The organism is Cryptosporangium phraense (assembly GCF_006912135.1).
GTDB lineage: Bacteria > Actinomycetota > Actinomycetes > Mycobacteriales > Cryptosporangiaceae > Cryptosporangium > Cryptosporangium phraense.
The window spans coordinates 110,354-163,407 of record NZ_VIRS01000018.1; the positions used below are offsets into that span (position 1 = coordinate 110,354).

At 70.8% G+C, this 53,054-nt stretch carries 59 protein-coding genes, 4 tRNA genes and 5 pseudogenes (1 of these 68 cut by a window edge); 34 read left to right on the plus strand and 34 right to left on the minus strand.

Annotated features, from left to right (window positions below; all coding sequences use genetic code 11):
- A protein-coding gene (locus FL583_RS24440; RefSeq protein WP_142707149.1) for a TetR/AcrR family transcriptional regulator crosses the window boundary here: on the plus strand, positions 1-453 show its 3' portion. It extends 108 nt beyond the left edge of the window; 453 of the gene's 561 nt are visible here — the last part of the coding sequence; its start codon lies off the left edge, out of view; it ends in the stop codon at positions 451-453.
- A 904-nt stretch (positions 454-1,357) separates the two neighbouring features.
- On the opposite strand, the gene FL583_RS24445 is transcribed toward FL583_RS24440, so the two are convergent.
- From FL583_RS24445 to FL583_RS24455, 3 genes are all read right to left on the minus strand, one after another.
- On the minus strand, positions 1,358-1,789 hold the full coding sequence (locus tag FL583_RS24445) for a response regulator (protein ID WP_142707150.1): 432 nt from the start codon (positions 1,787-1,789) through the stop codon (positions 1,358-1,360).
- 113 nt (positions 1,790-1,902) lie between these two features.
- Positions 1,903-3,099, minus strand: a complete 1,197-nt coding sequence (locus FL583_RS24450; protein WP_142707151.1) for an LLM class flavin-dependent oxidoreductase — start codon at positions 3,097-3,099, stop codon at positions 1,903-1,905.
- Between the two features lie 58 nt (positions 3,100-3,157).
- On the minus strand, positions 3,158-3,571 hold the full coding sequence (locus FL583_RS24455; RefSeq protein ID WP_142707152.1) for an SRPBCC family protein: 414 nt from the start codon (positions 3,569-3,571) through the stop codon (positions 3,158-3,160).
- A gap of 106 nt (positions 3,572-3,677) precedes the next feature.
- Here FL583_RS24455 and FL583_RS24460 point away from each other — a divergent pair, with 106 nt between their 5' ends.
- Entirely contained in the window at positions 3,678-4,373 is a 696-nt protein-coding gene (locus FL583_RS24460; protein ID WP_142707153.1) for an alpha/beta hydrolase, read from the plus strand.
- Positions 4,374-5,203: 830 nt separating this feature from the next.
- Here the strand turns inward: FL583_RS24460 and FL583_RS24470 are convergent.
- On the minus strand, positions 5,204-5,671 hold the full coding sequence (locus tag FL583_RS24470; RefSeq protein ID WP_142707154.1) for a hypothetical protein: 468 nt from the start codon (positions 5,669-5,671) through the stop codon (positions 5,204-5,206).
- A gap of 92 nt (positions 5,672-5,763) precedes the next feature.
- On the opposite strand from FL583_RS24470, the gene FL583_RS24475 reads away from it, so the two are divergent.
- Complete coding sequence (locus tag FL583_RS24475; protein ID WP_142707155.1) at positions 5,764-6,072, plus strand: ArsR/SmtB family transcription factor; 309 nt, start codon at positions 5,764-5,766, stop codon at positions 6,070-6,072.
- A gap of 34 nt (positions 6,073-6,106) precedes the next feature.
- Here the strand turns inward: FL583_RS24475 and FL583_RS24480 are convergent, their stop codons facing one another.
- From FL583_RS24480 to FL583_RS24505, 6 genes are all read right to left on the minus strand, one after another.
- Positions 6,107-6,481: a VOC family protein gene (locus FL583_RS24480; protein ID WP_142707156.1), complete on the minus strand. Its 375-nt coding sequence runs from the start codon at positions 6,479-6,481 to the stop codon at positions 6,107-6,109.
- Between the two features lie 95 nt (positions 6,482-6,576).
- Complete coding sequence (locus FL583_RS24485) at positions 6,577-6,978, minus strand: nuclear transport factor 2 family protein (protein WP_142707157.1); 402 nt, start codon at positions 6,976-6,978, stop codon at positions 6,577-6,579.
- A gap of 40 nt (positions 6,979-7,018) precedes the next feature.
- Positions 7,019-7,092: transfer RNA gene (locus FL583_RS24490), tRNA-Phe, on the minus strand.
- A gap of 49 nt (positions 7,093-7,141) precedes the next feature.
- A tRNA-Asp gene (locus FL583_RS24495) sits at positions 7,142-7,216 on the minus strand.
- 26 nt (positions 7,217-7,242) lie between these two features.
- A tRNA-Glu gene (locus tag FL583_RS24500) sits at positions 7,243-7,315 on the minus strand.
- A gap of 141 nt (positions 7,316-7,456) precedes the next feature.
- Complete coding sequence (locus tag FL583_RS24505; RefSeq protein ID WP_142707158.1) at positions 7,457-8,233, minus strand: polysaccharide deacetylase family protein; 777 nt, start codon at positions 8,231-8,233, stop codon at positions 7,457-7,459.
- Positions 8,234-8,520: 287 nt separating this feature from the next.
- On the opposite strand from FL583_RS24505, the gene FL583_RS24510 reads away from it, so the two are divergent.
- Positions 8,521-8,593: transfer RNA gene (locus tag FL583_RS24510), tRNA-Lys, on the plus strand.
- A 65-nt stretch (positions 8,594-8,658) separates the two neighbouring features.
- Here the strand turns inward: FL583_RS24510 and FL583_RS24515 are convergent.
- On the minus strand, positions 8,659-9,255 hold the full coding sequence (locus FL583_RS24515) for a TetR/AcrR family transcriptional regulator (RefSeq protein ID WP_142707159.1): 597 nt from the start codon (positions 9,253-9,255) through the stop codon (positions 8,659-8,661).
- A 138-nt stretch (positions 9,256-9,393) separates the two neighbouring features.
- On the opposite strand from FL583_RS24515, the gene FL583_RS24520 reads away from it, so the two are divergent.
- The 4 genes from FL583_RS24520 to FL583_RS24535 are packed head-to-tail and all read left to right on the plus strand — an operon-like array spanning position 9,394 to position 12,720.
- Positions 9,394-10,560 carry a YbfB/YjiJ family MFS transporter gene (locus FL583_RS24520; protein WP_205752415.1) on the plus strand — a complete coding sequence of 389 codons (1,167 nt, stop codon included), beginning with the start codon at positions 9,394-9,396 and terminating at the stop codon, positions 10,558-10,560.
- Positions 10,561-10,591: 31 nt separating this feature from the next.
- On the plus strand, positions 10,592-11,260 hold the full coding sequence (locus tag FL583_RS24525) for an alpha/beta fold hydrolase (protein WP_142707160.1): 669 nt from the start codon (positions 10,592-10,594) through the stop codon (positions 11,258-11,260).
- Between the two features lie 29 nt (positions 11,261-11,289).
- Positions 11,290-12,105 carry an isocitrate lyase/PEP mutase family protein gene (locus tag FL583_RS24530; RefSeq protein WP_276611636.1) on the plus strand — a complete coding sequence of 272 codons (816 nt, stop codon included), beginning with the start codon at positions 11,290-11,292 and terminating at the stop codon, positions 12,103-12,105.
- A gap of 6 nt (positions 12,106-12,111) precedes the next feature.
- Complete coding sequence (locus FL583_RS24535; protein ID WP_142707162.1) at positions 12,112-12,720, plus strand: mycothiol-dependent nitroreductase Rv2466c family protein; 609 nt, start codon at positions 12,112-12,114, stop codon at positions 12,718-12,720.
- A gap of 1,415 nt (positions 12,721-14,135) precedes the next feature.
- Here the strand turns inward: FL583_RS24535 and FL583_RS24545 are convergent.
- The 4 genes from FL583_RS24545 to FL583_RS43060 form a co-directional block, all read right to left on the minus strand.
- Positions 14,136-15,296: an epoxide hydrolase family protein gene (locus FL583_RS24545; protein WP_338081129.1), complete on the minus strand. Its 1,161-nt coding sequence runs from the start codon at positions 15,294-15,296 to the stop codon at positions 14,136-14,138.
- Between the two features lie 75 nt (positions 15,297-15,371).
- Positions 15,372-16,082 carry a DUF998 domain-containing protein gene (locus FL583_RS24550; protein ID WP_142707164.1) on the minus strand — a complete coding sequence of 237 codons (711 nt, stop codon included), beginning with the start codon at positions 16,080-16,082 and terminating at the stop codon, positions 15,372-15,374.
- A 132-nt stretch (positions 16,083-16,214) separates the two neighbouring features.
- Complete coding sequence (locus FL583_RS24555; protein WP_205752418.1) at positions 16,215-16,829, minus strand: TetR/AcrR family transcriptional regulator; 615 nt, start codon at positions 16,827-16,829, stop codon at positions 16,215-16,217.
- 504 nt (positions 16,830-17,333) lie between these two features.
- Positions 17,334-17,687, minus strand: coding sequence for an alcohol dehydrogenase catalytic domain-containing protein (locus FL583_RS43060; RefSeq protein ID WP_142707166.1), 354 nt, complete (start codon positions 17,685-17,687; stop codon positions 17,334-17,336).
- Between the two features lie 32 nt (positions 17,688-17,719).
- Here FL583_RS43060 and FL583_RS24565 point away from each other — a divergent pair.
- Positions 17,720-17,959, plus strand: a pseudogene (locus FL583_RS24565) (winged helix-turn-helix transcriptional regulator); the annotation flags it as partial.
- Positions 17,960-17,993: 34 nt separating this feature from the next.
- On the opposite strand, the gene FL583_RS24570 reads toward FL583_RS24565, so the two are convergent.
- The gene (locus tag FL583_RS24570; protein ID WP_142707168.1) at positions 17,994-18,194 is read right to left on the minus strand and encodes a hypothetical protein; all 201 of its coding nucleotides are present in this window, start codon (positions 18,192-18,194) and stop codon (positions 17,994-17,996) included.
- A 212-nt stretch (positions 18,195-18,406) separates the two neighbouring features.
- On the opposite strand from FL583_RS24570, the pseudogene FL583_RS43065 reads away from it, so the two are divergent.
- The 3 genes and pseudogenes from FL583_RS43065 to FL583_RS43070 all read left to right on the plus strand — a co-directional run.
- Positions 18,407-18,562: pseudogene (locus FL583_RS43065) on the plus strand (SigE family RNA polymerase sigma factor); the annotation flags it as partial.
- Between the two features lie 331 nt (positions 18,563-18,893).
- A complete protein-coding gene (locus FL583_RS41875; RefSeq protein ID WP_240746788.1) occupies positions 18,894-19,286 on the plus strand; it encodes a hypothetical protein in 393 nt (130 codons plus the stop codon).
- Between the two features lie 137 nt (positions 19,287-19,423).
- Entirely contained in the window at positions 19,424-19,636 is a 213-nt protein-coding gene (locus FL583_RS43070) for a helix-turn-helix domain-containing protein (protein WP_205752419.1), read from the plus strand.
- Positions 19,637-19,690: 54 nt separating this feature from the next.
- On the opposite strand, the gene FL583_RS24585 is transcribed toward FL583_RS43070, so the two are convergent.
- Positions 19,691-20,266, minus strand: a complete 576-nt coding sequence (locus tag FL583_RS24585; RefSeq protein WP_142707171.1) for a hypothetical protein — start codon at positions 20,264-20,266, stop codon at positions 19,691-19,693.
- 99 nt (positions 20,267-20,365) lie between these two features.
- Between FL583_RS24585 and FL583_RS41105 the strand changes: the two genes are divergently transcribed.
- Genes FL583_RS41105 through FL583_RS43075 form a run of 5 tightly spaced genes read left to right on the plus strand, consistent with a single transcriptional unit; the run spans position 20,366 to position 22,882 of the window.
- Positions 20,366-20,872 carry a methylated-DNA--[protein]-cysteine S-methyltransferase gene (locus FL583_RS41105; RefSeq protein ID WP_142707172.1) on the plus strand — a complete coding sequence of 169 codons (507 nt, stop codon included), beginning with the start codon at positions 20,366-20,368 and terminating at the stop codon, positions 20,870-20,872.
- Positions 20,866-21,339 carry an RNA polymerase sigma factor gene (locus FL583_RS41110; protein ID WP_142707234.1) on the plus strand — a complete coding sequence of 158 codons (474 nt, stop codon included), beginning with the start codon at positions 20,866-20,868 and terminating at the stop codon, positions 21,337-21,339. The genes FL583_RS41105 and FL583_RS41110 overlap by 7 nt, the downstream gene beginning before the upstream one ends.
- Entirely contained in the window at positions 21,332-21,904 is a 573-nt protein-coding gene (locus tag FL583_RS24600; RefSeq protein WP_142707173.1) for a methylated-DNA--[protein]-cysteine S-methyltransferase, read from the plus strand. Before FL583_RS41110 ends, FL583_RS24600 begins: the two co-directional genes overlap by 8 nt.
- The gene (locus FL583_RS24605) at positions 21,901-22,617 is read left to right on the plus strand and encodes a 2OG-Fe(II) oxygenase (RefSeq protein WP_142707174.1); all 717 of its coding nucleotides are present in this window, start codon (positions 21,901-21,903) and stop codon (positions 22,615-22,617) included. The genes FL583_RS24600 and FL583_RS24605 overlap by 4 nt, the downstream gene beginning before the upstream one ends.
- A complete protein-coding gene (locus FL583_RS43075) occupies positions 22,607-22,882 on the plus strand; it encodes an Ada metal-binding domain-containing protein (RefSeq protein WP_142707175.1) in 276 nt (91 codons plus the stop codon). The genes FL583_RS24605 and FL583_RS43075 overlap by 11 nt, the downstream gene beginning before the upstream one ends.
- Positions 22,883-23,009: 127 nt before the next feature.
- Here FL583_RS43075 and FL583_RS24615 read toward each other — a convergent pair whose 3' ends face one another.
- Together FL583_RS24615 and FL583_RS24620 are read right to left on the minus strand one after the other, a co-directional pair.
- Positions 23,010-23,588 carry a DinB family protein gene (locus FL583_RS24615; protein WP_142707176.1) on the minus strand — a complete coding sequence of 193 codons (579 nt, stop codon included), beginning with the start codon at positions 23,586-23,588 and terminating at the stop codon, positions 23,010-23,012.
- A 32-nt stretch (positions 23,589-23,620) separates the two neighbouring features.
- The gene (locus tag FL583_RS24620; RefSeq protein WP_142707177.1) at positions 23,621-24,547 is read right to left on the minus strand and encodes an NADP-dependent oxidoreductase; all 927 of its coding nucleotides are present in this window, start codon (positions 24,545-24,547) and stop codon (positions 23,621-23,623) included.
- Positions 24,548-24,608: 61 nt separating this feature from the next.
- Here FL583_RS24620 and FL583_RS24625 point away from each other — a divergent pair, with 61 nt between their 5' ends.
- Positions 24,609-25,181 carry a TetR/AcrR family transcriptional regulator gene (locus tag FL583_RS24625; protein ID WP_142707178.1) on the plus strand — a complete coding sequence of 191 codons (573 nt, stop codon included), beginning with the start codon at positions 24,609-24,611 and terminating at the stop codon, positions 25,179-25,181.
- Here FL583_RS24625 and FL583_RS24630 read toward each other — a convergent pair.
- The gene (locus FL583_RS24630; protein WP_142707179.1) at positions 25,178-25,600 is read right to left on the minus strand and encodes a MarR family winged helix-turn-helix transcriptional regulator; all 423 of its coding nucleotides are present in this window, start codon (positions 25,598-25,600) and stop codon (positions 25,178-25,180) included. The two genes, FL583_RS24625 and FL583_RS24630, sit on opposite strands and share 4 nt — an antisense overlap.
- Positions 25,601-25,664: 64 nt before the next feature.
- Here FL583_RS24630 and FL583_RS24635 point away from each other — a divergent pair, with 64 nt between their 5' ends.
- The gene (locus FL583_RS24635; protein WP_142707180.1) at positions 25,665-26,033 is read left to right on the plus strand and encodes a VOC family protein; all 369 of its coding nucleotides are present in this window, start codon (positions 25,665-25,667) and stop codon (positions 26,031-26,033) included.
- Here the strand turns inward: FL583_RS24635 and FL583_RS24640 are convergent.
- Both FL583_RS24640 and FL583_RS24645 read right to left on the minus strand, forming a co-directional pair.
- On the minus strand, positions 26,011-26,289 hold the full coding sequence (locus FL583_RS24640) for a hypothetical protein (protein ID WP_142707181.1): 279 nt from the start codon (positions 26,287-26,289) through the stop codon (positions 26,011-26,013). The two genes, FL583_RS24635 and FL583_RS24640, sit on opposite strands and share 23 nt — an antisense overlap.
- A 73-nt stretch (positions 26,290-26,362) precedes the next feature.
- A complete protein-coding gene (locus tag FL583_RS24645; protein ID WP_142707182.1) occupies positions 26,363-27,211 on the minus strand; it encodes a helix-turn-helix transcriptional regulator in 849 nt (282 codons plus the stop codon).
- A gap of 88 nt (positions 27,212-27,299) precedes the next feature.
- Between FL583_RS24645 and FL583_RS24650 the strand changes: the two genes are divergently transcribed.
- From FL583_RS24650 to FL583_RS24670, 5 genes and pseudogenes are all read left to right on the plus strand, one after another.
- Positions 27,300-28,325 (plus strand): zinc-dependent alcohol dehydrogenase family protein, encoded by a 1,026-nt coding sequence (locus tag FL583_RS24650; protein WP_142707183.1) that lies wholly within the window; start codon positions 27,300-27,302, stop codon positions 28,323-28,325.
- On the plus strand, positions 28,322-28,861 hold the full coding sequence (locus FL583_RS24655; protein WP_240746790.1) for a carboxymuconolactone decarboxylase family protein: 540 nt from the start codon (positions 28,322-28,324) through the stop codon (positions 28,859-28,861). Before FL583_RS24650 ends, FL583_RS24655 begins: the two co-directional genes overlap by 4 nt.
- A 44-nt stretch (positions 28,862-28,905) precedes the next feature.
- On the plus strand, positions 28,906-29,775 hold the full coding sequence (locus tag FL583_RS24660) for a helix-turn-helix transcriptional regulator (protein WP_142707184.1): 870 nt from the start codon (positions 28,906-28,908) through the stop codon (positions 29,773-29,775).
- A 2-nt stretch (positions 29,776-29,777) separates the two neighbouring features.
- Positions 29,778-30,652, plus strand: a pseudogene (locus FL583_RS43080) (aldo/keto reductase).
- 2 nt (positions 30,653-30,654) lie between these two features.
- Positions 30,655-31,638 (plus strand): aldo/keto reductase, encoded by a 984-nt coding sequence (locus FL583_RS24670; RefSeq protein ID WP_142707185.1) that lies wholly within the window; start codon positions 30,655-30,657, stop codon positions 31,636-31,638.
- 3 nt (positions 31,639-31,641) lie between these two features.
- Here FL583_RS24670 and FL583_RS24675 read toward each other — a convergent pair whose 3' ends face one another.
- A complete protein-coding gene (locus tag FL583_RS24675; RefSeq protein WP_142707186.1) occupies positions 31,642-32,538 on the minus strand; it encodes a LysR family transcriptional regulator in 897 nt (298 codons plus the stop codon).
- A gap of 88 nt (positions 32,539-32,626) precedes the next feature.
- Between FL583_RS24675 and FL583_RS24680 the strand changes: the two genes are divergently transcribed.
- The 4 genes and pseudogenes from FL583_RS24680 to FL583_RS24695 all read left to right on the plus strand — a co-directional run bounded on the left by FL583_RS24680 (position 32,627) and on the right by FL583_RS24695 (position 36,733).
- Positions 32,627-33,580, plus strand: a complete 954-nt coding sequence (locus FL583_RS24680) for an NADP-dependent oxidoreductase (RefSeq protein ID WP_142707187.1) — start codon at positions 32,627-32,629, stop codon at positions 33,578-33,580.
- Positions 33,581-33,632: 52 nt separating this feature from the next.
- Positions 33,633-34,601: an SEC-C domain-containing protein gene (locus FL583_RS24685; RefSeq protein WP_142707188.1), complete on the plus strand. Its 969-nt coding sequence runs from the start codon at positions 33,633-33,635 to the stop codon at positions 34,599-34,601.
- Between the two features lie 217 nt (positions 34,602-34,818).
- Positions 34,819-35,119, plus strand: a pseudogene (locus FL583_RS43085) (transposase family protein); the annotation flags it as partial.
- A 684-nt stretch (positions 35,120-35,803) separates the two neighbouring features.
- A complete protein-coding gene (locus FL583_RS24695; protein ID WP_142707236.1) occupies positions 35,804-36,733 on the plus strand; it encodes an NADP-dependent oxidoreductase in 930 nt (309 codons plus the stop codon).
- Between the two features lie 4 nt (positions 36,734-36,737).
- Here FL583_RS24695 and FL583_RS24700 read toward each other — a convergent pair whose 3' ends face one another.
- Positions 36,738-37,976 carry an alpha-hydroxy acid oxidase gene (locus FL583_RS24700; protein WP_142707189.1) on the minus strand — a complete coding sequence of 413 codons (1,239 nt, stop codon included), beginning with the start codon at positions 37,974-37,976 and terminating at the stop codon, positions 36,738-36,740.
- Positions 37,977-38,083: 107 nt separating this feature from the next.
- Between FL583_RS24700 and FL583_RS24705 the strand changes: the two genes are divergently transcribed.
- The gene (locus FL583_RS24705) at positions 38,084-39,142 is read left to right on the plus strand and encodes a pyridoxal phosphate-dependent aminotransferase (protein WP_205752420.1); all 1,059 of its coding nucleotides are present in this window, start codon (positions 38,084-38,086) and stop codon (positions 39,140-39,142) included.
- On the opposite strand, the gene FL583_RS24710 is transcribed toward FL583_RS24705, so the two are convergent.
- On the minus strand, positions 39,132-40,625 hold the full coding sequence (locus FL583_RS24710; protein WP_142707190.1) for an alpha/beta hydrolase: 1,494 nt from the start codon (positions 40,623-40,625) through the stop codon (positions 39,132-39,134). The two genes, FL583_RS24705 and FL583_RS24710, sit on opposite strands and share 11 nt — an antisense overlap.
- Before the next feature lie 200 nt (positions 40,626-40,825).
- Here FL583_RS24710 and FL583_RS24715 point away from each other — a divergent pair, with 200 nt between their 5' ends.
- Complete coding sequence (locus tag FL583_RS24715) at positions 40,826-41,611, plus strand: CPBP family intramembrane glutamic endopeptidase (protein WP_142707191.1); 786 nt, start codon at positions 40,826-40,828, stop codon at positions 41,609-41,611.
- A gap of 58 nt (positions 41,612-41,669) precedes the next feature.
- Here FL583_RS24715 and FL583_RS24720 read toward each other — a convergent pair whose 3' ends face one another.
- The 3 genes from FL583_RS24720 to FL583_RS24730 all read right to left on the minus strand — a co-directional run bounded on the left by FL583_RS24720 (position 41,670) and on the right by FL583_RS24730 (position 43,189).
- The gene (locus tag FL583_RS24720) at positions 41,670-42,068 is read right to left on the minus strand and encodes a hypothetical protein (RefSeq protein WP_142707192.1); all 399 of its coding nucleotides are present in this window, start codon (positions 42,066-42,068) and stop codon (positions 41,670-41,672) included.
- 129 nt (positions 42,069-42,197) lie between these two features.
- Positions 42,198-42,659 carry a VOC family protein gene (locus FL583_RS24725; protein WP_142707193.1) on the minus strand — a complete coding sequence of 154 codons (462 nt, stop codon included), beginning with the start codon at positions 42,657-42,659 and terminating at the stop codon, positions 42,198-42,200.
- Positions 42,656-43,189: a DinB family protein gene (locus FL583_RS24730; RefSeq protein WP_142707194.1), complete on the minus strand. Its 534-nt coding sequence runs from the start codon at positions 43,187-43,189 to the stop codon at positions 42,656-42,658. The genes FL583_RS24725 and FL583_RS24730 overlap by 4 nt, the downstream gene beginning before the upstream one ends.
- 41 nt (positions 43,190-43,230) lie before the next feature.
- Between FL583_RS24730 and FL583_RS24735 the strand changes: the two genes are divergently transcribed.
- Positions 43,231-44,184, plus strand: coding sequence for a helix-turn-helix transcriptional regulator (locus tag FL583_RS24735; RefSeq protein WP_142707195.1), 954 nt, complete (start codon positions 43,231-43,233; stop codon positions 44,182-44,184).
- Here FL583_RS24735 and FL583_RS24740 read toward each other — a convergent pair.
- Together FL583_RS24740 and FL583_RS24745 are read right to left on the minus strand one after the other, a co-directional pair.
- Entirely contained in the window at positions 44,164-45,750 is a 1,587-nt protein-coding gene (locus FL583_RS24740; RefSeq protein WP_142707196.1) for a sensor histidine kinase, read from the minus strand. The two genes, FL583_RS24735 and FL583_RS24740, sit on opposite strands and share 21 nt — an antisense overlap.
- A gap of 66 nt (positions 45,751-45,816) precedes the next feature.
- Positions 45,817-46,203: pseudogene (locus FL583_RS24745) on the minus strand (response regulator); the annotation flags it as partial.
- Positions 46,204-46,343: 140 nt separating this feature from the next.
- On the opposite strand from FL583_RS24745, the gene FL583_RS24750 reads away from it, so the two are divergent.
- Positions 46,344-47,018, plus strand: coding sequence for a MerR family transcriptional regulator (locus tag FL583_RS24750; RefSeq protein WP_142707198.1), 675 nt, complete (start codon positions 46,344-46,346; stop codon positions 47,016-47,018).
- Here the strand turns inward: FL583_RS24750 and FL583_RS24755 are convergent.
- Positions 47,015-47,371: a nuclear transport factor 2 family protein gene (locus tag FL583_RS24755; RefSeq protein WP_142707199.1), complete on the minus strand. Its 357-nt coding sequence runs from the start codon at positions 47,369-47,371 to the stop codon at positions 47,015-47,017. The genes FL583_RS24750 and FL583_RS24755 overlap by 4 nt on opposite strands.
- Before the next feature lie 115 nt (positions 47,372-47,486).
- Between FL583_RS24755 and FL583_RS24760 the strand changes: the two genes are divergently transcribed.
- Complete coding sequence (locus FL583_RS24760) at positions 47,487-48,269, plus strand: helix-turn-helix domain-containing protein (protein ID WP_142707200.1); 783 nt, start codon at positions 47,487-47,489, stop codon at positions 48,267-48,269.
- A 27-nt stretch (positions 48,270-48,296) separates the two neighbouring features.
- Here FL583_RS24760 and FL583_RS24765 read toward each other — a convergent pair whose 3' ends face one another.
- The 3 genes from FL583_RS24765 to FL583_RS24775 are packed head-to-tail and all read right to left on the minus strand — an operon-like array spanning position 48,297 to position 50,957.
- On the minus strand, positions 48,297-49,433 hold the full coding sequence (locus FL583_RS24765) for an MFS transporter (RefSeq protein ID WP_142707201.1): 1,137 nt from the start codon (positions 49,431-49,433) through the stop codon (positions 48,297-48,299).
- Complete coding sequence (locus tag FL583_RS24770; protein WP_142707202.1) at positions 49,405-50,640, minus strand: RNA polymerase sigma factor; 1,236 nt, start codon at positions 50,638-50,640, stop codon at positions 49,405-49,407. Before FL583_RS24770 ends, FL583_RS24765 begins: the two co-directional genes overlap by 29 nt.
- A complete protein-coding gene (locus FL583_RS24775; protein WP_142707203.1) occupies positions 50,637-50,957 on the minus strand; it encodes a YciI family protein in 321 nt (106 codons plus the stop codon). Before FL583_RS24775 ends, FL583_RS24770 begins: the two co-directional genes overlap by 4 nt.
- A gap of 297 nt (positions 50,958-51,254) precedes the next feature.
- Between FL583_RS24775 and FL583_RS41115 the strand changes: the two genes are divergently transcribed.
- Positions 51,255-53,051, plus strand: a complete 1,797-nt coding sequence (locus FL583_RS41115; RefSeq protein ID WP_142707204.1) for an aggregation-promoting factor C-terminal-like domain-containing protein — start codon at positions 51,255-51,257, stop codon at positions 53,049-53,051.
- Positions 53,052-53,054: the final 3 nt, after the last annotated feature.

A 53,054-nucleotide genomic window follows, 5' to 3' on the forward strand; every position in this document is an offset into this window, starting at 1 on the left:
GCCGGGACGACGTCGAACTACTTCCGGAGCCGGGATGCGCTGCTGTCCGGGATCCTGGGCTACTTGCTCGAGCAGGAGACGTCGGCGTTCGCGTCGCTGGCCGGGGCGCCGCGTCCGGTGTCGGTGGACGAGCTGGCGGCTCGGTTGGGGGCGTTGTTGCGGGAGTTGGCCGGGCCGGCGCGGACGTTGACGTTGGCCCGGCACGCGATCTTTCTGGAGGCGGCGCATCGGGAGTCGCTGCGGGTGGAGCTGCTGACCTGGAGCGAGACGCTGTGGGCGTGGGGTGGGGAGTGGCTGACGGCTCTGGGGTCGCGGGAGCCGGTGGCGCATGTGCGGCAGGTTTTGGCGTTTGCGGATGGGTTGTTGATGGATCGGTTGGCGAGGGGTGGGGAGGGGGAGTTTGCGCCGGAGGAGCCGCTGGCGGCGTTGCTGGGAGCTTTGCTGGAGGGTTGATCGCTGCGGGGGTTGCTGGCGGTTGAAGCTGTTGTGTTGGCCGAAGTTGGCTTGCGGGGTGGGGCGGGTCGATTTGATGGCCGTGACCGTTGACAGAGCGGTGGGCGTGCGGCTGGCCGAGGGTCGGTGGTGTTCGGGCGCGCGATCCGGGGGCTTGGCTGAATGTGGGCTGCGGGTGGCGACTTACGCCCGTGGCGGCCCTATTCGCACCATGCCCGCCTGCGCCTGCGCCTGCGCTTCCGCGGCCCGCGTGCCCAGTTACAGCGGCCCCGTCTGCGCTACGACCTGCTGTGCAATCGTCCGGGCCGCCCGACTCCAGCGCCCTTATCCGCGCCGCGCTCTCTGCGCCACCACCCGTCACGCGCTCAACTGCAGTGCTTGCGGCGGCGGGCAGGCGTAGGTGGGCGGGGATCTCCGGGAGAGCGGGGCGTGGGCTGTGGCGGCGGGTGCGTTTGGGGTCAGGACGTCTCGCGGCGGAGGCAGGCTCGGCGGGAGGGTGCTGATGAGCGCTCGGTTGCGAACGGGACACCGCTTGGCTCGATCGGATGTGGCCTGGCGCGACCGCGATGAGGCCGAGGGCCGGCGCTCACCTACCGGGTGAACCCGCGCCCCTCGCGAGGCGATCTGGCACCCGCCCGCACGTGAGCCCGCACCGTTCGCCGAAGCAATTCGGCGTCTCACCGTGGCCGACCGCGGCTCCGAGGTGTCCGAGCCGACACTCTTGGCGGGCAGGCGGGCAGGCGGGCAGGCGGGCAGGCGGGCAGGCGGGCAGGCGGGCAGGCGGGCAGGCGGGCAGGCGGGCAGGCGGGCAGGCGGGCAGGCGGGCAGGCGGGCAGGCGGGCAGGCGGGCAGACGAGGGTCGCCCGTGGGGGGCGGTCGGACTTCTTGCGTCGCGGTCCGGCCGCTAGCGGGGCAGGCGGACCGTTCGGCCGTAGAACGTTTCGATCTGCTGCACGATCGCCGTGAACTGGTCGAGATCGACCGGCTTGGTCACGAACGCGTTGGCGCGTAGCTGGTAGCTGCGCAGGACATCCTCGTCCAGCGCCGACGTCGTCAGCACCACGACCGGGATCGACCGGAGCTCCTCGTCGCCCTTGACTTCGGCCAGCACCTCGCGGCCGTCCATCCGAGGCATGTTCAGGTCGAGCAGGATCAGCTGCGGCCGCGGCGCGTCGGTGTGCGGCTCCTGGCGCCGGAGAAAGGCGATCGCCTCGACGCCGTCCGAGACGACGTGCAGGCGGCTATCGATCTCGTTGGCCTCCAGGGCTTCTTCGATCATCAGCACGTCACCGGCGTCGTCGTCGACGACCAGAACCTCGAGTGGGGGTGTGGGCATGTCCTACTCTCCGGTGCCGTCGGTACGTCGGCGCACTGTACCGCTGGCGGATGGTTTCACGTGGAGCAGCGGTCGCGTCTTCGCCGGGACCTGATCACCGTCACCGCGCCGCCTCACTGCGGGGCCAGCGGTGCCAGCGACCGGCCGGCCGAACCCGCGAACGGGATGTCGACCGACGGCGTCTCGAGCGTCGCCGCCGCGGGGTGTTCCCAGAGCCCGCGCGCCCGGAGCAGCGGCAGGACGCCCTCGCCGAACCAGTACGCCTCCTCCAGATGGGGGTAGCCGGACAGCACGAACTCCGACAGCCCGAGCTCGCTCAGCTCGACGATCCGATCGGCCACCTCGGCGTGGCTGCCCACCAGCGCGGTGCCCGCGCCGCCGCGGACCAGCCCGACCCCGGCCCAGAGGTTCGGCGAAATTTCCAGGTCGCGCAGCGTGGTGCCGGCCCGTCCGCGGTCGTGCAGTTCGGCCATCCGGCGCTGCCCCTCGGACTCACTCTGCGCCAGGCCGGCCTGCACCCGGGCGATCGTCGCCGGGTCGAGCGCGGACAGCAGCCGATCGGCCTCGGCCCACGCCGCCTCGGACGTGTCGCGGCTGATCACGTGGAGGCGGATGCCGTACCGCAGCGTGCGATTGCGCTGGGCGGCCAGGTCTTTGATCCAGTCGATCTTCGCCCTGACCTGCTCGGGCTTCTCGCCCCAGGTCAGGTAGACGTCCGCGTGCTTGGCCGCCACGTCGCCGGCGGCCGGGGACGAGCCGCCGAAGTACACGTCGGGAATCGGGTCGGGGACGCGGCTGAGCTTGGCGTCCTCCACCTGCACGTGCCGGCCGTCGAGGGTCACGGTCTCACCCCGCCAGAGGCGGGTGACGACCTCGAGGAACTCGCCCGTCCGCTGGTAGCGGCCCTCCTTGTCGAGGAAGTCCCCGAACGCCCGCTGTTCCTTGCTCTCGCCCCCGGTGACGACGTTGAGCAGCAGCCGGTCGTGGGCGTGGCGCTGGAACGTCGCCGCCATCTGGGCCGCGAGAGTCGGCGAGAGCATCCCGGGCCGGAACGCGACCAGGAACTTCAGCCGCTCGGACGCCTGAGCCAGCATCGCGGTGGTGAGCCAGGCGTCGTCGCACCAGGCGCCGGTCGGGGTCAGCGCACCGACGAAGCCGAGCTGCTCGGCCGCCCGGGTGATCTGGGTGAGGTAGCCCAGCGAGGCCGGTCGGTCGCCCGCGGCCCGCCCGAGATCGACGCCGTGACCGCCCGCGACGAGATTGCGGCTGTCGCCCATCGTCGGCAGGAACCAGTGGAACGTGAGGCTCATCGGGGTCCCTCTCTCCGGGTGCTCCAGCATCCAACCCTATCGGCCCGGTAGGTAAAGCTCAGCCGTCTGACAGTGCGGCTTCGATCGCCTCCAGCACCCGCCGCCAGTGCTCACGCTGAGCGGCGCGCTCGTCGACGTCGGCAAGTCGTTCTTGGTGGAAGCGGACGCTCGTGCCGCCGGCCGCGGGCCGGACCACGACCTGGACGGTGCTGTCGTGGGACCAGCCTGGCGGCTGCCAGGTGACGCGGAGCCGGTCGCCTGGGCGGAAGCTGCGGACCTCGCCGGTGGTGCCGTCGTCCGTGTCGTAGCGGGCACCCTTCTCCGGGGTGAGCGTTGCACCCGGGCCGAGCCACAGGCTGAGGCCGGGTGGGGACGTGAGGAAGCTCCAGACCTCCTCCGGCGGGTGCGGCAGCGTGCGTGAGACGCCGATCTGCCAGCCGACGTCCTTGGTGAGGCCGACGGTGTTTTCCATGGGGCGAGTCTGGCGGGTGGGTCCGACAGTTTCCTTCAGAGCGCAAACCTTCCGCTGGGCGCGGAATCTGCGCGGTCGGGTCGGAGGGCCGTGGTTGCCTGACGGCATGCGCTTGATCTTCGTGCACGGGGCCTGTGTTCGTGATGGTGACTGGTGGTGGCACCGGATGGTGGAGCCGCTGGCCGCGGCCGGTGTCCGCAGTCGTGCGGTCGCGTTGCCGAGCTGCCGCGGTGATGTCGGTTCGGCGGTCGGTGACTTTTATGACGACGTGGCGGCGGTGCGGGTCGTGCTCGATGAGGACGACGAGCCGGCGGTGTTGCTGGGGCACTCGTACGGGGGTGCGGTGATCACGGATGCTGGGGCTGGGCACCCGGCGGTGCGGCGGGTCGTCTATTTGGCTTCGGTGATGCCGGATGTGGGGGAGTCGCAGGCGACGGTTGTTGGTGACGGGCCGGCGCCGTGGCTCGATCCTGGCTCGGACGGAACGATCGGCGTGCTGCCGGAGAGTGTTCGGGAGCTGTTCGTGCAGGACTGCGACGGACCGACGCAGGATGCGGCGGTGGAGCGGCTGACTCGGCAGTCGATCGTGGTGTTCGGGCAGCCGGTGCGGGGGGTGGCTTGGCGGGAGGTGCCGAGTACTTATGTGGTTTGTTTGGAGGATTTGGCTACTCCGGCTGGGGTGCAGCGGGAGCGTGGGGGGAGGGCTGGAGAGGTTGTGGAGATTGGGGCTGGGCATCATCCGTTTCTTTCGCGGCCGGGAGAGTTTGCTGAGCTTCTGCTCGGGGTGATGGGGGTCCGCTGATTCTGGTCGTTTGCGGGGTGCCCTGATCGGGTGGTGCGTGGGCCGGCGCATGCGGGGTCGGGGCGTCGGCGATGCACCGTGGAGGGGCCACCCTCGGCCGGGGTTGGAGGGGTGCATCCCCAGCCGGGGAGGGACGATCGGGGGATGCATCGGCCGGACGCCCGGCGTCCGGCGCCGGGCGGCTCGGCGCGGGCTGCGCGCCTCCCGCGGGGCGGGCGCGAGCAGGCCCTCCGGTGGGCGCAACCCGGTGCGGGGTGGCGCTGGTCAGCGCGAGCTCGGCCTCTCAGGGCGGGCGCACACGGGCGGGGCACGCCTGTCGCTGGGGGGCGGCCGACGACGGCGACCTTCCGGCGGGCACCCCTCGGCGGAAACCTGTTTACGGGCCAGTCCTCGGACGGGCCCGGTCTCCGGCGGGTGTGGTCTCCGGCGGGCTCGCGCCTACGGTCCTTTCCGACGCGCGTCCGCTGATGCCGATGGCGCTCTCCGGCCCCGGCCCGGCCCCGGCCCTCCGGCCCCGGCCCCGGCCCTCCGGCCCCGGCACGTCCCTCCGGCCGGCGTCCCTCCGGTCCCGGCCCGGACTGTCCCTCCGGCCTCGCGCCTCCGGAAGGTCGGCCGCAAGCGGGCGGCGCCCGGGACGGCCCCGGGGGCCGCCCTGGCACCCCGGCGGTACCCCCCCAGCGGCTCCGAGGCCCCCGGCGGCACCCCGGGTGGGCGGACCCGGCATCCCCGGCGGCACCACCCCCGGCGGCCCGGCCCCGGCCCCGGCGCTCCCGGCGGCCCCCCGGGCGGCCCCGGACCCCGCGGCGCCCCCCGGGTGGCTCCGGTGGTGGCTAGGGGGAATCGACGGCGGCCCACTCCTCCAAGTTGCTCAGTACCTCTCGGATCGGCTGGTGCGTCGCTTGCGCGAGCCTCCGCAGCAGCTCGTTCTCGATCTTCACGTGCGCGGCCAACTGCTGACTGACCAGATCGGACGTCGGCGTGCTGATCGCATCGCCCATCGCTACGGCGCCGGCCATGAACGCGTCCGCCACCGTGCTCGGGCGTCGGAGGAGGAATTCGCGCTGTAGGTCGTCGGGATCGGGCTCTACGGTCGCGGTGCCGTAGACGGCGGCCCAGGAGGCTACGGCCGCGGGGACCGTGGCCCGGTCAGCGTGCAGAGACTGGAGCAGAGCGACCGCGCCGTGGACCGCGGACGCCACACCCTCCTTGTCGTCGGAACCGGCGGGCAGCCGGTCGGTGGTGAATTCGTCGTCGCCGAGCCCGAACCAGTCGTCGGTGGGCTCGTCGCTGTCGAACATCCGTGCCTCCCCTGACATCGTCGAAGGCACCGTAGCGGCGACCACCGACGATTTCCGGGCGTCGCATATTCCTGTCCGGTTATATTTGTGAGGTGACCACTTCGTTCGCGGTGCTGGCCGAGCCGACCCGGCGTCGGATCCTCGATCTGTTGCTCGAGCGTCCGCGTCCGGTGAACGAGCTGGTCGACGAGCTCGGGCTGAGTCAGCCCGGGACGTCGAAGCATTTGAAGGTCTTGCGGGACGCCGGGCTCGTGCGGGTCCGGCAGGACGCGCAGCGTCGGTGGTACGAGCTGCGGCCGGAGCCGCTGGCCGAGATCGACAGCTGGCTCGCGCCCTACCGTCGCCTCTGGGGCCGGAGCCTGGACGCGCTCGAGGCGCACCTGGACGCGCACCCGGACTGAGCCCGGCGGCCTGGAGGGCCGCCGGGCCCAGGCCTCAGCCGGCCGCGCGTTCGGACGCGCTGCGTTCCACGCAGAACTCGTTGCCCTCCGGGTCGGCCAGCGTCACCCAGCCGGTTCCGTCCGGTTTCCGGTGATCCCCGACGAGGGTGGCGCCGAGCTGCAGCGCGTGCTGCACCTGTTCGTCGCGGGTGCCGGTCTCCGGCTGCAGGTCGAGGTGGACGCGATTCTTGACGGTCTTGCCCTCGGGAACCGGGATGAACAGGAGACCCGGATCGCCGGCGAGGAGGGCCTCGGGGTCGTCGGGGTGGTTCGGGTTCTCGGGATCCTCGGTGTACCCGGTGAGCGCGGACCAGAACTGGGCCAGCGCGTAGGGGTCAGCGCAGTCGAATGTGATGTGCCTTACACGCATGCATTGTCCTTAGCGACAGCGCCTCGCCAGTGCGAGGCGCGGGGTTGATGGACGTCATCGCCGCACCTCCTTTCGCTCGGCCTTCAGTCTCGCAGTCAGCGGAAGTCGTTTTCGGCGAGCGGGATCACCCAGGCGCGTCGCTCGGCGATCTTGCCGTCGCGGATCACGAAGACCTCGGCCATCGACATGCGGACCGGATCACCGTCCTTCTGCGGAGCCCAGCCGCTGAGCTCGGCCATCACCGTGTCACCCTCCTCGACCATGCGCACCACGTCGAGACGGGGCGGGCCGACGAAGTCGGGGCCGTCGATCGCCGCGTCGTAGGCGTCCTTGCCGGTCAGAAAGAAGTGGCCGAAGACGGTCCAGCGGATGTCGTCGGCCAGGCAGGACAGGATCTTGGCGTGGTCGTTGGTGCGGAAGCCGTCGAGGTAGGTGTTGACGAGTTCCTTGTTCGCGCTCATGTCGGCCAGTCGTAGCGGACGCGCGGATCTCGACATGAAAAAAGCACCCTCGTGGAGGGTGCTTCGGGTACCTCGGTGGCCAGGGGCGGGGTCGAACCGCCGACCTTCCGCTTTTCAGGCGGACGCTCGTACCAACTGAGCTACCTGGCCGGGTGCGGCGACGCCGCTCCGCTGCCGCACCTTGGTGCGACAGCGAGAGCGGTCCCGACGGGATTTGAACCCGCGACCTCCGCCTTGACAGGGCGGCGAGCACTCCGAGCTGCTCCACGGGACCTGGTCCGGGTAGACCGGGTCTTGCCGTGCCCCCAACGGGATTCGAACCCGTGCTACCGCCTTGAAAGGGCGGCGTCCTGGGCCACTAGACGATGAGGGCGTGATCCCGAACGGCGTTCATGTTGTCACACATGATCGCCGGGCGGCGCACCCACCCCGTCCGCGTCGGGAGCGGTTCCCAGCATAGGCGACAACGCCACCAGTTACCAAAAGCGGGGGTGGGGCCTTGCGTTTGCCCAGCTCAGAGTCGGGTGAGGCGGTACTTGGAGGTCAGCGAAGGCAGCAGGACCTTCAGCGCAGCCACGCTGCGGGAGCGATCCCCGCCTCCGTCGTGCATGAGGACGATCACTCCGGGGGCCATCCGGGCCCGCACCCGGGACACGATCGTGCTGGACGGGGGCTTCATCCAGTCCTTCGGGTCCACCGACCAGCCGATCGACGCCATCCCGAGCGACCGGGCCGCGGAGACGATGACGCCCGACCAGTTGCCTGCGGGCGCCCGGAAGTACTTCGGGGTGATGCCGCCGCTGGCCTTCTTGATCAGCGCGTTGGTCTGTCGGAGATCCGACAGGATGGCCGCCCGCGACTTCTTCTTCAGGTGCTCGTCGTGGTGGGTCGTGTGGTTGCAGAGCGTGTGCCCGTCCTGGGCGATCTTCCGCACGAGGTCGGGGTGAGCTTTGACGTTGACGCCGATCAGGCAGAACGTCGCCTTGACGTGGTACTTGCGTAAGAGGGCGAGGACCTGGGGGGTCCAGCGCGGGTCCGGGCCGTCGTCGAACGTGAGGGCCACGTTCTTGGAGCCGGTGTAGAAGTAGGGCGTTGACGCGGGCTTGAGTAATGGCTTTTGAGCTTTCGGGGCCGCCTGGGTGTGGGTCAGCACGGTTCCGCCTTCGCCGGCGGCGGGCCGGCCGGCCGCAGCGATCCAGGTGCCGCTCGCGGGCTGCTGGCCGGCCAGCGTGCCCACGAGTGCCACGGCCAGCGCCACCACGGCGCCGAGGCTGAGTAAAGCTCGCGTCATCGTCCCTGCCTGTCACTAATGCCTGCGATGCGTTGGAACGTAACGTCCGTTTGCAAGGCTTCCAGGTGGGTAGGAATAGCCGGTTATCGGTGTCCACCCTGGTCAGCACTGTGGGGCACGGAAAGTGCGGTGCGCGGCAAGTGTCGGGAAGTTGGCACGTTCGGACGGTTGGGGCGGTCGACCGTTCAGAATCCGCGGGCCGGTCGAACCGGGTACCGTAGCGTCCGATCCCGGGCCGGGGGATGTCTGTCGTCGTTCGTCGTCCGGTCTGAGAGACTGGAGGGACCGGGCCGTTAGCTCAACTGGCAGAGCAGCGGACTTTTAATCCGCGGGTTCTGGGTTCGATCCCCAGGCGGCCCACCCGTAGGTCCATGTGCAAACGGCACAACGTCGAACAAGACCGGCGGTGCACCTGATTCGACGTGTCAGTCTCGGCCGGTCGGGGTGTTGCCTACCAACAGGGCGATCGCGGCCGCGCATGCGTGTTCCCCTGCGCGTGCAGCCTCCTGGTGGGCGGCGACGACGGTCGCTCCTTCGACGAGCATGAGCCATTGCCGTCCGAGGACGGCCGGGTTCACGGCGCCGGCGCGCTCGGCGATGTTGGTCAGCAGCGCGAGGTAGCGCTCCAGGTGGCGCGCGGTGATGGCGCCCACTGCTTCGTCGTGGTGCTGAGCCGCCGCGTTGACCATGGCGCAGCCGCGAAAGGCCGGGTCGTCGTACCAGCTCTGGAGAGCGTGGAACGCGGCGGTGAGTTGGTCGGCGGGGTTCGGACCGGCGGCCGCGACGGCCTCGGTCAGCCAGCGGAACACCCGATCGCTACGCGCCTCCAGGGCGGCGTGGACCAGACCGTCCTTGGTGCCGAAGTGTCGGTAGAGCGTCTCCTTGGACACCCTGAGACGAGCACATAGTTCAGCGATGCCGATGCCGTCGAGGCCACGCTCGTACAGAAGCGGTATGGCCGCGTCCACGATCGCGGCTCGGGTTCGCGAGGGGTCGATCGTCGAGCCTTTGGGAACCGGCATGACCAAGATAGTACCGGTCGGTTCGATCAGCTGCTACGTTTTGATCGTACCGACCGGTTCGATCTCTGGAGACGTCATGCCCAGCCCTGCCACGCTTCCGGAAGCCCGGACCGTCTTGCCCGCCCGCTCGTACGGCGGATGGTGAGCCTCGCCGACGCAGGAACGATGCCGCGCGCCAACTGGCAGGCGGCGCGGTTGGCTCTCGGCACCGCCTCGGCACTGGGGCTGGCCCGCTTCGCGTACGGGCTGCTTCTCCCGGCCATGCGGCACGATCTGCATTGGACCTTGGCCGAAGCCGGGGGGATGGGTACCGCCAACGGGCTGGGCTACCTCGTCGGCGCGCTCGCCACCGCCGTGATCGTCCGTCGCTGGGGTGCCCGCACTTCCTTCCACGCCGGGATGGCGCTCACCGCAGCGTCGCTGGCCGCCACGACGTTGAGCGACACCTACCCGGCGCTGCTGACCGCGCGGGGGCTCTCCGGAATCACTGGGGCGGTGGTCTTCATCACCGGTGGAGTGATCGCGTCGCGACTCGCCACCCGGGCCGGTACCGGCCTTCCGATCACGGTCTACTTCGCCGGCACCGGCCTGGGTATCGCCGTCACCGGTGCGACCCTCCCGTCCGCAGGTCAGCACTGGCGCCTGGCTTGGATCGGTCTGGCCGTCGCCGCGGCGGCGGCCACGGTGGTCAGCTGGACCGCGGCGAGCACCGGCGACGACGTTCGGGACGCGGCGTCCGGTAGGGCGCGCGTGCGCACCCTCTGGCGACCCGCCTTGGCCTACCTGCTGTTCTCTACCGGCTACATCACATACATCACATTCCTCTCCGCATATCTAGCCGACTACGGTGCCTCGCTCACGCAGACGACGCTGATCTGGACCGCACTGGGATCAGCGGTCCTCGCGGCACCCGCGCTGTGGAGCTACCCCACCGAGCATTGGCCCGGTATGCGAGTCCTGGCGACCCTGCTCTTCGTCCTGAGCGCCGGATCCGCGCTGGCGCTGGCGCTGCCCACGGCGCCAGTCATCTTCCTGTCCGCAGTGCTCTACGGGGCAACGTTCATGGGAGTCCCCGCGGCCATCACCGCTCTCATCAAGGCAAACACACCCCCGGCCGACTGGACCGCGACTCTGGCCGCTTTCACCACGGTGTTCGCCGTCGGGCAGACGGCCGGACCCTGGATCGCCGGCGCGGCTGCAGACCACTTCTCCACCGACGCCACCCTCGCGTGGACCGCAATCCTGTGCGCCTTGGCAGCGGTGATCGCCGCCGTGCACCCGAGCAGTGCCAGAACCAGCGCCTGACCGAAGACGCCGGCAACGACAGAGGAAGACAATGACGAACTTCGTACTCATCCCCGGCATGTGCCACGGGGGCTGGTGCTTCGAGGAGCTCACTCGCGAACTACGCGCCGAAGGTCACACCGTCCACCCACTGACCCTGACCGGCGTCAGCGAACGCAGCCACCTGCTGCCCGGTGCGGTCAACCTCGACACCCACGTCCAGGACGTGACCAGCCTCCTGGACGTCGAGGACATTCATGACTCAGTGCTGGTCGGGCACAGCTACGGCGGCATGGTGATCACCGGCGTCGCCGACCGCGCGCCAGGCCGCGTCGCCTCCCTGGTCTATCTGGACGCCATGGTGCCCGGACCCGGAGACTCGTGCTGGAGCCTGGTCACCGACCAGGAACGGCGCTGGTACGCGGACGTGGTGGAAACCGGCTACGCGGTCCGGCCACTGCCGTTCTTCGACCCCCGCGCCACCGCCCATCCCCTCGCCTCACTGATGCAGCCGCTCCGGCTGACGAGCGACCTCGGACACATCCGGCGCCGGACCTACGTCTACGCCACGGGCTGGGACGGAGCATCTCCCTTCACCCCGGTCTACGAGCGACTGCGAGACGACCCCGCCTGGATCACGCACGCGCTCGCAGGCGGTCACAACCTCATGCGCGACGCTCCGCAGGACTTGGTCAAAATCCTGCTGGAGACGGCAGAATGAGCCGCCCCAGTCCACAGGACCGGGCGAAAATGCTGCGTCAGCTGCATTCGACCGGAGTTCTCGTGTTGCCGAACGCATGGGACGCAGCCAGCGCCGCCGTGATCGCGCAGGCCGGCGCCCCGGCTGTGGCCACCACCAGTGCAGGCCTGGCCTGGAGCCTGGGCTACCGCGACGGCGAGCAGGTGCCTCGGACCGATCTGTTTCGGATGCTGCGCCGGATCTCCGAGGTGGTCGACTTGCCCGTCACCGCCGACATCGAGGCCGGATTCGGTGTGGACGAGGCCCAGGTGGGTCAGACCGTCACCGCGGTCCTGCGGGCCGGGATCGTCGGGATCAACCTGGAGGACGGCCCTCCGGGGAGAGGTGGGCTGTTCGAACTGCCGATCGCCGCCGGACGGGTCGCCGCCGCCCGTGACGCCGCAGCCGCGTACGGCGTCCCCGATCTGGTGATCAACGCCCGGACCGATGTGTACATGCGTGGGATCGGCACCGCGGACGAGCGCCCGGACGAGGTGCTACGCCGGGCCGAGGCCTTCGCCGCCGCCGGGGCCGACTGCCTGTTCGTCCCCGCCCTGTCCGACCTACCGATCCTGACTGACCTGGTGGCACGCTCCCCGCTGCCCATCAGCGTGTTCACCGGGGACGGTGGCGCCACCGTCGCGCAACTGCGGGCCACCGGCGTCCGCCGGATCACCGTGGGGCCGGCCCCGGCCCAGGCGGCCTACACCACGGCGAGTGAGCTGGCCCGCGAGTTGCTGCACTTCGGCATCCTGACCGCCGCCTCGCCGTGGCTCAGCTACGGCTCGCTGAACACCCTGCTTCCCACCGTCCCAACCCAGGAGTAGATCCTCGTGTCCCTGACCCCGAAGGTCGAGTTCTTCTTCGACCCCGCTTGCCCCTTCGCCTGGATCGCCTCCCGGTGGATGCTCGAGGTGGAGCAAAAGCGCAACATCGACCTGAGCTTCCGAGTGATGAGCCTGTCCGTCCTCAACGAGCACCGCGAGATCGAAGACTGGTATCGCGAATTCTGTGATCGGGCCTGGGGGCCGGTGCGGGTCTGCATCGCCGCGGCTGAGGAGCACGGCGACGGCGTTCTGCGCGACCTCTACACGGCTCTGGGGACTCGGATTCACAACGGGGGCAACAAGGACTACACCGAGGTCATCAGTCAAGCATTGGCCGAGGTCGGGCTCCCGGCCGAACTCGCGGCGGCTGCGGACAGCACGGACTACGACGAGGAACTGCGGGCCAGCCACCGCAGGGCCCTGGACCCGGTCGGCGAGGATCTCGGCACCCCGTCCATCCACATCGACGGAGTCGGGTTCTTCGGCCCGGTATTGAACGCGATCCCACGCGGCGACGAGGCGGCCGAGGTCTTCGACGCCGCGCTGATCCTGGCGCGCAATCCGCACTTCTTCGAAATCAAGCGGGCGCGTTCCGGTGGCCTGAACTACGACTGACAGGCCTGGACGCGGTCTGCACCGGTGCCATGCCATGCGGCGGACGGATGGCATTCGGGGTCCTCGGAACTGTATGGACGAGTTCGTGTCCTGCTCACCCGGGCCTCACCGACAGCGGGCTCCCCGGCAGCAGGACAGGCCGGTTTGCACATTGCCACCACCGGCCCACCCGCTGACCTGCTGGTTTGCCCTTCGTCGTGCCTAGAACCCGCGATTGCCCCCTCCGGCGGTCACCGAACCCTCCTGTCGCGGGCGACACTTGGCCTATCCGGCCGGGGAGGTGAGACCTTGGAGTCCACTGAGCACGAGCGCATCGGGCAACGCGTACGGCGACACCGCCGCGCACAGGGCAAGTCTCTGGAGCATCTCGCCGGGCTAGCCGGAATCACCAAGGGCTACCTCTCACTACTAGAACGCGGCCAGCGTGCATGGGGCAGCCGCCGTCTCGTTCAGAACACACGGCTGATGCACTCGGCGTCCGGGTAACCGACCTGACCGGGCAGCCGTTCGGTGAGACTCCAGTGCTCCGCGAAGCCGAGCGCGTGGTGTCGGCAATACAAGAGGCACTCGTTCGGTCCTCCATCGCCGACGGGGAACGTAACGAGCCGCCGGCTATGGGTGCTCGCGCTTGTGTGCCGTGCCGATCGTCGCAGTGTGTGAGTGCGGCGGGACGATTTGCGTTCGTTGGCTGTCATCTACGGCGTGCGTGAGCACAGGCCTTGAAATCGTGCGCGTAGCGGCATGTCCTTACAGTGCGCACAGCAACACCAGGGCCGGACGGAAGGTAGGCGCGGCGGCGATGGAACCGGGCGGCGGCCGTGTCTCCAAGCGGCGGTCGTGGCGTTAGCCGTCAGAAGTGAGGCGGGCAGCGGCGTTGAGCAACAGCTCACAGCGATGCGCCAACTCCTGGACGGCAGCCTCGATGCTCCGTCCTTTGCCAGACTCTTCTACCGGGGTCGCTCAATCGAATTGGATCGCGCTGAACGCGTTGGCAGCAACTGGAGGATTACGCCATCGATCCGGCGCTCCGGGAACTCTGCGGGCTGCGTGCGTCTGCTGTTGGCGGGGCCGGGAATGGGTGGGGTGTTGTGGCGGTCGGGCTGGTTGAGCGGTTGGCGGAGGTTCGGCTGCGCCCGCCGGAGTTCGTTCCGATGATGCGGGAGCGGTACGAGAGGGCGGTGGCTGCGCTGGCGTCGTTGATCCGGGCGTACTACGCGACGGATTCTCCGGTGGCTGGGGGCGCGCTCCGGCCGGAGCAAATCGCCGCGCGCTACGTCTGTCGGCGGGGGCCGAAACCAGAGTTGTCGTGAACTGAGCAAACTGGGTGCGGTGCCGGCGAGGGTGAGAACTTCGGCGTTGCGAAAGAGCCGGTCGGTCATCGAGGCGGCGGTGACGAAGTCACCGCCGCCGTTGAGCTACTTCTTCGGCCGTAGCGCTCGGAGTCCGGCGCGGACGTCGTCGATGAGTGTCCTGGGCTGCTCGAGTGCCGCGAAGTGCCCGCCACGGTCGGCCTCGTTGCAGTAGACGAGGTTCGGGTAGGCACGCTCGACCCATCCCCGTGTGGGTCGTGGGAGGTCGCGTGGGAAAAGGGTGACGGCGACGGGTAGCTCGACCGCAGGTCCGGTGGCTCCCACCGTGCGATTCTCCCAGTAGACCCGTCCGGATGAGGCCGCCGTGTTGGTGAACCACGCGAGGCTGATCTGGTCGAGCATGTCGTTGGTGCTGATCGCGTCTTCGGCGCGGCCGTGGTTGTCGGTCTTGGACTGGTACTTCTCGTAGATCCAGGCGGCCTGACCGGCGGGCGAATCGGCGAGAGCGATGCCGACGGTTTCGGGCTTCGTCGCTTGGATGTGATTGGAACCGCCGAGCTCGCCCGCGTAGCGGGCCAGGCCCTGAAGGGCGGCCTGCTCCTCGGGAGTCGGGTTCTCCGGCGGTCGGGCGGGGAACGCGTAGGCGGAATGGACGTGGATCCCGACCAGTCCGTCCGGTTCCATCGCACCCAGCGTCAAGGTCACCATCCCTCCCCAGTCGCCACCCTGAGCGGCCCACCGGTCGTAGCCCAGGCGCCGCATGAGCTCGGCCCAGGCCCGAGCGGTGCGTTCGACGGACCAGCCCGTCTCCGAGGGCTTGCCGGAGAAGCCGAATCCCGGCATCGAAGGAATGACCACGTCGAAGGAGTCGGCGGCGTCGCCACCGAAGGCGACGGGATCGGTCAGCGGGCCGATCACCTTCAAGTAGTCGGCGTTCGATCCCGGCCATCCGTGCGTGAGCACCAACGGCAACGCGCCCAGGTTCTGCGATCGGACGTGGATGAAGTGAATGTCCACCCCGTCGATCTCCGTCACGAACTGCGGGTACGCGTTGAGCTCGCGTTCGAAGCGTCGCCAGTCGTACTGCTGCGCCCAGTGGTCGATCAGCGCTCGGGCGCTGTCGAGGCGGACGCCCTGCGACCAGTCGTCCACGGTCTCCGCGTGGGGCCACCGCGTTCGCGCGAGCCGCTGCTTCAAGTCGGCGATCTCCTGGTCCGAGATCGCTACGCGGAACGGCCGGATCAGTGCGGTGTTCGTCGTCATCATCAACTCCGTGCTGACGCATCCGGTGCACCGGTGCGTGATGGTCCGCCTGCCTGCCCAGGCGGCTGACGAGGTAGGTCAGGCCGCAGTGGGATTTGTGCGGAAGGCAGTCGCGTCGGTGTTCACGTCAGGGCTCGGGTGGCTGGGGCGGAGGAGCTGGACGGCGAGGCCGACCGGCCAGAGGACGGAGATGTACACCGAGACGCGCTCGATCAGCCCGGCGGGCAGGTCACTGCCCATCGATGAGAACAGCACCACGACCGCGATGAGCGCGATGACTCCCAGCGCGATGCTCGCGCGGCCCAGCGACCGGGTCGTGGCGTCCTTCCGCCACACGACTCCCAAGACGATCGCCAGTGTGTTGGCGCCGAGGATTGCCAGGGTCGCACCGAGGAAGTGCAGCGCGAGCGTTCCGTCCTCCGCGGCCTGCGCAGAGCCATGGAAACACGCAAGGAGCACGTAGCCGATGGTCGTCCCGACGGTAAGGACGACGCCGGTGCGACGAAGCCGTCCGCGCAGGCGGCTGACCACGATCAGCATTCCGAGGGCGAAGAGCAGCCCTTGAACTAGGAAGCCGGCGTTCATGACGACGTATAACGGCGAGTCGATCTCCCGTCCTTGGAACACCCCGGTTGTGCTGGAGCCGAGATCACTGACCCAGTTGTGAAGGTAGCTGTAGCTCGGATTAGTCCACGCCGCTGCACTGACTGTCTCGGCGGCGAGATACAACGCCGGCCCGACCATCAGGGCTGCGGCCGCGACGCGGGAGGAGCGGGGCCGATCGGTCATCGAAGATCCTGTCTACAGCTGCTCGCGTCGGCGACCGCGGTGCACCGGTGGACCGCTGCTTTACACCCGTAAAGTAGCAGCGCCACTTTACAGCTGTAAAGCAGCGCTCGGCAGGCGTTGGAAGCGAGCGGGTCAGTCCCCGGTTACGTGCGCCAGAGCGCTGATGAGGCGGCGAGCGATGTCGCCCGGCCAGGGGAACGCCGCGGCGGCCACGCGTTGGTGGGCCAGGCCGTGCAGGCCCAGCCATAGAGCCACCGCGTCGGCGAAGGCGTCGGTGCTCGTCGACACCCCGGCGTCGATGCAACCCTGGAGGGCGGCAACGATGACCCCGAGCGCCTCCTGTCCGAGCGCCTCGACCTCACGCCGCGTAACCGCGGAGGACTCGAGGGCTGTGGTCGCCGTCCACAAGCCACCGAACATGATCCGGTAGCGCTGCGGGCGTCGGACGGCGAAGTCGAGGTAAGCGTCGCAGACCGCATGCAGCCGGGCCACGGTCATCTGCGGATCGTCCTGGTCCACCTGCCTCGCTGCCGCACCCGCCTCGTCGGGAAAGCGATCGGCGCTGTCGCGCAGCGCCTGCTCCAGCTCGGCAAAAGCTTCTTGTACGACGACTAGGAAGATGGACTGGACGTTGGCGTAATGGCCGTAGATGGCCGGCGCTGACACTCCGGCGCGACGGGCGATGGAACGCAGCGACACCGAGGCGTGATCTCCGGTCTCATCCAGCAGCTCAGCGGCCGCAGCCACGATCCTGCCTCCGAGATCCCCGCTACGGACCCCGGCCCGATGCCTGCTCGCACCGGGATCGGGCTCAGCGGTTCCCATCGCAGATTCCTCCTGCGTGGTGGTCGCTGGAACTCTCGCCACCGGTTTCACCCGTCGCACCATCGTTGCCACGATATTCCAGGAATCGGATCCGGCTCGAGTGAGCGGACGCGGGGTGCGCGGCGACCTGTGCGGGAAGCATTGGCCGACAAGCTTGATTCCGCTCGGTGGCTATCTGGTCGGCCGTCGCTGCGCGGCTTGGGTGACCGCTTCGATCGGCCCGGCCTCGGCCGGGGCCGGCCGCGTCATCGTTCGCCGGCCGGCCGGCAGCTACCGGCCGTCCCAGTCTGCCGGGGCTTACTGACCGCGAACGCCAACCCCAGGACCCCGAGCGCTCGGATGCGCTCGCCGTGGTGATCACGTGGGCGCCGAGGCCGCGGGCCAGTTGCACGGCGAGATGGCCGACGCCGCCGCCACCTCCCTGGATCAGGATCCGCTGACCCGCCTCGAGCTCGGCGACGTCGACCAGCAGCTGCCAGGCGGTGAGTGCGGCGAGCGGCAGCGCGGCCGCGTGGGTGTCGTCGATCGAGTCGGGTGTCCGTACGAGATCGGCGGCCGGGGCGACTGCCTACTGCGAGTAGGCGCCGACCGGCCCGGGAACGCCGCCATGCCGAAGACCCGGTCGCCCGGCCGGAACGCCACCTCGGGTCCGGCCGCCACCACCGTGCCGGCCAGGTCCCAGTCCACCGTGAACGGGAAGGTGCTCAGGTCGACCCCCTCGCCGCGCGGGGTCTTGGCGTCGACCGGATTCACCCCGGCCGCCCCGATCCGGACCAACACCTCATCCGGTCGGAACGCACACGGACGGTCCCGTCCGGTTCGGGTCGTTGCGGCGCCGGCCCGAGGGGATCAGCTCGAAGGTGCTGGCCGACAAGCTGCGTCAGCTCGAGAGTGAAGGCTTGGTCGAGCGGGTGATCGTCGAGCGTCCCCTCGCGGTCACGTACGGGTTGACCGAGGTGGGCCGGACTCTGCTGGGGTCGCTCACCGCCCTGCGCGTCTGGGCCGAGGCCCACTGCGACGCCGAGGTTCCGACGCCATCACCGGCGGCTTAGCCGCCACTTCACTATTTCGACGTCGCTGAGCGCGCTAGCCGTCGTTGTTGTCGCCGTGCGGGGGCTCGGCGGAATCGAAGGATCGATTCGGATACGGCGACCAGGCCAACTCGCGCGCCCCGAACGTGGCCGACGCGACCCGCGTCTCGTCACCCGCGATCCCGATCGCCCGGATCGGCACGATCGCCCGACCCCGCGGACCTTCCGTCTCCTCGTTCGGCGGCGCGACCGGCACGGCGTCAGGCTCCGGCCCCGCGTCCGGCCGCCGGACTCCGCGGACGAACCGCAAGCGTGAAGTCGATGCATCAGAGCGATCCCTGCGAGTTCGTCTCACCTGAGGTATTCGGAGCCGACCGCCTCGCGGATTGGTCCGTCGTTACCGCAACAGATCGCCGTCAATCAGCGTTCGAGCGGTGTGAGAGAACAACACAGCGGCCGGGGGCGCGAATGACCTTCGACGACTTCGTCGCCGATCGGCTCGATCCGTTACTGCGGTACGCCACCGTGCTCTGCTACGACCCGCACCTGGCCAGGGACATCGTCCAGGAGGTCCTGCTGCGGGCTCAGCAACGTTGGCCCCACATTTCGACGCTCGACAGCCCGTCCGCTTACGTCAAACGCATGGTCACGAACGAGTTCCTGTCGTGGCGTCGCCGGAAGGCGACCGGGGAGCTGACGACCTCGACGGCCGTCCTGAACGACCTCGGGACACCGACGGCGGACGCGGCGGACCAGCACGCGGAGCGGGCCGCGATGCTGGCCCAGCTCGCGCAGCTGCCGCGGCGGCAGCGCGTGGTGCTGGTGCTGCGACGCGCTGAGCGCGCACGCGCGGCTGGCCTCCGGAAGCGCGGACATCCTGGCCGCCCTGAACGCCGCTCGGCCGTCGCGCCGCCGGGGCTGGTTGGTAGGTGTCGCGGCCGGCGCGCTCGCCGGGGTGATCACGGTCGGGTTCGCCGTGTCCGGGACGTCGCCTGCCTACGCGGTGACCGAGAACGCGGACGGCACCGTGACGGTCTCGATCGAGGACGTCAAGGCGATCGGTCCGGCGAACGCGACGCTGAGCAAGCTCGGGATCCGGGTGAAGGCCGTGCCGCAGACGAGCGATTGCGGCAGTCTCGACGACCTCGAGCTGTACCGGGGTAGCGACTGGGACCTGCCGACCACGTCGGGTGGGGCGGTGACGCTCGGCCGCAGGGTCCCGGCCGGCTACACGGTCCTGCTGTCGGTGTCCGACGCCCCGGGCCGCGGGCTGGGCTTCACCGCGCCGGTCAAGAACCCCGCGCCGTCGTGCGTTCTCGACCCGGCCGCCGATCCGAACCAGAGGTGATCCCCGCGGCGGCCGGGTCGCCCCTGACCCGGCCGCCGCGACCGACGGCCATCCGTGCTTGGCATGATCGGGCCATGTCCGATTCCAGCTCACCTGCAGGGCCTCCGTCGACGAGGGATCGGATCGTCGCCGCCGCGATGAGATTGCTCGCGGAGGGTGGCAGCGAGCGGGTGTCGACCCGGGCGGTGTGTGAGGCGGCGGGTGTCCAGCCGCCGACGATCTATCGACTGTTCGACAGCATGGACGGGTTGCTCGACGCGGTGGCGCGTGAGGGCTCCTCAGCGTCGACGAGCAGTTCGCCGCGTTCACCGTCACCGCGGCCGGCATCGGCACGACGTTCACGTTGCTGACGGTCCCCGAGGAGGATCGTCCGCTCGCCGAGTCGGTGCGGATGCGGGAGATCGTCATCCGCTCGATCGTGTCGGACCATCCGCAGGCGCCCGCCACCGGCATCGTCGGAACGGCCGCCGCGCCGAACGCGCTGCTCGACTGGACCACCGAGCTGCACCCGGCCGAACGACACCTGATGCACCACTGGCTCGACGCACCTGGTCCCGGGTGACGCCCAGGTCGCCGAAGTCGACGTTGAAGGCGTAGGTCGTGCCTTCGCCGGCCTGCACGAACTCGTACGACGAGGCGTGGTCGACCAGGATCATGTCCCAGCCGTCGGAGTCTCTGACCTCCTCGCCGCCGGGATGACGCCAGAGCCAGCGCCCGGGGCTGATGACCGTGATCGCGATCCGGTGGTCGTCGGACGCGCTGACCTGCCGTCGTCCTCGCCAGATCTTGTAGGCGTTGCTGGACCACCGCAGGAACTCGGTGTCGTCACCGGTCGGCCAGACGTCGACCTGGGCGCTGAACTCGGCCGGATCGACCTCCGGGCGCAGGATGGCGGGAAGGCGAGCCTGCCGGACGGCCGCGTCGACGGCGTCGAGGCGATCGGACGGCGCGAGCCGGGCAGTGTCCAGCACACGACTCATGAAGCGCGATTTTACGTGACCGGATGCGTGTGGCCGGGGTCACATCTCACGTTTTCGGGTCGGCCGGAGTCTTCAGGGCATCGGGAGAAAGGGAGACCCATGAACACCCGGCACGCACTGGTGGACGGCCCGCTCGGACGGATCACGCTCGTCGCGAGCGACGACGCGGTCACCGGCCTCTACTTCGCGCACCACGTCCGTCGGCCGGCTCGGGAGGCCTTCGGCCCCCTCGCGAACGACCCGCTGCTCGACTCCGCCTCGGCGCAGCTCGCCGAGTATCTGGACGGCACGCGCCGCGCGTTCGACCTTCCGCTCAATGCCATTGGCGACGCTTTCCAGCACGCGGTGTGGAGCATCGTCGCGGAGATTCCGTTCGGCGAGACCACGACCTATGGTGCGATCGCGGAACGGCTCGGCGACAGGGCGCTCGCCTATCGTGTCGGGCAGGCGGTGGGCGCGAACCCGCTGTGCATCGTCGTCCCGTGCCACCGGGTCGTCGGCGCGAACGGAAAGCTCACCGGCTACGCCGGCGGGTTGGAACGGAAGCGGGCGCTGTTGGAACTGGAGGAGTCCGCGCAGGTGGGCGCCGGACGCCTGTTCTGGTGAAGCAACCGTTCGAGGTCGCGGTCGAGCAGCACGGCGTCACCGTGCTGCGGGTCTGTCGTGCGCTCCTCGGCGTGCAGGACGCGGACGACGCCTGGTCGGAGACGTTCCTCGCGGCGATGCGGGCCTACCCCGAGTTGCCGGAGACCGCGAACGTCGAAGCCTGGCTCGTGACGATCGCCCGCCGGAAGGCGCTCGACCTCCTCCGCGCGGCGAAGCGGGTGCCGCTGCCGGTGCAGGACCTCCCGGAGGCTTCGACGGCTCTGGGAGTCCCGGGCGCCGACGACGCCGACCTGTGGAAGCTCGTCGGCCGCCTCCCGGCCAAGCAGCGACAGACGATCACCTTCCGCTACCTCGCCGGGATGTCGTACGCGGAGATCGCGACGATTCTCGGCGGCACGGCCGGGGCCGCACGCCGAGCCTCGGCCGACGGCCTCGAGAACCTCCGAAAGGAGCTGGCTCATGAGTGACGACGTCGAGAAATTGAAGATGCTGCACCGTCGATTGGAAATCGAGGCCGAGGCGCAGGGGCTCGTCGACGTCGCCTATACGACCGTGGACAGTCCGGTCGGGGAGTTGCTGCTCGCGGCAACCCCGAAGGGGTTGGTCCGGATCGCGTACACGGTCGAGGACCACGACCGGGTGCTGGAGTCGCTCGCCGAGAAGCTGAGCCCGCGCATCCTGCGGTCACCGAAACGGTTGGACCTCGCGCGCCGAGAGCTGGACGAGTACTTCGGGAACCGGCGGAAGCGGTTCGATCTGCCGCTGGACCTGTCGCTGTCGCGTGGGTTCCGGCAGCTCGTGCAGCAGCATCTGCCGGACATCGCCTACGGCCAGACCCGCAGTTACCGGGAGATGGCCGAGATGGTCGGCAGCCCGCGGGCGGTTCGCGCGGTGGGCACCGCCTGCGCGACGAATCCCCTTCCGGTGGTCGTGCCCTGTCACCGCGTGCTCCGAGCCGACGGGTCGCTGGGTGGGTACATCGGCGGGTTGGCGGCCAAGACCGCGTTGTTGGAATTGGAGTCCGCCGCATGAGCACCGACCGCTGGCGCGACCGCGTCGAATCGGCGGACTGGCCGGCCGTCTCGGACGAGCTCGACGAGTACGGCGGAGCCCTGCTGCCGCAGTTGTTGGCTCCACCGGAGACCGTCGAGCTCCGCGAGCTCTACGACCGGGACGAGGTGTTCCGCAGCACGGTCGACATGGGTCGCCACCGCTTCGGCGAGGGTCGGTACCGGTATTTCCGGGCGCCGTACCCGGAGCCGATCGAGCGGCTGAAGCAGGCGCTCTATCCGCGGTTGCTGCCGATCGCCCGCGACTGGTGGGCGAAGCTCGGCCGGGTCGCACCGTGGCCCGACACGCTCGACGAGTGGCTGCGGATGTGCCACGACGCTGGGCAGACCAGGTCGACGGCGATCCTGCTGAAGTACGGAGAGAAGGACTGGAACGCGCTGCACCGTGATCTCTACGGTGAGCTGGTGTTTCCGCTCCAGGTGGTGATCAATTTGAACGAGCCGGGCGTGGATCACACGGGCGGGGAGTTCCTGCTGCTCGAGCAGCGCCCGCGGGCACAGTCCCGCGGTACGGCGACGTTGCTGCCGCATGGGCACGGTTACGTGTTCACGACCCGGGACCGTCCGGTGAGGTCGGTTCGCGGGTGGTCGGCGGCTCCGGTTCGGCACGGAGTGTCGGCGATCCGCTCCGGTGAGCGCCACACGCTGGCCCTCGTCTTCCACGATGCGGCGTGAGGTGTACACGCTCGTCGGGCCGGACGGCCGCTCTTACCGGTCTGGGGTGAAGGGGGAGTGGGGCGGCTATCGGCGAGGAAAGATCTATGGGCGCCTCGATTGCCCGAGTGCTCTTCGGGCGATAGCTCGCGGGGGGTACGTGAAATATCGGGTGTTCTTCGCCGACGAAGCCACCGCTTTGGCTGCGGGCTATCGACCGTGCGGCGTCTGCTGCCGAGAGCGACATCATCGGTGGGGTCAGCGGTCAGCGGAAGGTGGACAGTGAGTTGGCTGTTGTCGGCGGGATGGCGCCTTCGGCGAGTTCGCCGACCAGGGCCGGTTCAGCGGTGATCAGCAGCGTCGGCGGATGCTGTCCGGCCTCGGCTGCCGGTTGGATGGTGATGCTCAGCCCGCTAGGGGGCGCCGATCGTGCCGGGCTCTGGGACGTAGGGCTGGAAGAAGTCGTTGGCCGGTGCGCCCTCCACGGTGAGGACCAGCGCGGGAATCGACATACCGTCTAGCTGCTCTCGGATGATGTCGGCGTGGCCGGCATGCCGGGCCATCTCCTCGATCTGGTGCACCAGGTAGTACCGCCAGCGAACCGGCTGCTCGGTGAAGCGTCCGTGCCAGGGCGCGGGCGGCTCGATCGTGACCGCATCCGGGTCGGCGGCCGCGAACGCCTCCAGGTACTCGGCCCGGGCCGCGTCGAACTCGGCGATCAGCGCGGTGGTGGTCTCGTCCGGAGCGGGCGCGAAGCTGGCCAGGTAGGCGTCGAAATCCATCGACGGGGTGCCTCGCAGCCGGGCGGCCGCTCCTCGCATGCCGTGGGCGGCGTGCTTGATCAGGCCCGCGATCGACAACGAGCTGCGGCAGGGCGTCTCGCGGCTCTGCGCCTCGGTCAGCCCGAAGGCCGAGGCGCGCAGCGCGTCGAGCTGCTGAACGAGATAGCGCAAGAGACCGGTGATCTCGTCGTGCTCGGCCGGCGCGTACATCGGCGCCTCCCATCCTGTAGGCCGGGCCGAGCCTAGAGGTCGACTACGACTTTTCCGTGCACGTGCCGTCCGGCCTGGAGTTCGACCGCGGCCCGGATCTCGTCGATCGGGAACGTGGCCGCGATCGGCACCCGGAGCCGGCCGTCCGCGACCAGGCGGGCGACCTCCTCGAGGGCGCCCGGGGCGGCGTTGGCCCCGTTCGCCGACCTGATCCCGTCGACCTGGCCGGCGATGGTGGTGATGCGCGCGTCAGGCACGCCGATCTCCCGCGCCGTCCGGACGGTGTCCGTCCCGAAGAGGTCGATCGCCGCGGTGACGCCGAGGGTGCGCACGCGCTCGGCCAGGCCGTCGCCGTAGGCGACCGGCTCCGCTCCGAGGGAGCGGAGGGCCTCGGCCGACGTCGCCGATCCGGTCCCGATCACCCGCGCTCCGGCCAGACGGGCGAGCTGGACGGTGAAGACGCCGACCCCGCCGCCCGCACCACCGATCAGGACCGTGTCGCCGGGGCCGGGCTCGACGACGGCCAGGGCGGCGGCGGCCGTGGATCCGGCGATGGCCAGCGTGGCGGCCGTGCGGTCGTCGACGCCGTCGGGCGTGTGGTGCACGGCGCTGCCCGTAGCGATCGTCGCGGCCAGGTCCAGGACGACGTGGTCGGCGATCGCGCGGGAGACGGCGCCGCCGAACACCCGGTCGCCGACCGCGAACCCGGTCGCGCCGTCGCCGACCTGGTCGACGACCCCGGCGTAGTCGGTTCCGAACCCGGACGGCAGGCTCAGGCCGAACCGGGCCGCGGTCTCGTCGTCGGAGGTCATGAACCAGTCCATCGGGTTCAGCCCGGCCGCGGTGACCCGCACCCGGATCTGCCCCGGGCCGGCCTCCGGCGCCGGAACCTCGCGGACTCCCAGGACCTCGGGACCGCCGAACGACTCCAGGAGGACCGCCCTGCTCTGCGTGCTCATGCTGCTCCCTAAACGGACTATGATCCGTTTAGACGCTAACACAACCGGAGCGTGATCCGTTTTGACTGACCCCGACGCCCGCGTGCTGCGCGCGGACGCGAGCCGGAACCGTGACGAGCTGCTGAAAGTCGCGACTCGGGTGTTCGTGTCGGCCGACTCCCCACCGTCGATGCGGGCGATCGCCCGGGAAGCCGGCGTCGGCATCGCCACGCTCTACCGGCACTTTCCGACGCGCGAGGCGCTGGTCGACGCGGTCTATCGCGACCAGGTCGAGCGGCTCACGGCCGGCGCTCGCGGGCTGCGCGCCGAGCTCCCGCCGGCGGAGGCGCTGCGGCGCTGGATGGACCTGTTCGGCGAGTGGATCGCGACCAAGAACGGCATGCTCGACACGCTGCTCGCGATGATCGAGTCGGGCGAGATCGCCCACGTCCGGACGCAGACCGAACTGCTCGCGGCCATCGACGGCCTCCTCGACGCGGGCCGCGCGACCGGCGAGTTCCGCACCGACGTCAGCGCGGAGGACGTGGCGGCCGGGCTCATCGGCATCTTCACTGTGTCCTGCTCGTCCGGGAGCGACGGCCGGACGGATCGCCTGCTGAACGTCTTTCTGGACGGCCTGCGGCACAGGGCCTAGGTGAGGAGCGCGTCCCGGCACGCGGTGAGGAGCGCGTGCAGCCGGGCGGTGTCGGCTCGGGTGAGGTCGCCGGTCATGCGGTTCGCCACCGACGAGACGCGGCTGCGGGCGTCGTCGAGAAGTGCGACCGCGGGAGCGGTGAGGACGGTGGCCCGCTCACGCCGGGGGCCCGGGTCGTCGGAGCGCGTGATCAGCCCGCGCTTCTCGAGGCCCTGCAGGACGATGTTCGTCGACTGGCGGGACACGAAGACCCGGCGGGCGAGCTCCGAGCCGGTGATGCCGGGGGTGTCGTGCAGGGCCTGCAGGCAGGCGTACTGCGGCACGGTCAGCCCGAGCGGACGGAGCACCTCGTCCATCCGCTGATGCAGGACCGCCTGCGTCTCCTTGATCAGCACGCCCAGTTCTTCGTTCGCCGTCATGTCAACAGTTTGACACTTCGTTCGTTGAGTGTCAGTATATTGACACTTAACCAGGGAGGTTCCGATGACGACGACCGGACCCGACTTCGTGTCGTTCCAGGTGCGTGACCGCGAGGCGGCCGCGCGGTTCTACGAGGAGGTCGTGGGGCTGACGCGGCTCCCGGCCCCGAACCCGCACGCGGTGGCGTTCTCGGCCGGGAATGGGTCGTTCGCGGTGCGCGATCCGCTGCCGGGGGTGGACCTCGACGCGATCGGCTCGCTCGGCTCGGGCGTCGGCGTGTGGTTCCACAACGAGGACGCCGCCGGCTTGCACGCCCGCCTCGTCGAGCAGGGGGTACCGATCGTGCTCGACCTGTTCGAGGGGCCGTTCGGCGACACGTTCGCCTTCCGTGACCTCGACGGTTACGTCGTCACGATCCACTCGAAGGCGTAACCCCGGCCGGTTCGCGACGCCGGAGCAGCTCCGGCGTCGAGATCGACCACTGCTTGACCTGGCCCCACTCGATCCGGACGGCGGGGCGTTCGTCGTCGAGGCACCGGTGGTACTTCGGCGACCGGCGGCCGAAGTCGGCCTCGATCTTGGCCCGGAGTTCGTCTTCACTGCGGCCGAACATCCGGATCGGGTAGGTCGCCTCGTCGATCGTGAGGCCGAAGCCGTATTCCGCGGGGGTGCGCAAGCCTGTAGCCATGCCCAGCAGCATACGTACAGGCGTTCGATAAAGTCGAGACTGGCGAGACAGAAATCGACCAGATGTTCGATGGTCAGATTGCCGGGGCCGTCCAGCTGGCGAGCATGTTAAGGCCGTCATGGCTCGGCGAGCCCGGCTCGGCGCTGTAGGCGGTCAACGTGAGACCCGGGTCCGCGGGCAGCGGCATCGCCTCGAACGCGAGGTCCAGGCGCCCGACCACCGGGTGCTGGAAATGCTTGACGCCGGTGTGGTGCAGGCGGACGTTGTGGGCGGCCCAGCGGGTGCGGAAGTCTTCGCTGCGGGTGGCCAGCTCACCGACCAGGTCGGTGAGGGCCTTGTCGTAGGGGTCCCGCCCGGCTTCGGTCCGCAGTAGGGCGACGGTCGTGTGCGCGGCCGCGTCCCAGTCCGGGTAGAGCTCCTCGGCCCGCGGGTCCAGGTAACAGAACCGGGCCAGGTTGACCGGCCGGGCCGGGGAGTCGAAGGCCGGCGCGTAGAGCGCCTGGCCCAGCCGGTTCACGGCCAGGATGTCGAGGCGGCCGTTGCGGACGAACGCCGGGGCCTCGGTCATCGCGTCGAGGAGGCTCTGCACGCCGGGGCGGATCGGCTGCTTGGACGTCCGGCGGCGGACCCGCGGGCCGGTGTTGGCGGCGCGGGCGAGGTCGTGCAGGTGCGCCCGCTCGGCGTCGTCGAGCTGGAGGGCCCGGGCGATGGCGTCCAGGACGCTGTCGGAGACGCCGGACAGGTTGCCGCGCTCGAGCCGGACGTAGTAGTCGGGACTGACGCCGGCCAGCAGTGCCACCTCGGCCCGCCGGAGACCGGCGACCCGTCGGGTGCCGCCGAACGTAGGCAGGCCGGCCTGTTCCGGGGTGATCCTGGCCCGCCGGGAGGCCAGGAACTCACGGGCGGCTTCCCTGGTGTCCATGGCTCCACGCTACGACGCCGAGGGGTTCTGTCATTACCACCCACGGTGGTCCCTCCCAGCGGTCCGGCGACCGGCGTTCTCTGGGGGCATGCGAGGAGTCATTCTGAACGGGCCCGGCGACGTCCGGGTCGAGGACCGGCCCGATCCGACGATCGAGCAGCCGACCGACGCGATCATCCGGGTCGTCGCGACCTGTGTGTGCGGGTCCGACCTGTGGCCGTTCCGGGGCGTCGACGCGTCCGGCGGGCCGGCGCCGATGGGCCACGAGTACGTCGGCATCGTCGAGGAGGTCGGGTCCGCGGTCGAGAGCACCCGGCTCGGTCAGTTCGTCGTCGGGTCGTTCTTCGCGTCCGACAACACCTGCCCGATCTGCCGGGCCGGCTACCAGTCGCACTGCGTGCACCGCGAGCCGGTCGGGGCGATCGGTGCCCAGGCCGAGTACCTCCGGGTCCCGCTCGCCGACGGCACCCTCGTCGCGACCCCGGAGATGCCGGACGAGGACCTGGTGCCCAGCCTGCTGGCCGCCTCCGACGTGCTCGGCACCGGCTGGTTCGCCGCCGACGCGGCCCAGGCCGGACCGGGCAAGACGGTCGTGGTCGTCGGCGACGGCGCGGTCGGTCTGCTCGGCGTGCTCGCGGCCAGACACAAAGGCGCCGAACGCATCATCGCGATGAGCCGCCACGCCGACCGGCAGAAACTCGCCCTGGAGTTCGGGGCCACCGACATCGTCACCGAGCGCGGCGACGAGGGCGTGGCCCGGGTCAAGGAGCTGACCGACTCACTCGGCGCGCACTCGACGATCGAGGCCGTCGGCACCCAGGAGTCGATGATGCAGGCCATCCACTCGACCCGGGCCGGTGGTCACGTCGGCTTCGTCGGCGTCTCCCACGACGTCCGGATCGAAGGAACGCCGTTGTTCTTCTCCGGCGTGCACCTGCACGGCGGACCGGCACCGGTCCGGCGGTTCCTGCCCGAGCTGATCGGCCTGATCGTCGATCGGAAGATCGACCCGGGGAAGGTCTTCGACCTCAGGCTGCCGCTCGACGAGGCGGCCGAGGGCTACCGGGCGATGGACGAACGCCGAGCCGTCAAGACGCTCCTGGAGCTGTCGTGACGCCGAATCCGATCGCGCCGATCGCGAGGTTCGCCGCTCAGGGAAAGATGCCCGAGCTGCGCCGGGCGCTGAACGACGGGCTGGACGCGGGCCTCTCGATCAACCAGATCAAGGAGGTCCTCGTCCAGCTGTACGCCTACGCCGGGTTTCCGCGCAGCCTCAACGCGCTCGGCGCGTTCATGACGGTCCTCGACGAGCGGAAGAACGCCGGGATCGAGGACGAGGCCGGCGAGGAACCCGGTCCGGTGCCCGCGGACAGCCTCGCGGCCGGCACCCGGAACCAGACCCGGCTCACCGGCGCACCGGTGACCGGGGCGCTGTTCGAGTTCGCCCCGGCCATCGATCACTTCCTCAAGGCGCACCTGTTCGGCGACATCTTCGGCCGGGACAACCTCGACTGGCGGAGCCGGGAGATCGCCACGATCGCCGCCCTGGCCGGCCTCGACGGGCTCGACTCACAGCTGGCCTCGCACCTGGCGATCGGCCGCAACATCGGTCTCTCCGAGGACGAGTTGCGGGACGCCGCTGCGGGGTAATGGCAGACCCTCCCTCATCCACGCACGCGACCTACGGTGGAGATATGGGCCAGATCGACCACCGCGCCGAGATCCGCGAGTTCCTCTCCTCGCGGCGGGCGCGTATCACGCCGGAGCAGGCCGGGCTGCCCGCGTACGGCGGCCACCGGCGCGTCAAGGGGCTGCGCCGGGAGGAGGTCGCGCTGCTCGCCGGCGTCTCGATCGATTACTACGTCCGGATGGAGCGGGGCAACCTCGGCGGCGCCTCGGAGAGCGTGCTCGACGCGGTGGCTCAGGCCCTTCGGTTGGACGAGGCCGAGCGGGAGCACCTGTTCGCGCTGGCCCGCGCGGCGGGCCCCGCTCCGCGGGTCCGGCGGACTCCGCCGAGCAGCGTCCGGCCGGCCATCCAGCAGGTGCTCGACGCCATGTCCGACGCGCCTGCCTGGGTCCGCAACGCGCGCCACGAGATCCTGGCCATGAACCGGCTCGGGCGGGCGCTCTACGCGCCGGTGCTCGCCGACCCCCGGCGTCCGGCGAACACGACCCGATTCCTCTACCTCGACCCGGCCGCCCGGGAGTTCTTCGTCGACTGGGACCGGATCGCCAACGATTCCGCGGCCACGCTGCGGCTGGAGGCCGGCCGCAATCCGCACGATCGGGCCCTGATCGAGCTGATCGGGGAGCTCTCCACCCGGAGCGAGGTGTTCCGCCAGCGCTGGGCCTCGCACGACGTCCGGTTCCACCGCAGCGGCCAGAAGCGGCTGCGCCACCCGGTCGTCGGGCCGCTCGAGCTCGACTACGAGTCGATGCTGCTGCCGTCCGAGCCCGGCCTCACCCTCAACGTCTACACCGCCGCCGCCGGCACTCCGACCGCCGACGGCCTGAAGATGCTCGCCTCCTGGGCGGCCACCCAGGATCTAGCAGAAACGAAGTGACCATGTACACGCTCAACAACGGCGTCCAGATCCCCGAGCTCGGCTTCGGTGTCTTCCAGACGCCTCCGGACGAGACCCGGGCCGCGGTCACCTCGGCCCTCGAGGTCGGCTACCGGCACATCGACACGGCCGCCGCGTACGGCAACGAACGCCAGGTCGGCGAGGCGCTGCGCGCCTCCGGGGTCGCCCGCGACGACGTCTTCCTCGAGACGAAGATCTGGATCAGCGACTACGGCTACGACGAGACCCTGCACGGCTTCCAGAAGGCCGCCCGCAAGCTGGGCGTCGACCAGATCGACCTGCTCATCCTGCTCATCCTGCCCTCCCGTCGGACTTCGACCGCACGGTCGCGGCCTACCGCGCCTTGCAAAAGCTTCTTGCGGACGCCCGGGTGCGGGCGATCGGCGTCAGCAATTTCATGGTCGACCACCTGACCGCCCTCCTCGAGCAGGTCGACGTCGTACCGGCGATCAACCAGATCGAGGTGCACCCGTACTTCGCGCAGCGGGAGGTGCAGGCGTTCGGGGCCGAGCACGGGATCCTGACGCAGGCCTGGGCGCCGATCGGCGGGATCACGTTCTACCGGGACAGCGGCCACACCAGCACGCTCGAAGACCCGGTGATCGGGAAGATCGCGGCCTCGTACCAGAAGTCCCCGGCCCAGGTGATGCTGCGCTGGCACCTGCAGCAGGGGCGTCAGGTGATCCCGAAGTCGGTGCGTCCGGAGCGGATCGCCGAGAACTTCGACGTCTTCGACTTCGCGCTGAGCGACGCCGACCTGGCCGCGATCGACGGGCTCGAGACCGGCAAGCGCGGTGGCCCGGAACCGGCCGACATCACTCTCGCGGCCTGGGGTCGCGCCATCCCGGAGGACTGATCATGCGTACCGCACAGCTCGGGCAACTCGAAGTGTCCCGGATCGGTCTGGGCGCGATGGGCATGTCCCACGCCTTCACCGGCGCCGGCACCGACGACGCCGAATCCATCCGCACGATCCATCGCGCGATCGACCTCGGCGTCACGCTGATCGACACGGCCGAGATCTACGGGCCGTACGTCAACGAGGAACTCGTCGGCCAGGCTCTGCGGGGACGTCGGGACGACGTCGTCCTGGCGACGAAGTTCGGCATGGTCTCCCACCGCGGAGGCGGGCCGGGCAACCTCGACAGCAGCCCCGACAACATCCGCACCGCGGTCGAGGGGTCGCTGCGCCGGCTCGGCACCGACCGGATCGACCTCTACTACCAGCACCGGGTCGACCCGAAGACGCCGATCGAGGACACGGTCGGGGCGCTCGCCGAGCTGGTGGCCCAGGGCAAGATCCGCTACGTCGGGCTCTCCGAGGCCTGGATCGGGACGGTCCGGCGCGCGCACGCCGTCCACCCGATCACCGCGTTGCAGTCGGAGTACTCGCTGTGGACGCGCGACCAGGACGAGATGCTCCCGGTGCTGCGTGAGCTGGGGATCGGGCTCGTGGCGTACTCGCCGCTCGGCCGGGGCTTCCTGACCGGTTCGCTGCGCACCCGCGCCGACGTCGAGGCGCTCGACGACAGCGACCTGCGGAAGTCCAACCCCCGGTTCGTCGGCGAGAACTTCGAGCGCAACCTGCGGTTGGCCGACGAGGTGCGCGCGGTCGCCGACGAGGTGGGCGCGACGCCGGCCCAGGTCGCGCTGGCCTGGGTGCTGGCCAAGGGCTCGGACATCGTGCCGATCCCGGGCACCAAGCGCGTCAGCCGGGTCGAGGAGAACGTCGCCGCCGACGGCGTCGTCCTGAGCCCGGAGCAGATCGCGACGCTCGACGCGCTGCCGGTCGCCGAGGGCGGCCACCACACCGAGGCGCAGATGGCGATGATCGAGCGGTAGGCCTCAGACCAGCGGGTGGATGGCCTCGCGCAGGAGGTCGCGGAGCCAGCGCGAGGCCTGGTCGTCGTGGACGCGGCGGTGCCAGCGCATCTCGACGTCGGCCGTGGGCAGGTCGAACGGCACCTCGTGGAGGCGCAGCGGCACACCGCGGTCGGCCAGGTGGGCGGCGGTCACCTGCGGCACCAGGCAGATGAGGTCGTCCTCGAGGGCCATCAGCGCCCCGACGGCGTACGACGGGACGACCGCGGCGACGTGCCGGGACCGCCCGATCGCCTCCAGGGCGTCGTCGAGCGGGCCCCGGGCCAGGCCGCGTCGCGAGGCCGAGATGTGCGGGTGGCGGCACAGGTCGTCGACGGTGAGCCGGGGCGCCCGGCCCAGCTCGGAGCCGGCCGCCACGACCGCGACGAAGTGGTCGGTGAACAGCGTCGACGTGTGGATGTCGGGTGGTGGCGGGTCCGCGACCCCGACGTCGAGATCGAGGGAGCCGTCGCGGAGGAGGTCGGATTCCTTGGACTCCTGGCGGACGAACCGCAGGCGGACGCCGGGCGCCTGACCGGCGATCCGGCGGGTGAGGCGGGGAGCGAGGACCGGCGTCAGCCCGTCGTTGAGCCGGATCGAGAACGTGCGGTGCCAGGACGCGGGGTCGCTGTCGGCGGGGTCGGCTCGGAGGCCGTCGGCCGCGGCGAGCAGGGCCTTGACCGTGCTGGCCGAGCGCTGGGCGAACGGCGTGGGGACCAGGCCGCGGCCCGCGCGCACCAGGATCGGATCGTTCATCGCCCGCCGGAGTCGGCTCAGGGCGCGGCTGGTGGCCGGGGCGGAGAGGTGCAGGCGGGTCGCGGCCTCGGCCACGCTGCCCGTGTCCATCAGCGCGTCGAACACCCGGAGCAGGTTGAGGTCCATCGCCGTGTTCCTATTCGTGCGCCGGACGCAAGTACTCCCTATCAATGATGCACTGGAGGTTACGACGGGACGATTCGATACTCGTCTCATGAATCGAATCGTGAAACCGACCGCGTACGGGACGCCCGACGTCCTCGCGGTGATCGAGGGGCCCGAGCCCCGGGCGGCCGCGGACGGCGTGGTCGTGGCGGTCCGGGCCGCGGGCGTGAACCCGATCGACTGGAAGCTGTACAGCGGCGCCTTCCACGCCGTCGACGACGACCACAAGGACGCGGCCGGGCTGGCCGCCTCGATGCCGACGCTCGGGCTGGAGTGCGCGGGCGTGGTGACCGAGGTGGGGGCGGACGTGACCGGCGTGCGCGTTGGGGACGAGGTGATCGTGTATCCGGTGACCGGGGCCTACGCCGATTACGTCACGGCTCCGGCCACGTCGGTTGTTCCGAAGCCGGCCGGGCTCGGCTGGGCCGAGGCCGGGGCGTTGATGCTGACCGGGACCACCGCGGTGCACGCGTTGCGGGCCGCGGGGGTCGGGGCCGGGGACACGGTGCTGGTGCACGGCGGGTCGGGCGGGGTCGGTTTGATGGCCGTGCAGTTGGCCGGGGTGACGGTGGTCGCTACGGCGGCTGAGCGGAATCACGGGCTGTTGCGGGAGCTCGGGGCGATTCCGGTCGCCTACGGGCCTGGGCTGGCCGAGCGCGTGCGCGCGGCCGCGCCGCAGGGCGTGGACGCCGCGGTCGACTGCGCGGGGACCGACGAGGCGCTCGACGTCTCGCTGGAGCTGGTGGCCGATCAGGCCCGGATCGCGTCGATCACGGGGTCGCCGCGCCGGGCTGAGGCCGGGATCAAGCTGCTCGGTTACGGGCCGGGCCAGGACGCGGGTACGGCGGTCCGGGAGGCGGCGCGGGGTGAGCTCGTGGAGCGGGCCGGGGCGGGGGCGCTCCGGGTCGTGGTGGACATGACGTTTCCGCTGGCCGAGGCGGCGAAGGCGCACGAGGTGGGGATGGCCGGCCACGGCGCGGGCAAGCTGGTCCTGATCCCCTGATGCGCCTACCCCGGCTGGGCCAGTAGGGAGGAAAGCGAAGTACGGTGGGCGGGTGGCGTTGAAAGCTGACTTGACCAGCGCAGACCTCGAAGACATCCGGCAGACCGCCCTGGGCGCGGCCGACCCGCTCGGCCTGGCCGCCGACCTGGCCCACGCGGTGGAGAACGGGCGGCTGGCCGACCCGGACGACGCCGGTGAGGCGCTCGTGCTCGCGGCCGAGATCGCCGAGAGCCGGAACAAACTCGACGCCGGTCTGCGGTACGTCGAGCAGGCCCTGGACGCGTACGGCAAGAAGGACGACAGCGAGGTCGCGTCGGCCCGCGCGCTGCGGGCCCGGCTGCTGTTCCGGGCCGGTCGCGACGACGAGGCGATGGCCGAGATCGAGCCGCTGCGTCCGCTGCTCACCCAGTACGCCGACGCGGCCGCGTACGTCAGCGTGGCCCTGGCCGTCGGTGGGCGTACGCGGCTGGCCGAGGAGTGGCTGACCGAGGCGGTCGAGCAGACGCTCGCCGAGCGCGAAGGCCCGACTCCGACCAGCGCCGAGGACGCCGGCCTGCTGTTCTTCCTGCTGCAGCAGCGGCACCGGGTCCGACACACGATCGGCCTCAACCACGACCCGCACGACGTCCTGGCCGAGCGGCTGGAGACGAAGCTGGCCAACGCGAACGCCCGCGCCGCCGCCGAGTCGGCCGATGCCGACCTACTGTTCTTCCCGCAGGCCGAGTTCGAGAAGGTCGTCGCGCAGTGGCCGGGGTTGACCGAGGTCTACGGCGCCGACTGGGACGAGCACCGGGCGCGTCTGGAGCGCGAGCTGGTCCGGCTGGCCGGCACCGGTCGCACCGACCTGTCGCTGCGCCGCGGCGAGGCTGCGGGTTTGAGTTCGGATGACGCCAAGACCCGGGCGGAGTACGCGGGCAAGGTCACCGATCACATCCACTGGCCGCCGGAGCGGAATGCGCCGTGCTGGTGTGGTTCTGGGCTCAAGTACAAGAAGTGCTGCCTGCCGCGGTCGCGCGCCTGATTCGGTAGTGCTGCGGCTGGCGGTTTGTGACCTCCAGCGGGATCGGCCCGAGTCGGCTGCTCCCCGAGCCGTCGGGTGCGGCTCGGGGAGCAGCCGGGGCCGCCGGATGGCCCGGTGCACCGGCCAGCCGCTGTTTGTCCGGCTGATTCTCGTTCCGGTGGTGCTATCGGTCGCGCGGAAGGCGTGCGCGGTCTCCGTGGTCGTCAGATCGCCTACCGGGCGGGGGTACTGGGCGTCGCACTCGCGATGGTTCTGGGGCCTGCGCCTGCATCTGCTCTGCACCCCTGGCCGGCCTCCCGATCACCTGGGCGTTGGCCGGCGCGAAAACCGACGAATCCGACGTGTTGCTCGACCTCTTCGACACCGACCCCGGCCTGCCGCAACCGCGAACCACGACCCGGTCAGCACCTGCTCAAGCCGTTCCGGCACGTCATCGAATCGGTCAACCAGACCCCCTCAAAGACCAACTCGACCTCGAAGAACACGGCACGCGGACCATCACCGGACGCTGTGTCCGTTCCGTGCACGGCGTCCTCGGGCAGGGCGAAGGGACCGAACCAACGCGCCACGCATCGGCGGAGCATGATCGGCCGGCGATGGCCCGGGAAGCGATCTCGACCGCGGGCCCGATGGTGCTTTCGGTCGTGGCGTGCGCGGTCTCCGTGGTCGTCAGACCGCCGACCGCGGGGGATGAGCGCGACCTGGAAGCGCTGGGCGGAGCGGAGCCGGTCGGCCTTCTCGCGGTAGCCGAGGTCGAGATCAGCCCCCCCTCGCGGAACCCCCGACGAGTCGCCAGGTCCGGCTGGCGACGAACTGCGGCTCCCTGCACGGCGTCCTCGGGTAGGGCGAAGGCGGCGCACCAGCGCGCCGCGCATCGGCGAAGCACGATCGGCCGGATTTCGATCGGCTCGCCGGCCGAGGCCGTCGCTGGCCGCACCTGCCGGCGGCGCACGTACCGGTCGACCAAGCACGATCGCGGGCGCGACGAGCACTGCCGTGTCCGTGTCCATGGCTGTGCCCCGACATCTGAGCCGTCGGTGGGGCCGGAACAGCGCGCGCCGGCGAGCAGCGCGGGCGGCGCTGGGAGCGGCTCGGGTGGGCCAATCTGGCCCAGGTTGTTCCGGCTTCCCGCTGGCACGGTGTCTTCAGCAGCAGCACGTCGATATACTTCGAATTCGAAGCACATAGCAGAGGGGAAGGCCATGAAGGCGATGCGTTTCCACGAGTACGGCGGTTCCGACGTCCTGCGCCACGAGGACGTGGAGCTGCCCGTTCCCGGCGCCGGCCAGGTCCGGATCCGTGTCGCCGCGACGTCGTTCAACGGCGTCGACGCGAACATCCGCGGCGGTTTCATGCAGGGCCCGATCCCGGTCGAGCTGCCGCACACCCCGGGCATCGACGTCTCCGGCACGGTCGACGCGCTCGGCGATGGCGTCGACAACGTCGCCGTGGGTGAGCAGGTCATCGGGTTCCTGCCGATGGACAAGGACGGCGCCGCCGCGGAGTACGTGCTCGCCCCGGCCGAGATCCTGGCCGCCGCCCCGTCGAGCGTCCCGCTGGCCGACGCGGCCGCACTGCCCACCGTAGGCCTCACCGCCTACCAGGCGCTGTTCGACCACGCCCAGCTCGTCGCCGGCCAGCGCGTGCTGATCAACGGCGCCGGCGGGGCGGTCGGCAGCTACGCGGTGCAGCTGGCCAAGGCGGCCGGGGCGACCGTGATCGCGGTCGCCGGCCCGCGCAGCGCCGAGCGGGTCGAAGAGGCCGACCAGATCGTCGACCACAGCACCACCGACGTCGCCACGGCCGTGACCGAGCCGGTCGACGTCGTGCTCAACCTCGCGCCGATCGAGCCCGGTCAGCTGGCCGCACTGGTCGGCCTGATCCGCGACGGTGGCGTCCTCGTCAACACGACCGTCTGGATGCCCGCGCCCAGCGACGAGCAGCGTGGGGTCCGCGGTATCGACCTCTTCGTCCGCAGCGACGCCGCCCAGCTCGCCGAGCTGGCCGAGCGGATCGACGCCGGCTCGCTCCGCATCGACGTCGCCGACCGTCGCCGCCTCCAGGACCTGGCCGCCGTCCAGGACGAGGGCGCCGCCGGCCGCCTCCCGGGCAAGACGATCGTCGTTCCCTGAGGACTCAGGGCCGGGGGATCGGGGCCAGCCGGACCAGCTGGGTGACGTGGGCCGGCGTCAGCTCCTCGAGCGAGTGGGCGCCGAGCAGCTTCATCGTGCGGACGACCTGCTCGGTCAGGATCTGGATCGTCCGGTCGACGCCCTCCCGGCCCCCGGCCATCAGCCCGTACAGGTAGGCCCGCCCCACGAGCGTGAACTTCGCGCCCAGCGCGATGCAGGCCACGATGTCGGCCCCGTTCAAGATGCCCGTGTCGACGCTCACCTCGACGTCCTTGCCGACCTCGCGGACGACGTCGGGCAGCAGGTGGAACGGGATCGGCGCCCGGTCGAGCTGGCGGCCACCGTGGTTCGACAGCAGGATCCCGTCGACGCCGAAGTCGGCCAGCTTGCGGGCGTCGTCCAGCGTCTGGACGCCCTTGATCGCGAGCTTGCCCGGCCACATCTCCCGGATCACCTTGAGATCCTCGAAGCTGATCGTCGGGTCCATCGCCGCGTCGAGCAGCTCACCGACCGTGCCGCCGGTCGACGACAGCGAGGCGAACTCCAGCTTCGGCGTCGTCAGGAAGTCGTACCACCACCAGGGGCGCGGGATCGCGTTCGCGACCGTGCGCAGAGACAGCTGCGGCGGGATCGAGAAACCGTTGCGCTTGTCGCGCAGCCGCGCTCCGGCGATCGGGGTGTCGACGGTGAAGAACAGCGTGTCGAACCCGGCCTCGGCCGCCCGCTCGACCAGCGCGTACGAGATCTCGCGCTTGCGCATCACGTAGAGCTGGAACCAGTTGCGGCCGTGGGGGTTCGCCGCTTTCACGTCCTCGATCGACGTCGTCCCGAGCGTCGACAGGCAGAACGGGATGCCGGCCGCGCCGGCCGCGCCGGCGCCGGCGATCTCACCCTCGGTCTGCATGAGCCGGGTGAACCCGGTCGGGGCGATGCCGAACGGCAGCGCGGACGGGCCACCGAAGACCGTCGTGGACGTGTCGACGTTCGCGACGTCGGACAGGATCGACGGGTGGAACTCGACGTCGGCGAACGCCTGGCGGGCGCGGCGGAGCGAGAGCTCGGACTCGGCCGCGCCGTCGGTGTAGTCGAACGCGGCCCGGGGCGTGCGGCGGCGGGCGATCGTGCGGAGGTCTTCGATGGTGAGCGCCGCATCGAGCCGGCGCTTGCGCCCGTTGAGCTGCGGCTTCTTGAACTGCATCAGCTCGCGGAGCTCGGCTGGCTTCGGAACTTGGCGTCGGACCATCGGAACTCCTCAAAACGGGGGCCCGACCAGCATATTCAGACGGCCGGCGGTGGTGGCCCGCTGACCCGGTCCGCCGGCCTGGACCGTCATCGGGGATTCTCGACGCCATGACCAGCCCGATGGCCTCGCTGATCGACGCGTCCGTGCGGTACGACCTGGCCGAGAGCACGTGTCCGCCGCTGACCACCGACGAACTCGGCCCGCTGCCTGCGCTGTCGCTCGGGTACGGGACCACCCGGGGCCCCGAGTCGCTGCGGGCATTGATCGCGGCCGAGACCGGGGTGTCGGCCGATCAGGTGCTGGTCACGGCGGGGGCGCAGCAGGCGTTGTCGCTGGTGGCGTCCCTGCTGTCCCCCGGTGACGGGGTGGTGCTGCTGACCCCGTGTTTCCCGCCCGCGCGGTCGGTTCCGGAGGCGATCGGCGCGCGGGTCGACGTCGTGCCGCTCTCGTTCGACGACGGCTACCGGATGCCGCTCGACCGGGTGGCCTCGGCGCTGCGGCCGGACACCCGCCTGGTGTCGCTGGCCTCCCCGCAGAACCCGTCCGGCGTCCGGTTCACCGAGGAGGAACTCGGCGGCCTGCTCGCCGCGGTCTCCGACCGCGCCCCGGAAGCGGTGGTGCTGGTCGACGAGACGTACCGCTCTTCTTCTTATTCGGACGCTTCGCCGGCTCGATCCGCGGCCGGGCTCTCGCCGCGCGTGGTGACGTGCTCGTCGCTCTCGAAGGCGCACGGAGCACCCGGCCTGCGGACCGGCTGGCTGACGGCTCCCGACGCCGACCTGTACGTGCGCCTGCAGGAGGCGAAGTTCAGGTCGACGGTCGCGTCCTCGACCGTGGATTCGTTCCTGGCCGAGCAGGTGCTGCGCAGGCAGGCGTCGATCCTGGCGACGCGGGCGTCGCGGCTGCGTGCCGCACTCGACGTGGTGGTGAGGTGGGCGGCCGGGCAGCCGGTGGAGATCGTGGTGCCGGACGGCGGAGCGCTGTGTTGCCTGCGGATCGACCGGGTCGGCGAGTTCTATTCGCGGCTGACCGCGCTCGACACCCGGGTCGCGCCGGGCTCCTGGTTCGGCGACGACGACCGGGTGTTCCGGGTGGGCTTCGGACACCTGCCGATCGAGGACCTCGTCGAGGCCCTCGATCGGGTCGGTCTGGCGATCAGCAGCTGAGGTCCCGGCCGGGGAGGGTGCCGTGGGTGAGGAAGGCGACCGTGGCCCGGTCGGCGCACTTCGAGCCGACGCCGTAGACGTAGTGGCCACCGTTGTCGACCCCGACGAACCCGGCCCGGCGTCCGAGCGCATTCCTCAGGCCGATCGCGCCCTCCCACGGCGTCGCGTTGTCGCGCCGGTTCTGCAGGATCAGGACGTTGCGCGGGCCGTCGTCGTTGACCGTGACCGGCGCCTCGATCGGCTGGTCCGTCCAGAACGTGCACGGCCAGACGTTGGCCGGCATCCCGGCGGTGAGCGGGTAGGCGGCGCGGTCCGCTGCGGTCTTCCTCGCGTACTCGTCGAGGTCGGTCGGCCAGGGGGCGTCGCCGCAGGTGAGGGCCGCGAACATCGTCGACTGGTTGTCGGCCGGCACGCCGGGCGTCGGGGGCTGGTCGGCGAAGGCCTGGTGGAGGACGGCGTTGTCGGCGTCGGAGAGGGTGCCGTCGGCCAGATCGGCGGCGGCGCGCCAGAGCTGGACCAGCACCGGGAGGTTCTCGTTCCGCAGCAGCAGGCCGTAGGTGAGGTTGCGGACGGTCCGGCCGTCGACCTTGACCGGGGAGCCGGGAACGGCGGCGGGCGTGCGGTCGAGCCGGTCGACGAGCGCGAGGTAGGACTTCGTCACCTCGGGGACCGTCGAGCCGAGCCCCGCCTTCCGGGCGATCGCGACCTCGGCCGCGTCGGCGAATCGATCGGTCATTCCCTTACCCCAGAGAGCGACCTGCTCGGACCAGACTTTGGTCGGGTCGACGTTTCCTTCGAGAATCACCCGGTCGGTGTTCTTCTCGAAGAGGCTGGCGTAGACCGTGCCGAGGTAGGTGCCGTAGGACTGGCCCCAGTACGAGATCTTCTTCTCCCCGAGGGCCTGGCGAATTCGGTCGAGGTCCCGGGCCGTGTTCGCGGTCGTGAAGTATTTCAGGTTCTTTTGTTTTCCGCATTTGTCGGCGACCGTGCGGGCGTATTCGACGTTGCCCGCGGTCGAGCCGTCGACCGCCGGGTAGGGGAACAGGCCGAGCGGGTTCGGGTCGGGCAGACCGCAGCTCTGCGGGGTGCTGTGGCCGACGCCCCGCGGGTCGAATCCGACCAGGTCGTAGCGGTCGAGCACGTCGGCGGGGAGCGTGGACTTGATCTCGCTGGGCATGTCGAGGCCGGGAAGGGCCGGTCCACCAGGGTTGAGTAAAAGGACGCCCCGGCGCCGGTCCGGCTTCGCGGTGGAGATCTTCGAGATCGTGACCGTGATTTTCTGGGTGGGGTGCCGGTAGTCGAGCGGGACCTCGATCTCGGCGCATTGCTGGCCGGGATCGCGGGGCGGAGCACCCTGGGCCTGTGCCGGACAGGCTTTCCAGGCGAGCGTGCTTTTCGCCGCTGCGTCTTCGGAATCGCAGGCCGTGGCCAGTGCGGTGGTCGTGGCCGTGAGCGCGAGAATGGCGACTATTCGCTTCAACATTGGACTCTCCTCGTTTTCGGTGGGCCCAAGTCAATCGCCGGTGCGCCGGGCGCACGTCCCCCTGGATCGGACAGATTTTTCGGCCGTGTCCCCCGTGCGAGCTACTCGGAAAATGTCCGCCCGCGGGTGACTCGCGGACCCGGTCGGAATTCATAGCGTTCTGGGCGGACGGAGTTGCGAAAACCCAGGGAGCGATTGCGATGAAGCGGCTGATTCTTCTACTCGTCGGGTTCGGCGCCGTGATGGCGGTCGTCGGGAGCCTGACCAGCGCGCTGGCCGGTACCGGCGTCGGTTCGCTGGTGGTCGGCGTCGGTGGGGCGATCGGCGCGCTGTGGCTCTACCGGCGGGTGATCGGGCGGCTCGAGCAGCGTCCGGTGACCGAGGTGGCCTGGACCGGGCGGGGCCTGCTGACCGGGTCGCTGTTGGGGCTCGGGCTGTTCACGGTGACGTTCGCGCTGATCGCGATGTTCGGCGGGGTCGAGAGCCTCGGGTGGGGATCGTTCGTCGCGTTCCTGGCCGCGGTCGGGATCAACGTCGGGGCCGCGGTGACCGAGGAGATCGTGTTCCGGGCGGTGCTGTTCCGGATCGTGCAGGAGCGTTGGGGGACGCGGGTCGCGCTGGCCGTCTCGGCGGTGCTGTTCGGTCTGCTGCACTTGGTGAACAAGGGCGCGACGGTCTGGGGCGCGATCGCGATCGCCATCGAGGCCGGTCTGATGCTCGGGGCTGCGTACGCGCTGACCCGGAACCTGTGGTTCCCGATCGGGCTGCACTTCGGGTGGAACATGGCCGAGGGTGGGCTGTTCGGTACGACGGTGTCGGGTTCGACCAACCACGGTGGGCTGCTGCACTCGGTGTTGGACGGGCCGGCCGCGCTGACCGGTGGTTCGTTCGGGCCGGAGGCCAGCGTGTTCGCGATCCTGGCCTGTGGGATCCCGGCGGTGCTGTTTCTTCGGATCGCGCGCCGGCGCGCCCTTGCGCCCGCGTAGTGGTTGAGGACCGAGCCCCGGCGCGAGGTGCGCCGGGGCTCGTCGAGGTGGTGCGGGTTCAGGGCGCGCTCGGCGCCGCCTCCGGCGTGGTGGACGCCTCGGGCGAGGCGGCCTCGCTCGCGGACGCGGACGCGGAAACGGTCGCCGCCGCGGGTTCCGTGGAGGTGGCGGGGGCGGGAGCGCCCTGTGCGCCGCCGGAGGCGCCCTGCTCCGGGCCGTCGGGACGCGCTCCGGCGCCCATGTTGCCCATCGGGAACATGTGGGGGCCGCCCTCACGGCCGAAGACGATGAAGAAGCCGATCCACGAGAAGTCGTGGTGCTTGTCGTGCTGTGCTGCTGGCGTGGCGTTGTCGGGCCCGGGTGCGGGCGGTTCGGCGTAAGCGGCCGGGGCTCCGGCCGCCAGGGCTGCGATCGTGGCGCCCGCTGCAAGGGCACCGCGCAGGTACGTGGCTTTCACGAAAAACTCCGTTCCGAGAAGGCGATCTTCTGGACGCGGTTCGCGCACCACGAGCGTCTACCCCAAAAGGTGCAAAACACCCATCACGGCCGTACCCACAGCAAACTCTTAACGCGGTGGTCCCCAGGGTCAGTCGAGGCAGAACTCGTTGCCTTCCGGGTCGGCCATCACGATGTGGCCGGCGTCCAGCGGGGGTGCCGGCTCGTAGCGGGTCAGGCGCTTCGCGCCGAGCGCGACCAACCGATCGCACTCGGCCTCGAGCGCCGCCATCCGCTCGTCACCCCCGAGGCCGGTCGCCGCGCGCACGTCGAGGTGCACCCGGTTCTTGACGACCTTGTGTTCCGGCACCTGCTGGAAGAACACCCGCGGACGAGACCCCTCCGGGTCCTCGATCGCCGACCGCGAGTTCCGCTGCTCGACCGGCACCCCGATCCGGGCCAGGAACTCGTCCCACGCGGCCAGCGGATCGGCGCCCTCCGGGAGCACCACCCCGGGTGGACCGGGGATCGCGTACCCGAGGGCCTCGGCCCAGAACCGCGACTGCGCCGCCGGGTCGTGGGCGTCGAACGTGACCTGGAAATCGCGGGTCATGGGCGCGCTCCGTTCGTGTGCAGGTACAGGTCGCGCAGCAGGCTGACCTCGGACAGGTGATGGATCAGCTCGCGCTGGACGTGCAGGATCAGCGTGGCCATGGGCGAGTCCGGATACGGCTCCTTGTCTCCGACCGGTGCCGCCAGGCCGTCCTCGCCGAGCGACCGGACGCCGGCCAGCCAGACGTCGACCTGCTCGTCGAGCTGCTGCAGCGCGGTCGCCGCGCGACCGGCGAACTCCCAGGTCTCCCACGACGTGGCGGGCGCGCCGAAGTGCCACGTGTTCCGCATCGCGAGCACGCCGAAGATGACGTGGTTGAGCCGCCAGGCGATCGTCGTGAACGGGGCCGGCTCCGGCGGCGGGTACGTGAAGTCCATTGCGAAACTTCCGTCGCGATGAGGTCGGACCGTCCACGGGTTCGGTGCCGGTGACCAGAAGTATTCGTCGTCGGTCAGCCCGTGCAGCCGGGCCCGGACCTGCTGGTTCCACAGGTATTCCCACTGCTCGCGCAGGACGCGGTTCCATTCCATGGCGCCACTCTGGCATCCCAGGCGGACAGGATCCGTCCGCGATGCCTGCGATCGTGGAAACCATGGACACCACCGAGCGTGTGCTGGCGCTGCTCGGCCTGTTGCAGCAGCGGCAGGTCTGGAGCGGGCCCGAACTCGCCGAGCGGCTCGGGGTCACCTCCCGGACGGTCCGCCGGGACGTCGAGCGGTTGCGCACGCTCGGGTACCCGGTCCACGCCGGCCAGGGTGTCGGTGGCGGCTACCGGCTCGGCCCCGGCCAGGACCTGCCTCCGCTGCTGCTGGACGACGAGGAAGCGATCGCGACCGCGGTCTCGCTGCTGATCAGCGCCGGCTCCGGCGACGCCACGCTGCGGGCGCTGACCAAGCTCGACCGGGTGCTGCCGGCCCGGCTGCGCCGTGAGGTGCGGGCGCTCTCCGGCTCGGTCGAGTCGTTCGGCGGCGGCCGGGCGCGCATCGACCCGGACGTCCTGATGACGCTGGCCCGGGCCTGCCGGGACGAGGTCGAGGTGGGTTTCGACTACCCGTCCGCGGACGTGCTCCGCCGCCGGGTGGAGCCGTACCGGCTCGTCGCCTCCGACCGGCGGTGGTACCTGTTGGCCTACGACGTCGATCGGGACGGCTGGCGCAGCTTCCGCGTCGACCGGATGACCGACGTCGCCGCCCGGACCTGGCACTTCCGCCCCCGGCCGGCCCCGCCCGACGCGGCGGCGTTCGTCCAGGAGGGCGTGGCCAGCCGGGTCTACCCGCGCCAGGCCCGGTTCCTCGTGCACGCGCCGGCCGAGACCGTCCGCGCGCAGGTCTCGGCGTCGGCCGCGGTGGTCCGTCCGCATGCGAGCGGGGGGTGCGAGGTGGTCAGCGGGGGCGCCGACCTCGACTCGGTGTTGCTGCACGTGCTCCTGCTCGGCCACGACTTCGACGTGCTCGACCCGCCCGACCTGCGCGTCCGAGCCCGGGAGCTCGCCGAGAAGCTAAGGTCAGCCGCATCCGAGAGGTAGGCGAACGGTCACCCGGGTTCCGTGGGGCTCCCCGCCGTCGAGAGTCACCGTGCCTCCGTGCGCGGAGGTGAGCGTCCGCGCGAGGCTGAGCCCGAGCCCGGCCCCCGGGATCCCCGAGTGCTGGACGTCCGAGCCCCGGTAGAACGCGTCGAAGACGCGTTCGCGCTCGTCGACCGGGACGCCGAGGCCGCCGTCGGTGATCTCCAGGATCGCGACCGTGTGGTCGGTGCGCAGGCGGATCTCGATCCCCCCGCCGTCCGGGCTGAACTTGACCGCGTTCGAGAGCAGGTGATCGACGACCTGGCGCAGCCGGTGCCGGTCGCCCTGCAGCTCGGCCGTGTGCGCGTCGACCGTGACCTCGATGTTCGACGGTGACTCGAGCGCGCCCGCCGCGCCCTCGACGACCTCGGCGAAGTCGAGCCGCTCGGGCAGCAGGCTCAGCTCGCCGTTCTCGATCGTGCTCAGGTCCAGCAGGTACTCGATCAGCGCGCGGACCCGGGCGGTGTTGCGGGCGATCACCTCGAGCAGGGCCCGGTCGTCGTCCGGCCAGGTTTCCGCGCTCATCGCGAGCAGCTCGGCGTAGGTCGCGATCGCGGTGATCGGCGTGCGCAGCTCGTGGCCGACCAGGTCGACGTAGTTGTTCCGGCTGCGGTCGAGATCGCGGGTGAGGTCACGTTCCCGGCGGTGCGCGACGAAGTACCCGATCTGGGTGGCGACCGCGGTCGCGAGCGCGTCGACCAACGCGTCGTCGGTCTGGGGCTGGTCGTAGACGCAGGTCAGCACGCCCAACGGATCCGGCGTGCCCGGCAGCGGCACGGCCAGGATCGATCGGATGCCGAGGGCGGCCGCTCGCTCGTGCTCCGCGTCGAGCAGCCCGGCCAGGTGGTCGGGAGGCCGCTTCAGGTCCGGGATCCAGACCGGTTCCCCGGTCTGCCAGGCGGTCCCGGTGGTCCCGGTTCCGCGGACGATCCGGTCCGGCATCACGTCGGTCGGGAAGGCCGACGCCGTCCACTGTCCGGCCGGGAGGAGCGTGTCCGCGATCCCGTCGACCATCCACAGTCCGACGTGGGAGCAGCCGAGCGCTTCGGCGATCGTGGCCACCAGCGCCGGGCCGGCCGCCTCCAGCGTCGGCGCGTGCGCGAGCACCCGGGCGACCTGCAGCTCGCACCGGCTGACCTGCGCCGCTCTCCGTTCGGCGGTGACGTCCTGGATCGTCGCGACCGCACCGGCGTGGGAGCCGTCGGCGGCTCGGACCGGCCGGGCGTCGAGGTCGACGTATTTCGTCGGGCGGCCGGGGTTCATCAGCCGGACGTCGGCCAGGTGGGTGGGCCGGCCGTCGAGCGCGAGGCGCAGCGGGGTGTCGTCCGGATGGATGGCCGCACCCGACGGGTGCCTCAGCCGGTCCAGCAGGGCCGTCGTGGCGTCGTGGAGATCGCCGTCGGGCCAGCTCGCGGGCAGCTCGTGCAGTTCGCGCAGAGCGCGGTTGACGACGACGATCCGCCCGGTCGCATCGCAGGCGATGACGCCGGCCTGCATGCTGTCGAGGAGCGTCTCGGTGAACTGCATGGGCCCCGCGTACCCGACGATTTCGGGTTAAACCACCCGAGGTGGACGAAGTCTCGGCGTTTCGCGGGGTGCCCGCTCGTCCACCGCGGTGCGGCGGAGAAGCGCCCGGATGCGGGCCAGCACCTCGTTCAGGCTGAACGGTTTGGTGACGTAGTCGTCGGCGCCCAGCGTGAGCGCGGCGATCTTGTCGTCGGTGCCGTCGCGGGCGGTGAGCAGCAGTACCGGGATCCGGCTGCCGGTGGAGCGGAGCAGCCTCACTACTTCCAGGCCCTCGATGTCCGGCAGCATGATGTCGAGGAGCACCAGGTCGGGGCTGCGTTCGCTGATCGCGGCGACGGCTTCTCGGCCGGTGGAGGCGGTCTGGACGTCGAATCCGGCGTAGCACAGGCTCGTTTCGAGCAGCTCGACGATGTTCGGTTCGTCGTCGACGACCAGTAAGCGGGCCTCGGCCATCGGACTCCTTCGACGAACTGCTGGTCCTCTCGCCTTCGAGGTTCGCCGAGAATTGCGCCGGCAGCCGGAACCCGATCGATCTCCCACCCTCTTCCCAGCGTTCGCCCATGGTTTTCAGCCGAGCGTGAACCTGACGCCCCGTGAGGGGTCAGCGTCCGCGTCGGACCCTGCACCATTTCGACGTCGTCGGGGTTCTCCGGCCGACCGAACGGTCGGCCGGAGGCCACCGTCTCTACACGGCGGACGACGCCCGCCGGCTGTACCGGGTGCTCGTGCTGCGGTACCTCGGTTTGTCGTTGGCGGACGTCGCCCGGTCGCTGGACGCGGCCCCGGAGGAACTGGGGGTGATCATCCGGCGGCAGCGGGCCGCGATCGAGCGGGACCTGGCCTCGCTCCGCGACCAGCTCACCGGCCTCAACCAAGCACTACGCGACTCCCGCGACCCAGGGATCGACGAGTTGTTCGCGGCGATGGAGGCCATGATGAAATCGAGTTATTTCACACCCGAGCAGCTGGCGGCGGCCCGGGCGCGGCACGGCGAGGCGGATTTCGACGACTGGCAGGATCGCTGCCGTCGGTTGGTCGCGGCGCTGCGGCCGCACGTGGAGGCGGGAACCGACCCGGCCGACCCGGAGGTGCAGCGGCTGGCCGGGCGCTGGCGGGACGTCGTCGACGAGATGACCGCGGGCGGCCGCGGGATGCGCTCGGCGATGTATGCCCGGATGGACGGACAGGGCGCCGAGCGGGCCACCCGCGGTCTGGTCGACCCGGAGTCCTGGGCCTACCTCAAGCGCGCGTTCGCGGTCGGGTTCTAAGTTGCGGGCAGCTTGTCGAAGAAGCCGACGACGGTCTTGATGCGGCCCTCGGCGTCCAGCGTGACGACGTCGAAACCGATCGCCAGCGGCTCGGCGCCGGCCGGGCCGAGGCCCCAGCGGAACCGGGCGACGCCGTGGTGGGCGTCGACGGTGCCGACCGGGGTGAACACGAGCCCGTCGAACTGCTCGCGGACGCCGGCGATCGTCGCGTCGATCGCGTCCCGGCCCTGCACGTCGACGAGCGGATCGACGAGCGTGACGTCCTCGGCCCAGTCTTGGGCGAGCTTGGCCCGGCGGGCCTCCGGGTCGGCCTCGTTCCAGACGGCCAGGTAACGCTCGATCAGGTCGGACATGGCGGTGATCCCTTCGGGTCGGCAACACCGCTGATCGTTCGCCGCCGCCCGGCCGTCGGTCGATTCCCTCCGAGGTAATCGCGCCGGTACGACGGCCTGGCTAGCGTCGAGACTCGTGACTACGACGGAACCCGCGGTCGGGCAGCTGCTCCGGGAATGGCGGGAGCGGCGTCGGTTGAGCCAGCTCGAACTCTCGTCGCAAGCAGCGATCTCGACCCGGCACCTGAGCTTCGTCGAGACCGGCCGCTCGCGCCCGACCCCGGAGATGCTCATGAAGATCACCGAGCACCTGGACGTGCCGCTGCGCGAGCGCAATCAGATCCTGCTCGCCGGCGGCTACGCACCCCGCTACCCGCAGCACGGTCTCGACGAGCCCGAGCTGGCCAACGTCCGGGCCGCGCTGCGGGCGGTGCTCACCGGTCACGAGCCGCACCCGGCCGTGCTGATCAACCGCTGGTGGGAGCTGCTCGAGGCGAACGACGCGATCACGTTCCTGATGACCGACGTCGACCCGGCGCTGTTGGAGCCGCCGGTGAACGTCCTCCGGCTCTCGCTGCACCCGGACGGGCTCGCGCCGCGGATCGCCAACCTCGGCCAGTGGCGCGCGCACCTGCTCGGGCAGGTCCGCCGCCGGGCCGTGCAGACCGGCGACGCCAAGCTGGCCGCACTGCACGAGGAGCTGGTCGCCTACCCGGGCGGAACCGGCCCGGCCCTGGCCCCCACCGACGTCGTGCTCCCGCTGCGGTTGCGTCACGAGGGCGGCGAGCTCTCGTTCTTCTCGATCGCCGCGACCGTCGAGACCGCCGCCGACGTCACCGTGGACGAGCTGGTGATCGAGTCGTTCTTCCCGGCCGACGCCGGCACGGCCGAGCGTCTGCGTGAGCTGGTCGGAGGATGAGGGCCGCACCCGCCGAACCTCCACTTATCAGGAGGGCAATCGGTAGGCGAGGTTGACCGACACCAGGACGGCGGCGAGGGTGGCGACGACCGCCGGGAGGCCGGTGAATTCGGCGACGCCGCCGACCAGCGCGGGGCCCAGCAGGATGCCGCCGTAGGTGAACGTGGTGAAGCGGGCCATGGCCGGAGCCACCTCGTCGCCGGCGAGCGTTCCGACGGCGCTGAACGCCAGCGGCAGCGGAAACGCCATGCCCAGCCCCATCACGGTGAACGCGGCCACCGCGAACCACGGCCCCGGGGCCAGCGCGGACGCGCCGAAGCCGAGGGCGGCCAGCGCCAGACCGGCGCGGAAGATAGTCGGGGCCTGGACCCGGGTGGTGAGGCGGTCGCCGAGCAGGCGGGCCGCGGTCTGGGCGGCGGTGTACGCGGTGACCGCGAGCGTGGCGACGCCGAGCGTGGCGCCCTTGGCGTCCCGGACGAGCAGGACGCCCCACCCGAGGGCGGCGCCCTCGCACACCATCAGGACGGTGCCGGTCACGCCGAGGAGCACGAGCGGACGCGTCCACCGGGCCGGCTCCCTGGAATCCGGCAAACGCGGGGCAGCCCCGGGCGCGCGGAGCCCGCGGCCCAGCGCGAGACCCGCCACCAGCAGAGCCCCGCTGACCGAGACGACGAAGACGCCGGTGCCCAGGTCCAGGCGGGCCGCGCCCGCCGAGGCCAGCGACGCGGTGACCGTGCTGATGCTCCAGGCCGCATGGCAGCGGTTGAGCAGCGGGCCGGTTCGGCGCTCGACGGCGACCGCGTGAGCGTTCATCGCGGTGTCGGTGGTGCCGTGGACCGCGCCCAGGGCGGCCACCGCGACGGCCAGCGTGATGACGTTGCCGCTCAGTCCGGTGGCGGCCAGCAGCACCGGCAGGCCGGCCAGCGACACCCGGAGTACGGCCGCGGTGCCGAAGCGGCGGACGAGCCCGCCGACGCCCTGCATCGCGGCCAGTGCCGAGAGCGCGAAGACGACGCCGATCGCGCCGACCGTGGCGTCCCCCAGGCCGAGATCGTGTTTCAGGGCGGGCAGCCGGACGATGTACGTCGACATCGTCAGACCGTTGAGCAGGAAGACCGCGACCGCGGCCCGTCCGTCAGTGCGTTCGACCGTCGTGGCCGTCATCGACGCTCCTCGTCCGTAGGCGATCTACGGAGGCGACGATCGGCGGGACCACCTCCTCGACCGATCGGCGACGGCGGCTCAGGAAGCGTCGTTCGGCCTCGGTCGGGGCGAGGGCCAGCGCGCGGTCGTACTCGGCCGCGGCCTCGGCCGGACGGCCGAGCCGGCGGAGGAGGTCGGCGCGGGTGGCCGGCAGCAGGTAGTAGCCGGTCAGCGTCGGGTCGAGGGCGTCGAGCAGCGGGAGGGCCGCGGCCGGACCGTCGGCCATCGCGACGGCCACCGCGTGGTTCAGTGCGACGACCGGCGACGGGACGAGCGCCCCGAGCCGCTCGTAGAGCTGGACGATCCGGGGCCAGTCGGTGTCGGCAGCCGTGCGGGCCGTGCTGTGGCCGGCCGCGATCTCGGCCTGTAGCTGGTACGGCGACCCGGTACCGGTGAGCAGCGTGAGGCCCTCGGCGATCAGCGTCGTGTCCCACCGGGAGCGGTCCTGCTCCTCGAGGACGATCAGGTCGCCGTGCTCGTCGGCGCGGGCCCGCGCGCGGGAGTGCTGGAACAGCATCAGCGCGAGCAGACCGCGGACCTCGGTCTCGGTCGGCATCAGGTGCCGGAGCAGCCGGCCGAGCCGGATCGCCTCGTCGGCGAGCTGCTGGCGGCCGGAGTAGCCCTCGTTGAAGACGAGGTAGATCACCGCGAGGACGCCCGGCAGGCGCTCGCCGAGCAGCTCGGGCGGCGGGACCCGGTAGGGGATCGCCGCGTTCCGGATCTTGCGTTTCGCCCGGCTCAGGCGCTGGGCCATCGTGGACGATGAGACGAGCAGCGCGGCCGCGATCTGCTCGGTGCTCAGGCCGGCGATCGTGTGCAGGGTCAGGGCCACCCGGGCCTCCAGCGGGAGGGCCGGGTGGCAGCAGGTGAAGAGCAGTTGGAGCTCGTCGTTCGGGTCGTCGGTCTCGACGGCCAGCCGGCGCAGTTTCGTGGCGTGGTTGGCGTCGCGGCGGAGCCGGTCGAGCGCGCGGTTGCGGGCCGTCGTCGTGAGCCACGCTCCGGGGTTGCGGGGGACGCCCTCGGCCGGCCACCGGGAGAGGGCCCGCTCGAAGGCGTCCTGGACGCACTCCTCGGCGAGGTCCCAGTCGCCGGTGGTCCGGATCAGGGTGGCCAGGATCCGCCGTCGTTGTTCGGTGAAGGCGGTAGCCGCGGCTTCGTCCGGGGTCACGCTCCGGACCAGAACGGGCGGAGCTCCAGGGTGCCGAACGTGGCCGCCGGGTGCTTCGCGGCGACCTCGATCGCTTCGTCGAGGTCACGGCACTCGAGGATGTCGAAGCCGCCGATCTGTTCCTTGGTCTCCGCGAACGGACCGTCGGCGATGAGGACCTCGCCGTTACGAACGCGGACGGTGGTGGAGTCGGCGATCGGCTGCAGGCGGTTGCCGGTCTGCCGGATCCCGCGGGATTCCATTTCGGTGATCCACGGCTCGGGGTCGGCGTCCTCCTCGACGTGCTCGTCGACGCAGACCAGCATCAGGTATTTCATCGGGGCCTCCTTCGATTCGTTGACTGTGCGACGAACGGCGAGGGGCCGATTTCGACAGGCTCGGGCGGGCGAAACATCCGCCGTTCGACCGGGGTTCGCGGTAACGGATGTATTGATCTGGGTACTCCCGGGGACCAGGTGCACCGGAGTTCGGTACCTTGCCTCGAGGTGCGCGCGCGGGACGAGGGGACCCGCGCCGGTGCGTGATCCGACGCGAGAGGTGCTCATGAACGCAGCGCTACCGGTCAGGAGCTTACGGGCGACCGGAGGTACAGCGCTCGGGACGGACCTGCACCGGTGACGTATCGGCAGGGTTCGGTGGAGTCCGAGTGGTCGGAGGCTTCGCCCGAGCGGGAGTTCGTCCCGCCGGAGTTGCCCACTGCTGAGACGCCGGTGAGTTGGTGGGGCGATTCGGCCGACGATGTTCCGTCGGAGCGTCGTCCGAGCGTCGATTCGTATCGGACGCCCGCTCCGCGCCGGGACGTCGGCGGGTATCCGTCCGACGACGGATACCGTGGGCCGGCGCCCGCGCCTCGGCGGACGGCGGACGAGTACCCGCCGCCGCCGCGCCGGAGCGCCGAGTCGTACCGGGCGCCCGAGCCGCGGGACCATCCGGCGCCGGACGGCGGCCGGGAGGTCGAGGTCTACCGGGCGCCCGAGGGCGGCTACCGCGGCGCCGATCCGTCGAGTTCGGACCGGTACCGCGACGGGTACCGCGAGCGCGCGGCCGGGTCGCGCGGGCCGTCGGCGTTGGAGCGGGCCCGGGAGTGGGACGCGCAGCAGGCGGCCGAGCAGCGGCAGTACCGCGAGTCGATCGGTTACGCCGCCGACGAGGTCCCCCGCCAGACTCGCCGTGAAGCACCCCGCGAGGCCTACCGCGACGATCCCCGGCGCGGGAGCGACGAGGCCGGTCGGGATCCGTACCGGAACTGGGACGCGTACCGGGCCAGTGAGCCGGCCCGGCGGCCCAACCCGGATCCGGACCTGGCGTCCTATCCGGAGCTCCCGGCCCGCGGCTTACGGCGCGGCCGGCACTCGCAGGACGTCGCCGCCGACCAGACCGAGCACCTCCGGCCGGTCGATGCGACCGACGACCCGACGGCCCAGATGGCCCCGGTCCGCGACTACCGGCCCGCCCCTCCGAACGGCGCCTCGTCGATCGAGACGGCGCCCACCGTCGACACGACTCAGCTCGGCTGGTCGGCCGCGCCCCCGACCGGCGACGCGCGAACCGCCCCGATCGCCGCCGTGCACCCGGAGAACGGACCGCGGACCGCGACCGCGCCGCTCGGGTGGAGCGCGTCCGGCGGCGACGGGCCGCCTCGCCGGGGTGACTCGAACCCGGCCGACGCCGAGGTCCCGCCCGAGCCTCCGGCTCAGACCGGCCCCTTCTGGCAGCGCAAACACGTGCTGCTCCGGATCTCGGCCGTCGTCGTCCTGGTGCTGTGCGCGGCGATCGGCGTCGCGGTGACCGTCCTCCGGGACGGCGACCCGGACACCGTCCAAGTGCAGGACGACCTCCAGGCGGACGCTTCGTCCGACGCCAGGACGCCCGACGGGAACACCGGGACGCAGTCCGAGGGCCCGACCGCGGCCGAGCAGCTCGCGGAGCAGCAGCAGAAGATCGACACCGCGCAGTCGCGCGCGGCCGACAAGGCCTCGGCGGCCCAGAAGACCGCGGCCGAGACGGCCGAGCGGGCCGAGAAGGCCCGAGAGAAGCGGGCCGAGGCAGCCGAGGAGAGCGGGACGAGCGGCGCGCCGGTACCGACCGCGCCGGTCGACTGCAACACGTACTCCGGCAACAAGAACACCGGCTGCGCGCTGCTGTCCGAGTACGGCTTCGAGACGACGCAGATGACCTGCCTGGAGCAGCTCTGGAACAAGGAGAGCGGCTGGCGGGTCGACGCCGAGAACCCGGGCTCCGGTGCCTACGGGATCCCGCAGTCGTTGCCCGGCAACAAGATGGCGTCGGTCGCCGACGACTGGCGGACGAACGCGGCGACCCAGATCCGTTGGGGTCTCGGGTACATCAAAGACCGCTACGGCACCCCATGTGATGCATGGGCCAACTTTCAGAACAATGGGAACTATTAGGGA

Excerpts from the sequence above, each read along its gene's own strand:
- FL583_RS24445 (WP_142707150.1), bottom strand. The coding sequence starts at position 1,789 with ATGCCCACACCCCCACTCGAGGTTCTGGTCGTCGACGACGACGCCGGT.
- FL583_RS24450 (WP_142707151.1), bottom strand. The coding sequence starts at position 3,099 with ATGAGCCTCACGTTCCACTGGTTCCTGCCGACGATGGGCGACAGCCGC.
- FL583_RS24455 (WP_142707152.1), bottom strand. The coding sequence starts at position 3,571 with ATGGAAAACACCGTCGGCCTCACCAAGGACGTCGGCTGGCAGATCGGC.
- FL583_RS24460 (WP_142707153.1), top strand. The coding sequence starts at position 3,678 with ATGCGCTTGATCTTCGTGCACGGGGCCTGTGTTCGTGATGGTGACTGG.
- FL583_RS24470 (WP_142707154.1), bottom strand. The coding sequence starts at position 5,671 with ATGTTCGACAGCGACGAGCCCACCGACGACTGGTTCGGGCTCGGCGAC.
- FL583_RS24480 (WP_142707156.1), bottom strand. The coding sequence starts at position 6,481 with ATGCGTGTAAGGCACATCACATTCGACTGCGCTGACCCCTACGCGCTG.
- FL583_RS24485 (WP_142707157.1), bottom strand. The coding sequence starts at position 6,978 with ATGTCGAGATCCGCGCGTCCGCTACGACTGGCCGACATGAGCGCGAAC.
- FL583_RS24505 (WP_142707158.1), bottom strand. The coding sequence starts at position 8,233 with ATGACGCGAGCTTTACTCAGCCTCGGCGCCGTGGTGGCGCTGGCCGTG.
- FL583_RS24515 (WP_142707159.1), bottom strand. The coding sequence starts at position 9,255 with ATGCCGGTTCCCAAAGGCTCGACGATCGACCCCTCGCGAACCCGAGCC.
- FL583_RS24520 (WP_205752415.1), top strand. The coding sequence starts at position 9,394 with ATGGTGAGCCTCGCCGACGCAGGAACGATGCCGCGCGCCAACTGGCAG.
- FL583_RS24525 (WP_142707160.1), top strand. The coding sequence starts at position 10,592 with ATGACGAACTTCGTACTCATCCCCGGCATGTGCCACGGGGGCTGGTGC.
- FL583_RS24530 (WP_276611636.1), top strand. The coding sequence starts at position 11,290 with ATGCTGCGTCAGCTGCATTCGACCGGAGTTCTCGTGTTGCCGAACGCA.
- FL583_RS24545 (WP_338081129.1), bottom strand. The coding sequence starts at position 15,296 with ATGATGACGACGAACACCGCACTGATCCGGCCGTTCCGCGTAGCGATC.
- FL583_RS24550 (WP_142707164.1), bottom strand. The coding sequence starts at position 16,082 with ATGACCGATCGGCCCCGCTCCTCCCGCGTCGCGGCCGCAGCCCTGATG.
- FL583_RS43070 (WP_205752419.1), top strand. The coding sequence starts at position 19,424 with ATGAGATTGCTCGCGGAGGGTGGCAGCGAGCGGGTGTCGACCCGGGCG.
- FL583_RS24585 (WP_142707171.1), bottom strand. The coding sequence starts at position 20,266 with ATGAGTCGTGTGCTGGACACTGCCCGGCTCGCGCCGTCCGATCGCCTC.
- FL583_RS41105 (WP_142707172.1), top strand. The coding sequence starts at position 20,366 with ATGAACACCCGGCACGCACTGGTGGACGGCCCGCTCGGACGGATCACG.
- FL583_RS24600 (WP_142707173.1), top strand. The coding sequence starts at position 21,332 with ATGAGTGACGACGTCGAGAAATTGAAGATGCTGCACCGTCGATTGGAA.
- FL583_RS24605 (WP_142707174.1), top strand. The coding sequence starts at position 21,901 with ATGAGCACCGACCGCTGGCGCGACCGCGTCGAATCGGCGGACTGGCCG.
- FL583_RS43075 (WP_142707175.1), top strand. The coding sequence starts at position 22,607 with ATGCGGCGTGAGGTGTACACGCTCGTCGGGCCGGACGGCCGCTCTTAC.
- FL583_RS24615 (WP_142707176.1), bottom strand. The coding sequence starts at position 23,588 with ATGTACGCGCCGGCCGAGCACGACGAGATCACCGGTCTCTTGCGCTAT.
- FL583_RS24620 (WP_142707177.1), bottom strand. The coding sequence starts at position 24,547 with ATGAGCACGCAGAGCAGGGCGGTCCTCCTGGAGTCGTTCGGCGGTCCC.
- FL583_RS24630 (WP_142707179.1), bottom strand. The coding sequence starts at position 25,600 with ATGACGGCGAACGAAGAACTGGGCGTGCTGATCAAGGAGACGCAGGCG.
- FL583_RS24635 (WP_142707180.1), top strand. The coding sequence starts at position 25,665 with ATGACGACGACCGGACCCGACTTCGTGTCGTTCCAGGTGCGTGACCGC.
- FL583_RS24640 (WP_142707181.1), bottom strand. The coding sequence starts at position 26,289 with ATGGCTACAGGCTTGCGCACCCCCGCGGAATACGGCTTCGGCCTCACG.
- FL583_RS24645 (WP_142707182.1), bottom strand. The coding sequence starts at position 27,211 with ATGGACACCAGGGAAGCCGCCCGTGAGTTCCTGGCCTCCCGGCGGGCC.
- FL583_RS24650 (WP_142707183.1), top strand. The coding sequence starts at position 27,300 with ATGCGAGGAGTCATTCTGAACGGGCCCGGCGACGTCCGGGTCGAGGAC.
- FL583_RS24660 (WP_142707184.1), top strand. The coding sequence starts at position 28,906 with ATGGGCCAGATCGACCACCGCGCCGAGATCCGCGAGTTCCTCTCCTCG.
- FL583_RS24670 (WP_142707185.1), top strand. The coding sequence starts at position 30,655 with ATGCGTACCGCACAGCTCGGGCAACTCGAAGTGTCCCGGATCGGTCTG.
- FL583_RS24675 (WP_142707186.1), bottom strand. The coding sequence starts at position 32,538 with ATGGACCTCAACCTGCTCCGGGTGTTCGACGCGCTGATGGACACGGGC.
- FL583_RS24680 (WP_142707187.1), top strand. The coding sequence starts at position 32,627 with ATGAATCGAATCGTGAAACCGACCGCGTACGGGACGCCCGACGTCCTC.
- FL583_RS24695 (WP_142707236.1), top strand. The coding sequence starts at position 35,804 with ATGAAGGCGATGCGTTTCCACGAGTACGGCGGTTCCGACGTCCTGCGC.
- FL583_RS24700 (WP_142707189.1), bottom strand. The coding sequence starts at position 37,976 with ATGGTCCGACGCCAAGTTCCGAAGCCAGCCGAGCTCCGCGAGCTGATG.
- FL583_RS24705 (WP_205752420.1), top strand. The coding sequence starts at position 38,084 with ATGACCAGCCCGATGGCCTCGCTGATCGACGCGTCCGTGCGGTACGAC.
- FL583_RS24710 (WP_142707190.1), bottom strand. The coding sequence starts at position 40,625 with ATGTTGAAGCGAATAGTCGCCATTCTCGCGCTCACGGCCACGACCACC.
- FL583_RS24715 (WP_142707191.1), top strand. The coding sequence starts at position 40,826 with ATGAAGCGGCTGATTCTTCTACTCGTCGGGTTCGGCGCCGTGATGGCG.
- FL583_RS24725 (WP_142707193.1), bottom strand. The coding sequence starts at position 42,659 with ATGACCCGCGATTTCCAGGTCACGTTCGACGCCCACGACCCGGCGGCG.
- FL583_RS24730 (WP_142707194.1), bottom strand. The coding sequence starts at position 43,189 with ATGGAATGGAACCGCGTCCTGCGCGAGCAGTGGGAATACCTGTGGAAC.
- FL583_RS24735 (WP_142707195.1), top strand. The coding sequence starts at position 43,231 with ATGCCTGCGATCGTGGAAACCATGGACACCACCGAGCGTGTGCTGGCG.
- FL583_RS24740 (WP_142707196.1), bottom strand. The coding sequence starts at position 45,750 with ATGCAGTTCACCGAGACGCTCCTCGACAGCATGCAGGCCGGCGTCATC.
- FL583_RS24755 (WP_142707199.1), bottom strand. The coding sequence starts at position 47,371 with ATGTCCGACCTGATCGAGCGTTACCTGGCCGTCTGGAACGAGGCCGAC.
- FL583_RS24765 (WP_142707201.1), bottom strand. The coding sequence starts at position 49,433 with ATGACGGCCACGACGGTCGAACGCACTGACGGACGGGCCGCGGTCGCG.
- FL583_RS24775 (WP_142707203.1), bottom strand. The coding sequence starts at position 50,957 with ATGAAATACCTGATGCTGGTCTGCGTCGACGAGCACGTCGAGGAGGAC.